This is a genomic window from Nonomuraea sp. NPDC003560, assembly GCF_042878785.1.
Taxonomy (GTDB): Bacteria; Actinomycetota; Actinomycetes; order Streptosporangiales; family Streptosporangiaceae; genus Nonomuraea.
The window spans coordinates 165,004-220,727 of sequence record NZ_JBIAOF010000012.1 but is presented as its reverse complement, the minus strand read 5'-3'; the positions used below and the strand labels follow the sequence as shown (position 1 = coordinate 220,727).

At 70.2% G+C, this 55,724-nt stretch carries 53 protein-coding genes and 1 pseudogene (2 of these 54 only partly in view); 28 read left to right on the top strand and 26 right to left on the bottom strand.

The genetic code is table 11. The features are described from left to right. On the bottom strand, window positions 1-645 hold the 5' portion of the coding sequence (locus ACFYUV_RS38695; protein WP_387677999.1) for a proline dehydrogenase family protein. Its footprint begins 237 nt before the window's first position; 645 of the gene's 882 nt are visible here — the first part of the coding sequence; its start codon is at window positions 643-645; its stop codon lies beyond the left edge, outside the window. An 81-nt stretch (window positions 646-726) separates the two neighbouring features. On the opposite strand from ACFYUV_RS38695, the gene ACFYUV_RS38690 reads away from it, so the two are divergent. The 7 genes and pseudogenes from ACFYUV_RS38690 to ACFYUV_RS38660 all read left to right on the top strand — a co-directional run bounded on the left by ACFYUV_RS38690 (window position 727) and on the right by ACFYUV_RS38660 (window position 8,877). Next, complete coding sequence (locus ACFYUV_RS38690; RefSeq protein ID WP_387677996.1) at window positions 727-1,170, top strand: hypothetical protein; 444 nt, start codon at window positions 727-729, stop codon at window positions 1,168-1,170. A gap of 233 nt (window positions 1,171-1,403) precedes the next feature. After that, a complete protein-coding gene (gene dnaK / locus ACFYUV_RS38685; RefSeq protein ID WP_364327391.1) occupies window positions 1,404-3,275 on the top strand; it encodes a molecular chaperone DnaK in 1,872 nt (623 codons plus the stop codon). Next, window positions 3,275-3,874, top strand: coding sequence for a nucleotide exchange factor GrpE (gene grpE / locus ACFYUV_RS38680; protein ID WP_387677992.1), 600 nt, complete (start codon window positions 3,275-3,277; stop codon window positions 3,872-3,874). The genes dnaK and grpE overlap by 1 nt, the downstream gene beginning before the upstream one ends. 21 nt (window positions 3,875-3,895) lie before the next feature. Then, complete coding sequence (gene dnaJ / locus ACFYUV_RS38675) at window positions 3,896-5,077, top strand: molecular chaperone DnaJ (protein ID WP_387677989.1); 1,182 nt, start codon at window positions 3,896-3,898, stop codon at window positions 5,075-5,077. A 3-nt stretch (window positions 5,078-5,080) separates the two neighbouring features. After that, window positions 5,081-5,404, top strand: a pseudogene (locus tag ACFYUV_RS38670) (heat shock protein transcriptional repressor HspR); the annotation flags it as partial. 30 nt (window positions 5,405-5,434) lie between these two features. Continuing rightward, a complete protein-coding gene (gene clpB / locus ACFYUV_RS38665; RefSeq protein WP_387677986.1) occupies window positions 5,435-8,005 on the top strand; it encodes an ATP-dependent chaperone ClpB in 2,571 nt (856 codons plus the stop codon). A gap of 218 nt (window positions 8,006-8,223) precedes the next feature. Then, entirely contained in the window at window positions 8,224-8,877 is a 654-nt protein-coding gene (locus ACFYUV_RS38660) for a hypothetical protein (protein WP_387677983.1), read from the top strand. Between the two features lie 153 nt (window positions 8,878-9,030). Here the strand turns inward: ACFYUV_RS38660 and ACFYUV_RS38655 are convergent, their stop codons facing one another. Then, a complete protein-coding gene (locus ACFYUV_RS38655) occupies window positions 9,031-9,561 on the bottom strand; it encodes a tetratricopeptide repeat protein (RefSeq protein WP_352357346.1) in 531 nt (176 codons plus the stop codon). Between the two features lie 173 nt (window positions 9,562-9,734). Here ACFYUV_RS38655 and ACFYUV_RS38650 point away from each other — a divergent pair, with 173 nt between their 5' ends. Continuing rightward, a complete protein-coding gene (locus ACFYUV_RS38650) occupies window positions 9,735-10,028 on the top strand; it encodes a hypothetical protein (RefSeq protein WP_358290353.1) in 294 nt (97 codons plus the stop codon). Between the two features lie 190 nt (window positions 10,029-10,218). Here ACFYUV_RS38650 and ACFYUV_RS38645 read toward each other — a convergent pair whose 3' ends face one another. The 3 genes from ACFYUV_RS38645 to ACFYUV_RS38635 all read right to left on the bottom strand — a co-directional run bounded on the left by ACFYUV_RS38645 (window position 10,219) and on the right by ACFYUV_RS38635 (window position 13,425). Continuing rightward, window positions 10,219-10,809: a TetR/AcrR family transcriptional regulator gene (locus ACFYUV_RS38645; RefSeq protein WP_387678343.1), complete on the bottom strand. Its 591-nt coding sequence runs from the start codon at window positions 10,807-10,809 to the stop codon at window positions 10,219-10,221. A gap of 655 nt (window positions 10,810-11,464) precedes the next feature. After that, entirely contained in the window at window positions 11,465-12,538 is a 1,074-nt protein-coding gene (locus tag ACFYUV_RS38640) for a CapA family protein (protein WP_387677978.1), read from the bottom strand. A gap of 59 nt (window positions 12,539-12,597) precedes the next feature. Further along, window positions 12,598-13,425: a helix-turn-helix transcriptional regulator gene (locus ACFYUV_RS38635; protein ID WP_387677976.1), complete on the bottom strand. Its 828-nt coding sequence runs from the start codon at window positions 13,423-13,425 to the stop codon at window positions 12,598-12,600. A gap of 109 nt (window positions 13,426-13,534) precedes the next feature. Here ACFYUV_RS38635 and ACFYUV_RS38630 point away from each other — a divergent pair, with 109 nt between their 5' ends. After that, on the top strand, window positions 13,535-14,944 hold the full coding sequence (locus tag ACFYUV_RS38630; RefSeq protein ID WP_387677973.1) for an MFS transporter: 1,410 nt from the start codon (window positions 13,535-13,537) through the stop codon (window positions 14,942-14,944). A gap of 254 nt (window positions 14,945-15,198) precedes the next feature. Here ACFYUV_RS38630 and ACFYUV_RS38625 read toward each other — a convergent pair whose 3' ends face one another. After that, window positions 15,199-15,423: a DUF397 domain-containing protein gene (locus ACFYUV_RS38625; protein ID WP_352319089.1), complete on the bottom strand. Its 225-nt coding sequence runs from the start codon at window positions 15,421-15,423 to the stop codon at window positions 15,199-15,201. A 57-nt stretch (window positions 15,424-15,480) separates the two neighbouring features. Continuing rightward, window positions 15,481-16,344, bottom strand: a complete 864-nt coding sequence (locus ACFYUV_RS38620) for a helix-turn-helix transcriptional regulator (RefSeq protein ID WP_352319091.1) — start codon at window positions 16,342-16,344, stop codon at window positions 15,481-15,483. 667 nt (window positions 16,345-17,011) lie between these two features. Between ACFYUV_RS38620 and ACFYUV_RS38615 the strand changes: the two genes are divergently transcribed. The 6 genes from ACFYUV_RS38615 (at window position 17,012) to ACFYUV_RS38590 (ending at window position 22,639) form a co-directional block, all read left to right on the top strand. Continuing rightward, the gene (locus tag ACFYUV_RS38615; protein WP_387677970.1) at window positions 17,012-17,227 is read left to right on the top strand and encodes a hypothetical protein; all 216 of its coding nucleotides are present in this window, start codon (window positions 17,012-17,014) and stop codon (window positions 17,225-17,227) included. Between the two features lies 1 nt (window position 17,228). After that, complete coding sequence (locus ACFYUV_RS38610; protein WP_387677968.1) at window positions 17,229-17,879, top strand: hypothetical protein; 651 nt, start codon at window positions 17,229-17,231, stop codon at window positions 17,877-17,879. A 119-nt stretch (window positions 17,880-17,998) separates the two neighbouring features. Then, the gene (locus tag ACFYUV_RS38605) at window positions 17,999-20,215 is read left to right on the top strand and encodes a molybdopterin-dependent oxidoreductase (protein WP_387677965.1); all 2,217 of its coding nucleotides are present in this window, start codon (window positions 17,999-18,001) and stop codon (window positions 20,213-20,215) included. 1 nt (window position 20,216) lies between these two features. Next, window positions 20,217-20,828: an HD domain-containing protein gene (locus ACFYUV_RS38600; RefSeq protein ID WP_352319099.1), complete on the top strand. Its 612-nt coding sequence runs from the start codon at window positions 20,217-20,219 to the stop codon at window positions 20,826-20,828. A 120-nt stretch (window positions 20,829-20,948) separates the two neighbouring features. Beyond that, window positions 20,949-21,770, top strand: a complete 822-nt coding sequence (locus ACFYUV_RS38595) for a Rieske 2Fe-2S domain-containing protein (protein WP_352357371.1) — start codon at window positions 20,949-20,951, stop codon at window positions 21,768-21,770. 29 nt (window positions 21,771-21,799) lie between these two features. Then, window positions 21,800-22,639 (top strand): NAD(P)H-binding protein, encoded by an 840-nt coding sequence (locus ACFYUV_RS38590; RefSeq protein WP_387677963.1) that lies wholly within the window; start codon window positions 21,800-21,802, stop codon window positions 22,637-22,639. On the opposite strand, the gene ACFYUV_RS38585 is transcribed toward ACFYUV_RS38590, so the two are convergent. The 3 genes from ACFYUV_RS38585 to ACFYUV_RS38575 form a co-directional block, all read right to left on the bottom strand. Then, the gene (locus ACFYUV_RS38585) at window positions 22,636-22,866 is read right to left on the bottom strand and encodes a hypothetical protein (RefSeq protein ID WP_387677960.1); all 231 of its coding nucleotides are present in this window, start codon (window positions 22,864-22,866) and stop codon (window positions 22,636-22,638) included. The genes ACFYUV_RS38590 and ACFYUV_RS38585 overlap by 4 nt on opposite strands. A gap of 51 nt (window positions 22,867-22,917) precedes the next feature. Next, a complete protein-coding gene (locus ACFYUV_RS38580; RefSeq protein WP_387677957.1) occupies window positions 22,918-23,844 on the bottom strand; it encodes an SPFH domain-containing protein in 927 nt (308 codons plus the stop codon). Window positions 23,845-23,939: 95 nt separating this feature from the next. Continuing rightward, a complete protein-coding gene (locus ACFYUV_RS38575; protein WP_387677954.1) occupies window positions 23,940-24,728 on the bottom strand; it encodes an ABC transporter ATP-binding protein in 789 nt (262 codons plus the stop codon). Between the two features lie 89 nt (window positions 24,729-24,817). On the opposite strand from ACFYUV_RS38575, the gene ACFYUV_RS38570 reads away from it, so the two are divergent. After that, window positions 24,818-25,534, top strand: coding sequence for a hypothetical protein (locus ACFYUV_RS38570; protein ID WP_364327429.1), 717 nt, complete (start codon window positions 24,818-24,820; stop codon window positions 25,532-25,534). A 5-nt stretch (window positions 25,535-25,539) separates the two neighbouring features. Here ACFYUV_RS38570 and ACFYUV_RS38565 read toward each other — a convergent pair whose 3' ends face one another. Continuing rightward, entirely contained in the window at window positions 25,540-28,182 is a 2,643-nt protein-coding gene (locus ACFYUV_RS38565; protein WP_387677951.1) for a serine/threonine-protein kinase, read from the bottom strand. Between the two features lie 169 nt (window positions 28,183-28,351). Here ACFYUV_RS38565 and ACFYUV_RS38560 point away from each other — a divergent pair, with 169 nt between their 5' ends. Next, window positions 28,352-29,008, top strand: a complete 657-nt coding sequence (locus ACFYUV_RS38560; RefSeq protein WP_387677948.1) for a hypothetical protein — start codon at window positions 28,352-28,354, stop codon at window positions 29,006-29,008. 8 nt (window positions 29,009-29,016) lie between these two features. Here the strand turns inward: ACFYUV_RS38560 and ACFYUV_RS38555 are convergent, their stop codons facing one another. Beyond that, a complete protein-coding gene (locus ACFYUV_RS38555; RefSeq protein WP_387677945.1) occupies window positions 29,017-29,640 on the bottom strand; it encodes a response regulator in 624 nt (207 codons plus the stop codon). Further along, a complete protein-coding gene (locus ACFYUV_RS38550) occupies window positions 29,637-30,755 on the bottom strand; it encodes a GAF domain-containing protein (protein WP_387677942.1) in 1,119 nt (372 codons plus the stop codon). The genes ACFYUV_RS38555 and ACFYUV_RS38550 overlap by 4 nt, the downstream gene beginning before the upstream one ends. Before the next feature lie 122 nt (window positions 30,756-30,877). On the opposite strand from ACFYUV_RS38550, the gene ACFYUV_RS38545 reads away from it, so the two are divergent. From ACFYUV_RS38545 to serB, 4 genes are all read left to right on the top strand, one after another. Continuing rightward, window positions 30,878-31,534, top strand: coding sequence for an SDR family NAD(P)-dependent oxidoreductase (locus tag ACFYUV_RS38545; RefSeq protein ID WP_387677940.1), 657 nt, complete (start codon window positions 30,878-30,880; stop codon window positions 31,532-31,534). Next, entirely contained in the window at window positions 31,531-32,541 is a 1,011-nt protein-coding gene (locus ACFYUV_RS38540; RefSeq protein ID WP_358290408.1) for an S-adenosylmethionine:tRNA ribosyltransferase-isomerase, read from the top strand. The genes ACFYUV_RS38545 and ACFYUV_RS38540 overlap by 4 nt, the downstream gene beginning before the upstream one ends. 96 nt (window positions 32,542-32,637) lie before the next feature. After that, on the top strand, window positions 32,638-33,222 hold the full coding sequence (locus tag ACFYUV_RS38535) for a hypothetical protein (RefSeq protein WP_387677937.1): 585 nt from the start codon (window positions 32,638-32,640) through the stop codon (window positions 33,220-33,222). Between the two features lie 79 nt (window positions 33,223-33,301). After that, complete coding sequence (serB, locus tag ACFYUV_RS38530) at window positions 33,302-34,519, top strand: phosphoserine phosphatase SerB (RefSeq protein WP_352357394.1); 1,218 nt, start codon at window positions 33,302-33,304, stop codon at window positions 34,517-34,519. On the opposite strand, the gene ACFYUV_RS38525 is transcribed toward serB, so the two are convergent. The 5 genes from ACFYUV_RS38525 to ACFYUV_RS38505 form a co-directional block, all read right to left on the bottom strand. Next, window positions 34,509-36,662: an FUSC family protein gene (locus tag ACFYUV_RS38525; RefSeq protein WP_387677935.1), complete on the bottom strand. Its 2,154-nt coding sequence runs from the start codon at window positions 36,660-36,662 to the stop codon at window positions 34,509-34,511. The genes serB and ACFYUV_RS38525 overlap by 11 nt on opposite strands. Window positions 36,663-36,677: 15 nt before the next feature. After that, complete coding sequence (locus ACFYUV_RS38520) at window positions 36,678-37,145, bottom strand: SixA phosphatase family protein (RefSeq protein WP_387677932.1); 468 nt, start codon at window positions 37,143-37,145, stop codon at window positions 36,678-36,680. A gap of 339 nt (window positions 37,146-37,484) precedes the next feature. Next, window positions 37,485-39,797 carry a sodium-translocating pyrophosphatase gene (locus ACFYUV_RS38515; RefSeq protein WP_387677930.1) on the bottom strand — a complete coding sequence of 771 codons (2,313 nt, stop codon included), beginning with the start codon at window positions 39,795-39,797 and terminating at the stop codon, window positions 37,485-37,487. Window positions 39,798-41,803: 2,006 nt separating this feature from the next. Next, complete coding sequence (locus ACFYUV_RS38510; RefSeq protein ID WP_358290423.1) at window positions 41,804-42,229, bottom strand: ATP-binding protein; 426 nt, start codon at window positions 42,227-42,229, stop codon at window positions 41,804-41,806. A gap of 1 nt (window position 42,230) precedes the next feature. Further along, complete coding sequence (locus tag ACFYUV_RS38505) at window positions 42,231-42,581, bottom strand: STAS domain-containing protein (protein WP_043629845.1); 351 nt, start codon at window positions 42,579-42,581, stop codon at window positions 42,231-42,233. A 409-nt stretch (window positions 42,582-42,990) separates the two neighbouring features. On the opposite strand from ACFYUV_RS38505, the gene ACFYUV_RS38500 reads away from it, so the two are divergent. Then, on the top strand, window positions 42,991-45,312 hold the full coding sequence (locus ACFYUV_RS38500) for a DEAD/DEAH box helicase (protein WP_387677927.1): 2,322 nt from the start codon (window positions 42,991-42,993) through the stop codon (window positions 45,310-45,312). Window positions 45,313-45,735: 423 nt separating this feature from the next. Here the strand turns inward: ACFYUV_RS38500 and ACFYUV_RS38495 are convergent, their stop codons facing one another. Beyond that, window positions 45,736-46,194, bottom strand: a complete 459-nt coding sequence (locus ACFYUV_RS38495) for a MarR family winged helix-turn-helix transcriptional regulator (protein WP_387677924.1) — start codon at window positions 46,192-46,194, stop codon at window positions 45,736-45,738. Between the two features lie 63 nt (window positions 46,195-46,257). Here ACFYUV_RS38495 and ACFYUV_RS38490 point away from each other — a divergent pair, with 63 nt between their 5' ends. Both ACFYUV_RS38490 and ACFYUV_RS38485 read left to right on the top strand, forming a co-directional pair. Beyond that, window positions 46,258-46,626 carry a VOC family protein gene (locus tag ACFYUV_RS38490; RefSeq protein ID WP_387677922.1) on the top strand — a complete coding sequence of 123 codons (369 nt, stop codon included), beginning with the start codon at window positions 46,258-46,260 and terminating at the stop codon, window positions 46,624-46,626. Next, window positions 46,613-47,476 carry an NAD(P)H-binding protein gene (locus ACFYUV_RS38485; RefSeq protein WP_387677919.1) on the top strand — a complete coding sequence of 288 codons (864 nt, stop codon included), beginning with the start codon at window positions 46,613-46,615 and terminating at the stop codon, window positions 47,474-47,476. The genes ACFYUV_RS38490 and ACFYUV_RS38485 overlap by 14 nt, the downstream gene beginning before the upstream one ends. Before the next feature lie 277 nt (window positions 47,477-47,753). Here the strand turns inward: ACFYUV_RS38485 and ACFYUV_RS38480 are convergent, their stop codons facing one another. From ACFYUV_RS38480 to ACFYUV_RS38470, 3 genes are all read right to left on the bottom strand, one after another. Then, window positions 47,754-48,116 (bottom strand): Rv3654c family TadE-like protein, encoded by a 363-nt coding sequence (locus ACFYUV_RS38480; protein WP_387677916.1) that lies wholly within the window; start codon window positions 48,114-48,116, stop codon window positions 47,754-47,756. A gap of 227 nt (window positions 48,117-48,343) precedes the next feature. Beyond that, complete coding sequence (locus ACFYUV_RS38475) at window positions 48,344-48,724, bottom strand: TadE family type IV pilus minor pilin (protein ID WP_387677914.1); 381 nt, start codon at window positions 48,722-48,724, stop codon at window positions 48,344-48,346. Then, on the bottom strand, window positions 48,721-48,858 hold the full coding sequence (locus ACFYUV_RS38470) for a DUF4244 domain-containing protein (protein WP_387651699.1): 138 nt from the start codon (window positions 48,856-48,858) through the stop codon (window positions 48,721-48,723). The genes ACFYUV_RS38475 and ACFYUV_RS38470 overlap by 4 nt, the downstream gene beginning before the upstream one ends. Window positions 48,859-48,949: 91 nt before the next feature. Here ACFYUV_RS38470 and ACFYUV_RS38465 point away from each other — a divergent pair, with 91 nt between their 5' ends. Then, on the top strand, window positions 48,950-49,072 hold the full coding sequence (locus tag ACFYUV_RS38465) for a hypothetical protein (RefSeq protein WP_387677911.1): 123 nt from the start codon (window positions 48,950-48,952) through the stop codon (window positions 49,070-49,072). A gap of 195 nt (window positions 49,073-49,267) precedes the next feature. Here ACFYUV_RS38465 and ACFYUV_RS38460 read toward each other — a convergent pair whose 3' ends face one another. The 3 genes from ACFYUV_RS38460 to ACFYUV_RS38450 form a co-directional block, all read right to left on the bottom strand. After that, window positions 49,268-50,056 carry a type II secretion system F family protein gene (locus ACFYUV_RS38460; RefSeq protein ID WP_387677908.1) on the bottom strand — a complete coding sequence of 263 codons (789 nt, stop codon included), beginning with the start codon at window positions 50,054-50,056 and terminating at the stop codon, window positions 49,268-49,270. Between the two features lie 320 nt (window positions 50,057-50,376). Beyond that, complete coding sequence (locus tag ACFYUV_RS38455) at window positions 50,377-51,090, bottom strand: type II secretion system F family protein (protein WP_387677905.1); 714 nt, start codon at window positions 51,088-51,090, stop codon at window positions 50,377-50,379. A 13-nt stretch (window positions 51,091-51,103) separates the two neighbouring features. Then, complete coding sequence (locus ACFYUV_RS38450) at window positions 51,104-51,364, bottom strand: hypothetical protein (protein WP_387677903.1); 261 nt, start codon at window positions 51,362-51,364, stop codon at window positions 51,104-51,106. 157 nt (window positions 51,365-51,521) lie between these two features. Between ACFYUV_RS38450 and ACFYUV_RS38445 the strand changes: the two genes are divergently transcribed. The 3 genes from ACFYUV_RS38445 to ACFYUV_RS38435 are packed head-to-tail and all read left to right on the top strand — an operon-like array spanning window position 51,522 to window position 53,404. After that, window positions 51,522-51,812 carry a hypothetical protein gene (locus ACFYUV_RS38445; RefSeq protein WP_387677900.1) on the top strand — a complete coding sequence of 97 codons (291 nt, stop codon included), beginning with the start codon at window positions 51,522-51,524 and terminating at the stop codon, window positions 51,810-51,812. A gap of 3 nt (window positions 51,813-51,815) precedes the next feature. Next, window positions 51,816-52,412 carry an RNA polymerase sigma factor gene (locus tag ACFYUV_RS38440; RefSeq protein WP_387677897.1) on the top strand — a complete coding sequence of 199 codons (597 nt, stop codon included), beginning with the start codon at window positions 51,816-51,818 and terminating at the stop codon, window positions 52,410-52,412. Next, entirely contained in the window at window positions 52,412-53,404 is a 993-nt protein-coding gene (locus tag ACFYUV_RS38435; protein ID WP_387677894.1) for a hypothetical protein, read from the top strand. The genes ACFYUV_RS38440 and ACFYUV_RS38435 overlap by 1 nt, the downstream gene beginning before the upstream one ends. Window positions 53,405-53,603: 199 nt before the next feature. On the opposite strand, the gene ACFYUV_RS38430 is transcribed toward ACFYUV_RS38435, so the two are convergent. Further along, a protein-coding gene (locus tag ACFYUV_RS38430; RefSeq protein WP_387677892.1) for a tyrosine-type recombinase/integrase crosses the window boundary here: on the bottom strand, window positions 53,604-55,724 show its 3' portion. It continues 360 nt past the right edge of the window; only the last 2,121 of its 2,481 coding nucleotides appear in the window; its start codon lies off the right edge, out of view; its stop codon occupies window positions 53,604-53,606.

Genomic DNA, 55,724 nt, shown 5'->3' with positions numbered 1-55,724 from the left:
CCTGGGGTCGTGCGTGGCGATCATGGGGTAGCCGGTGCCCGCCATGAGGATCTTGAGGCAGCGGACGAACGAGCGGTCGACGTCGGCCGGCCTGCTGTAGGCGCCAGGGGCGGTATAGGCGCCCTTGCAGAGCCGTACGCGGGCGCCGGCCAGCTTCTCGCAGCGTTCGAGCGCGTCGGGCAGGTACGCCTGGACCACGATCCCGACGTCGGGGTGCTCCTTGCGCAGGGTGGCGTGCACGAAGTGCAGGCCGCCGATCGTGTCGTGCTCCTCGGCATCGAGCGTGACCGTGATGCCACGGGCGGCCGCCGCCTCGCAGATGGTGGCGGCGTTGTCGAGCGCGACCTGCTCCGACAGCCGCAGCCCGAGCGCGGTCAGCTTGACCGAGGCGTCGCCGCCCGGCGGCAGCCGGTCGAGCAGCGACAGGTACTCGCGCACCGCCGCCTCGGCCTGTCTCCTGTCGGTCACCTCTTCGCCCAGGTGGTCGACGGTCACCAGCAGGCCCTCGTGGGACAACCCGCGGATGACCGCGCCGACGTCGTCGGCGACGTATCGCTTGACCACGTCCCTGGTCAGCGGCGATGTGGTGATGACGCGTTCGGCGCGTTCGCTCTTGGAGACGGCGAGCATTGCCTGACGGAGCACGTGACCCACACTAACCGCCCACTTCCCGGGTATATCGCTGAACCGCGGACCTGCCCTTTTCGTCTTATGGATATGCGCACAATGACGACAGCGACTCTTCTCGCCGGTTCTCTGGTGCTCGCGACGGGTTGTGCCACATCGCCGCCGGCCGCCCGTCCGCTGCCGCAGACGCCCGCCGAGCACGTCGTGACACCGGTCACCACCGCCCCCAGCAAGGCCCCCGAGCCGGTCAAGCCCACCGGCGACGCCATCAACGTGCACAAGGTCCGCTGGACCAAGGCCACGGCCCTCTCACGCGGCAAGCAGGTCAGGCTCACCTGGTGGTCGGGCGTGGAGCCGTGCACCGTGCTGGACAAGGTCAAGGTCAAGGAGACCGCCAAGAAGGTCACCATCACCCTGTACGAGGGCACGTCCCCCAAGGCCAAGGACGTGTCCTGCATCATGCTGGCTGTGGAGAAGACCACGACCGTCAAGCTCAGGCACGTCCTCGGCAAGCGCAAGCTCGTGGACGGCGCGAAGCCCTAAGACGTCCCCCTCGGCCGCCCTCCTCATGACCGCGAGGTGGGCGGCTTCCTCATGCCGGTGGAACCGCCGGACGTCCGCCCCCGTTACGCCTGATGTGTGGAATCACCCCAGTTCGTGGGAATGCCGAGGCGCTCATCGGGGTTGAGTCGGGTAGGCTCAAGTCGTTTGACAAAGACGACACGAATCCGTAGCTTGAGTCCAACCGACTCAACTTTGACTACAAGGACGTACTCATGGCACGTGCGGTAGGTATCGACCTTGGGACGACCAACTCCGTCGTCTCGATCCTCGAGGGCGGTGAGCCCACCGTCATCGCCAACGCGCAGGGCTCGCGGACCACGCCGTCCGTGGTCGCCTTCGCGAAGAACGGCGAGGTCCTGGTGGGCGAGGTCGCCAAGCGGCAGGCCGTCACCAACGTTGACCGGACGATCCGCTCGGTCAAGCGCGAGATGGGCACCAACTGGTCCCAGGAGATCGACGGCAAGAAGTTCTCCCCGCAGCAGATCAGCGCCTTCGTGCTGCAGAAGCTGAAGCAGGACGCCGAGGCGTACCTGGGCGAGAAGATCACCGACGCGGTGGTCACCGTCCCGGCGTACTTCAACGACGCCCAGCGCCAGGCCACCAAGGAGGCCGGCACGGTCGCGGGCCTCAACGTTCTGCGCATCATCAACGAGCCGACCGCCGCGGCCCTCGCCTACGGGCTCGACAAGGAGCAGGACCAGACGATCCTGGTCTTCGACCTCGGCGGCGGCACCTTCGACGTCTCGCTGCTCGACGTCGGCCAGGAGGACGGCCACGGCTTCGTCGAGGTCAAGGCCACCTCCGGCGACAACCACCTCGGTGGCGACGACTGGGACCAGCGCGTCGTCGACGAGCTGGTCAAGCGTTTCCAGAACGCCCACGGCGTCGACCTCGCCAAGGACAAGATGGCCCTCCAGCGCCTGCGTGAGGCCGCGGAGAAGGCCAAGATCGAGCTGTCCAGCCAGGCCGAGACCAACATCAACCTGCCCTACATCACCGCCTCCTCCGAGGGCCCGCTGCACCTCGACGAGAAGCTGACCAGGGCCGAGTTCCAGCGCCTGACGGCCGACCTGCTCGAGCGCACCAAGGGCCCGTTCCACCAGGTCATCAAGGACGCCGGCATCAAGGTCTCCGACATCGCGCACGTGGTGCTCGTCGGCGGCTCGACCCGCATGCCCGCCGTCACCGAGCTCGTCCGCGAGCTGACCGGCGGCAAGGAGCCCAACAAGGGCGTCAACCCCGACGAGGTCGTCGCCATCGGCGCCGCTCTCCAGGCCGGCGTGCTCAAGGGTGAGGTCAAGGACGTCCTCCTGCTCGACGTGACCCCGCTGTCGCTGGGCATCGAGACCAAGGGCGGCATCTTCACCAAGATCATCGAGCGCAACACGACGATCCCGACCAAGCGCTCGGAGGTCTTCACCACGGCCGAGGACAACCAGCCGTCGGTGCAGATCCAGGTCTACCAGGGCGAGCGCGAGATCGCCTCGTACAACAAGAAGCTGGCCACCTTCGAGCTGACCGGCATCGCCCCGGCGCCGCGCGGCATCCCGCAGATCGAGGTCACCTTCGACATCGACGCCAACGGCATCGTCAACGTCTCCGCCAAGGACCTGGGCACGGGCAAGGAGCAGACGATGACCATCACCGGCGGCTCCGCGCTGCCGAAGGACGACATCGAGCGCATGATGCGCGAGGCCGAGTCGTACGCCGAGGAGGACAAGAAGCGCCGCGAGGAGGCCGAGGTCCGCAACAACGCGGACGGTCTGGCCTACCAGACGGAGAAGTTCCTCCGCGAGAACGACGACAAGGTCCCCGGCGACATCAAGACCGAGGTCAACGACGCCCTGGCGGAGCTGAAGAAGGCTCTTGAGGGCACCGACACCGACGTCATCCGCACCTCCGCGGAGAAGCTCGCCACGGTCAGCCAGAAGATGGGCTCGGCCATCTACGCCGCCAGCCAGGGCCAGCAGGCCGGTCCCGAGGGCGCTCCGCAGGACGCCTCGGCCGGTCAGGGCGCCAAGGCCGACGACGACGTGGTCGAGGCCGAGATCGTCGACGAAGACCAGCCGAAGAAGGACCAGTGATGCCGGCGCGCGACAACGGGCACGAGGAGCCGGTGATCCGCGACAAGCGCAAGATCGACCCGGAGACGGGCGAGGTTCGGGAGACCTCGGGCGAGCAGCCCGAGGCGCCCGCCGAGCAGGCGCCGGCGGCGGCCCACGACGGTGAGCTGGCGGCCCAGCTCGCCGAGCGGACCGCCGACCTCCAGCGCCTCCAGGCGGAGTACACGAACTACCGCAGAAGGGTCGAGCGCGACAGGGTCGCGGTCCGCGAGCAGGCCGTCGCCGGCGCGCTGACCGAGCTGCTCCCCGTGCTCGACGACATCGGACGGGCCCGTGACCACGGCGAGCTGACCGGCGGCTTCGCGAAGGTGGCGGAGTCGCTGGAGTCGGTGCTCACCAAGCTGGGCCTCAGCGCCTTCGGCCAGAAGGGCGACCCGTTCGACCCGACGGTCCACGAGGCGCTGATGCACAGCTACTCGCCCGACGTGACCGAGCCCACCGCGATCGAGGTGCTGCAGCCCGGCTACCGGATGGGTGAGCGGGTGCTGCGCCCGGCGCGGGTGGCGGTGGCCGAGCCCGAGGACGCTCCTCCCGCGTCCAATGACGACGAAGCAAACTGACAAAAGGACGAAGGGCCGTAGATGAGCACCAAGGACTACCTGGAAAAGGACTACTACGCCGTCCTTGGTGTGCCCAAGACCGCCACCGCCGACGAGATCAAGAAGGCGTACCGGAAGCTGGCCAGGCAGTACCACCCGGACACCAACCAGGGCGACGCCGCCAAGGAGACCAAGTTCAAGGAGGTCTCGGAGGCGTACGACATCCTGTCCGACAGCAAGCGCCGCAAGGAGTACGACGAGGCGCGCACGCTGTTCGGGTCCGGGGTGGGCGGACAGCGCCCCGGCGGTGGCGGTTTCCCGTTCGACTTCGGCGACCTGTTCGGCGGCACCGCCGGCCAGCAGGGCGGGGGCGCCGGTGAGCGGCTCGGCGACCTGTTCGGCGGGCTGTTCAACCGCGGTGGGGCGGGGGGCTCCACCCGCACGACGAGCGCGACCAGACCGCGCCGCGGCCAGGACGTCGAGTCCGAGGTCACGCTCTCGTTCACCGAGGCCGTCGAGGGCACCACGGTCTCGCTCAGGCTGACCAGCTCGGCCGCCTGCACCGCGTGCAGCGGCACCGGCGCCAAGGCGGGCACGACCCCCCGGGTCTGTCCCACCTGCGAGGGCACCGGCGCGGCCAGCCGCAACCTGGGCAACTTCGCCTTCTCCGAGCCCTGCCGCGACTGCAAGGGCCGCGGGCTGCTCGTGGACGACCCCTGCCCCGTGTGCGAGGGCAACGGCCGGGCCAAGAGCACCCGCACGATCCAGGCCAGGATCCCCGCCGGCGTGGCCGACGGGCAGCGGGTCAAGCTCAAGGGCAAGGGCGCGCCGGGCGAGAACGGCGGCCCGGCCGGCGACCTCTACATCCTGACGCACGTCAAGCCGCACCACGTGTTCGGCCGGACGGGCGACAACCTCACGATCACGGTTCCCGTGACGTTCTCGGAGGCCGCGCTGGGCGCCGAGATCAAGGTGCCGACCCTCAAGGGCATGCCGGTGACCCTGCGCGTCCCGGCGGGCACGCCCAACGGCCGCACGTTCCGCGTGCGGGGCAGGGGCGTCACCCGCAAGGACGGCACCAAGGGTGACCTGCTCGCCAGCGTCGAGGTGCTCGTGCCGAAGACGCTCGACGACAAGTCGCGCGAGCTCCTCAACGAGTTCAACACCGCGACCGCGGGCGACGACCCGCGCGCCGATCTCATTCAGCGAGCCAGAAGCGAGTAGCCGATGGACGCCAACTATTTCGACCTGTCCGACGACACGCCTGTTTATGTGATTTCGGTGGCCGCGCAGCTCTCCGGGCTCCATCCGCAGACGCTGCGCCAGTACGACCGGCTCGGCCTGGTCAGCCCGGGCCGCACCGCCGGGCGCGGCCGCCTCTACTCCACAAGAGACATCATCCAGCTCCGCGAGGTCCAGCGGCTCTCCCAGGAGGAGGGCATCAACCTCGCGGGCATCAAGCGGATTCTCGAGCTCGAGAACGAAGCTCTGCGGCTGCGTGAGGAGGTTCACCGCCTGCGCGCCGAGATGCGGATGGTCAGGGCGCTGATCCGCTACGAGCTGCCACCGGGGGCCTAGGTTATGGACTACAAGCTCACCCAGAAGAGCCAGGAAGCTCTCTCGGGTGCCATGCGGCGCGCCGCCGCCGAGGGCAACCCGGAGATCTCTCCGGCCCATCTGCTCTCCACGCTGCTCTCCCAGACGGGCGGCACGGCCGTGCCGCTGCTCGAAGCGGTCGGCGCCGACTGGCGCACGCTGCGGGCGCGCGTCGAGGAGCAGCTCGCGGCGCTGCCGAAGGCTCAGGGCGCGACAGTGGGCGCGCCGTCGAGCTCGCGGCAGCTCCTCACCGTCATGAACACCGCCGCCCAGCACGCCAACCGCCTCGAAGACCTCTATGTCTCCACCGAGCACCTGCTCGTCGGCCTGGCGGCCGACGGCGGCGCGATGGCCGAGCTGCTCAAGTCGCAGGGCGCGACCCCGCAGGCGCTGCTCGACGCCTTCGAGAAGGTACGCGGCCACGCCCGCGTCACCAGCGAGACGCCCGAGGACACCTACCAGGCGCTGGAGAAGTACGGCGTCGACCTGACCGAGCGGGCCCGCGGCGGCGGCCTCGACCCGGTGATCGGCCGCGACTCGGAGATCCGCCGCGTGGTCCAGGTGCTCAGCCGCCGCACCAAGAACAACCCGGTGCTGATCGGCGAGCCCGGCGTCGGCAAGACCGCCGTCGTCGAGGGCCTGGCCCAGCGCATCGTGGCCGGCGACGTGCCCGAGTCGCTGCGCAACAAGCGGCTGATCTCGCTCGACCTGGGCGCGATGGTGGCCGGCGCGAAGTACCGGGGCGAGTTCGAGGAGCGTCTCAAGGCCGTCCTCTCCGAGATCAAGGAGAGCAACGGGCAGATCGTGACGTTCATCGACGAGCTGCACACCGTCGTCGGCGCGGGGGCCGCCGAGGGCGCCATGGACGCCGGCAACATGCTCAAGCCCATGCTGGCCCGCGGCGAGCTGCGCATGATCGGCGCGACCACGCTCGACGAATACCGCGAGCGCATCGAGAAGGACCCCGCGCTGGAACGCCGCTTCCAGCAGGTCTACGTGGGCGAGCCCACGGTCGAGGACACGATCGCGATCCTGCGCGGGCTCAAGGGCCGCTACGAGGCGCACCACCAGGTGCAGATCGCCGACGGCGCGCTGGTCGCCGCCGCCGCCCTGTCCGACCGCTACATCACCAACCGCTTCCTCCCCGACAAGGCCATCGACCTGGTCGACGAGGCCGCCTCGCGGCTGCGCATGGAGATCGACTCCCGTCCCGTGGAGATCGACCAGCTCCAGCGGAGCGTCGACCGCATGAAGATGGAGGAGCTGGCCCTGACGAAGGAGACCGACGAGGCGTCGGTCCAGCGGCTCGACCGCCTGCGTCAGGAGCTGGCCGACCGCCAGGAGGAGCTCAACGCCCTCGTCGGCCGCTGGGAGCACGAGAAGGCCGGGCTCAACAAGGTCGGCGAGCTGAAGAAGCAGCTCGACGAGGCCAGGGGCGCCGCCGAGCGGGCCCAGCGCGACGGCGACTTCGAGGCCGCCTCCCGGCTCATGTACGCCGAGGTGCCCCGGCTGGAGCAGGCCCTCCAGGCCGCCTCCGACGCCGCGCCGCCGGACAACGCCATGGTCAAGGAGGAGGTCGGCGCCGACGACATCGCCGAGGTCATCTCCTCCTGGACGGGCATCCCCGCCGGCCGCCTGCTGGAGGCCGAGACGGCCAAACTGCTGCGGATGGAGGAGGAGCTGGGCCGGCGGCTCATCGGCCAGCAGCAGGCCGTACAGGCCGTCTCCGACGCCGTGCGCCGCAGCCGGGCCGGCATCGCCGACCCCGACCGTCCCACGGGCTCGTTCCTGTTCCTCGGGCCCACCGGTGTGGGCAAGACCGAGCTGGCCAAGGCGCTGGCGGAGTTCCTGTTCGACGACGAGCGGGCGATGACCCGCATCGACATGAGCGAATACTCCGAGAAGCACAGCGTGGCCAGGCTCGTCGGCGCGCCTCCCGGCTACGTCGGCTACGAGGAGGGCGGCCAGCTCACCGAGGCCGTCCGGCGGCGGCCGTACACGGTGGTGCTGCTGGACGAGGTGGAGAAGGCGCACCCGGAGGTGTTCGACATCCTCCTCCAGGTGCTCGACGACGGACGGCTGACCGACGGCCAGGGCCGCACGGTCGACTTCCGCAACACGATCCTGATCCTGACCTCCAACATCGGCTCGCAGTTCCTGGTCGATCCGAAGCTGGAGAACGACGCCAAGCGCGAGGCCGTCATGGGGGCGGTGCGCGGCTCGTTCAAGCCGGAGTTCCTCAACCGGCTCGACGACGTCATCCTCTTCGACGCGCTCGGCTCCGAGGAGCTGGCCCAGATCGTCGACCTCCAGGTCGACCGCCTGGCCCAGCGGCTGGCCGACCGCCGCCTGACGCTGGAGGTCAGCCCGGCCGCCCGCGAATGGCTCTCGCTGACCGGCTACGACCCCCTGTACGGCGCCCGCCCGCTGCGCCGCCTGGTCCAGTCGGCCATCGGCGACAAGCTGGCCAAGGCCGTGCTGTCCGGCGAGATCGCCGACGGCGACAAGGTCCGGGTGGAGCTCGGCGACGACGAGCTGCTCATCCAGCGCGGCTGAGGCGGTGCCATCGAGCCCGGAGATCCCCGCGGATCTCCGGGCTCCGGCATGTCATGCCAGGGTCATATCCCGTCGCCGCGGGGTAAGGTTCCAGCCACCCTTCGGACAAGCCGCACGCGACCGGCCGGACAGGTGGCTAGCTTCGGCGTTCGTCAGATCACCGATTCCGATCAGAGGGACGTGCGGTGTCATCTCGTAAGATCCGAAGCATCCTCACGGTGGCCGTTCTGACCGTGGGCGTCACCTGGCCGGTCGCCGGTCCTTCGGTGGCCGACACCTGCCGGCCGCCTGCCGAGGCGGTCGCCTCGTACTGCGACGGCCACGCCAGGCTCCAGCTCAACGAGGGCAGGACGAACGGCCACCGGGTCGTCACCGAGGAGGTCGGCAAGCTGGCCATGGCCGCCGGTGACATGGCCAGGCGGCTCGGCCTGACGGGTCTGGCGGCCGCCAGGTCCGCCATGGGCCCGCTGGCCGACCTCGGCGGCGTCGGGGCGACGTGGGGCATGCCCTCGCTGAACAGCGCCTCGCCCGCGCTGTTCCCCGCGGCCTCCGGCAACAGCGGGATGCGTGATCTGGCCACGACGCTGCAGGTGCCCGCGCTGCCCGCCCTCCCCGCGCTGCCGCAGACGCCCGTCGCGGCCCGGGTGCCGGCCGAGATGACGCTCGGCGAGAGGCCGACCACCCCCGCCTCGGCCCGCGCCGCGAAGTCGCCGGGCCGGGCGCGGCAGCCGGTGCGGGAGGTCGGCGGCGATCTGATCTCGAACCTGCTGCCCAGGGCCGTGGAGAGCATCGAGGGCGCGTCGACGCTGCCCGGCGGCTATCCCGCGATCGACGGCTTCAGCCGCCTGCTGCCCGGTCTCGACCTGCACTGAGCCAATGTGTCCGGGCGCGGGTCGTGCCTGCCGCGCCCGGCTTCCTCAACCGGAGGGGCCGTGGCCGCGCACTGTCGCGGCCCCTCCGGCCCGGCTTCGCGGGCACGCGACAAGCCGGGCCCCGCGCTGGGGCCCGCCGGCCGGCCCCCGCGACTAGGAGACGAGCTCGTCGAGCTCGTCTTCCGGAAGGCCGAGGTCGACCCTGATCCGGTATCGCGTCCGCAGCAGCGCCACCTGCTCGGGGTCGCCCTCCTCGCAGCCCAGCACGGCCTGGGTGGCCCATTCGAGGCCGCCCCGCAGGTCGCCGTAGGCGACCAGGGTCTCCGCGATGGTGTGGGCCGTCGCCGTGGAGACGTCGCCCTCCGCGCGGATGGTCTCGATGAGCTCCCGGGCCTCGTCGGGCCGTTCGAGCTCGAAGAGGGTGTCGGCGATGCCCGCGCGCGGGTCGAAGCCCGCGTCGCCGCCGTCCTCCACGGCGCGCTGGAAACACTCCATCGCGCGTGCGGGCTGTCCCGCCGCTCGCCACTCCTCGGCGGCCAGGACGAGGATGGACGCCCTGGAGACGTCGCCGGACGAATAACCGAGCGCGACGTCGTAAAGCCGACTGGCCAAGGAACTGTGGTCGTCGGCCAGCAGGGCCTGCTCCAGCAGACGATCAAGGTGCTCTCGGGTCACATGCGCCACACCCGCGAGACTACCGAGCCGCCAGGCGGTTTGCCCGGTCAATGCGCATCGCCGGTCACATGCAAATTCGGCAACGTCTCGTCCAAGGCTGGTCACGCTGCGCGTGTATGTGCAGGTCAGCGGGCATATACGGCATGCTTTGCGGTACGCGGGCGGAGGGGGCTGTAATGGGCATGTCCAGGCAGATGACCTTCACGCTGGCTTGCGCCGTCGTTCTCTCGGCCCTCGGGCCCGGCGTGGCCGGGTATCTGTCGGCCCGGCTGGAGGCGATCCGCACGGCCGAACGCAACCTGCACGCGTTGCAGGCCAGGCTCGACGTCCGGCAGGCCCGGGACGTCCGGCCGGTGTCGTTCCCCCTGCCCTGCCTGCGTACGCCGGTGACGCCGCGCATCCAGCAGGTGCCCGAGGCGCGGCAGCGAGCCGCGCCCGGCGCCCGGCGGCCGGTCATCGCCGGTACGGCCCGGTGATCCGGCCGGCGACCACGGACCGCACGGCCCGGGCGAGCCCGAGCGCGACGCGGACCGGCCCACGCCTGTGGCGGGGATCGAAGGGGGCACTGCGCTTGAAGGCGGACGGCGGAAGATCGTACATCTTCACCTCCGGAAGACCCGTGACGGACAGTGACGATCGCTCGTCGCTGTCATGCCCAGATCTCGGTCAGCGTCCCCCCTCGCCCTCGGTCAGCACGTGCGGCGACCACGACTTGAGCTGACGCGACAGGAACCCCCGCATCAGGTGCTTGGCGGCGTCGATGATGTCGGGCGCGCCGGCGGGGTCGCGCCGGAAGGCCAGCTTGAGCACCGCGTCGCCGGCCTCGACCGCGACCAGCACGGCCAGGTCGAGCGTCTCGCTGTCGGCCAGGCCGAACTCCTTGAGCAGCAGGCCGCGCAGCCTGCCCGCGATGACCGTGTTGTTCTCGGAGTCGGAGTCGAGCAGGTTGAGGTCGACGACGTCGCCGAAGTGCAGGCTCCGGAAGCCGGGGACCGTGCGGTGCATGTCGACGTACTCGTCGATGATCGCGTCGACGGCCTCCCACCAGCCGCGGTACTCCTCCTCCATGAACCGCAGCCCCACCCGCGCCACGAACTGCTCGACGTTGCGCCGGGTGAGCTCCTGGGTGATGGCCCGCTTGTCGGGGAAGAACTGGTAGACCGAGCCGATCGCGACGCCTGCCCGCTCGGCTATGCGGGTGGTGGACAGGGCCTCGTAGCCGGTCTCGTCGAGGAGTTCGGCGCAGGCGTCGAGCATGCGCTCGACGCGCCGGGCGCTGCGGCGTTGGGCCGGCTGCCGCCGGAGAGCTTTGGGGTGGACGCAGTCATCATCCATTTGCGGCGAAGACACGGATTCATCTTCTCTCGTCTGCACGATCGTTACCTACTCATTTGCGGGATTTCTCGGATGACTGCCTGCCGGGTCGCCCGTGGCGAAATCCACGGGCCGGCACAACCGAATTTCCGTACTGGTCGGCGCCGGATCGGGCCCGGCGCGCGACCCGCGGCCCAGCGCAGACGCCTGGCGGCCCGGCCCAGCTCCTGCGAGACGAGGCCCCGGATAACACCCCGCCGATGATATGTTCGATAAACGTTCCCCGACGGGGACCGTCATATTGTTCGACACAATCCCGGCACACTATATTGCGAGACGATATTTCGCGAATAATCTTCAATTCGAGCGATATCAACGACGCCGGGCCGCGCGGTCGTCGCGCGGCTGGCTGCGCTGCGTCCAGTGGCCGGCCTCGACCGTGCGGCGCCACGGCCGGCCGACCCACCGGGCGGTCACGGCCGGCGGTCGCGCGGCGCGGTGGAGGCGCCCTCCTCGAAGACCGCCGGCCGCACCCCGCCGGACTCGACCTGCCGCATGGCGACCTCCTATTGGACGGACTGTCCAGAGGATAGATCGATCATGGCCGCGCGGCCAGCCCCGAGCACGCGCGCAGCGCCTTCCAGTCGCTCACGGCCTGGGTCCTGGCCGTGCCCGTCATCGGGATCGGGATGCCGCCCTGGATCGTGGCCGGGGTCCACTGGTCCTTGAGCACCTTGCGGCCGTTGATCGTCAACGTCAGCACGCCCGTCCTGCCCGTGGTGCCCGGGGTGGAGTTGTAGAAGACGAAGTTGCCCATGCCGTAGCTGACGTAGGCGTTGTCCAGGTATCCGGCGCCGAGCAGGATGTGCGCGTGCCCGCCGACCACGACGTCGGCGCCCGCCGCGACCAGCTTGGGGGCGAGCGAGCGCTGGGCCTCGTTGGGGCACTTCTGCATCTCGGTGCCCCAGTGCAGGTGCACGATGACGGTGTCGGAGTTCTTGCGCGCCTGGCGCACCGCCTTCAGCAGGCTCGCCTCGTCCTTGGCCGAGGCCAGTCCGCCCTTGTCGGCCGTGGCCGTCCACGACTGGATGAACTCGGCGTCGAGCACCTGCGTCGCGCCGATGATCGCCACCCGGTTGCCGTTCACTGTCTTACGGAAGGGTTTGTAGGCCTGCGCGGCGTTCGCCCCGATGCCCACGATGGGGAACTTGCTGCGCTTGATGGCCGCCAGCGAGTCGGCCAGGCCGCTCTCCATGTAGTCCATGCCGTGGTTGTTGGCCATGGAGGCGACGTCCACCCCGGCCGCCTTGAGCGCGTTGAACGCGGTCGAGGGCGCGCGGAAGGTGAACTGCTTGCCGGGCGCGGGCGTCCCGGCCGTGGTGATGGCGGTCTCCAGGTTGACCATCGTCAGGTCGGCCTTGCGCAGCACGTTCGCGATGGGTCCGAGGGCGGTGCCCGGGTTGGCGAGCCTGCCGCGCAGCACGCCCTCGAAGTGCACGTCGCCGCCGAAGGAGATGGTGAACGGCCGGCGCGCGGGCTTCGGCTTCGAGCTCGGCGACTCGGCCGCCTGCTGCTCGACCTGCTTGCTCTGCGGCTCTTTGTCAGGTGCCGACGAACATGCCGCGAGGGAGGCGGCGACGACCAGCACCGGTAGGACACGGGGGAGTCTCATCTACCGCCATTTCCGCTCGATCCAGACTTTTACGGATCGAGCATTCTATGGGCGGCAGATTAGGACTTGGTACCCATCAACCAGGTCAAAGCGGACCTGGTGGCGTCGTCCTTGGGGCTGTAGACGACGAGCCGCGTCTCCGGGGTGGCGGAGACGTTCAGGCTGGTCGTGCTGAAGCGGAGGTCGCCGGCGACCTCGTGCTTGAAGACCTTCACGCGGGGGCCCGGCTCGGCCACGTCCTGCCTGGCCCACATGCGGGCGAACTCGGCGCTCTCCGCGCTCAGCCGCCGCACGAAGTCCTGCCAGCAGGGGTCGTCGGCGTGCCGGCTGTAGGCGCCCCTGAAGACCGCGACCGCGCGCGGCAGCTCCGACTCGCGGTTGACGAGGGTGGTCGCGGCGTGCGGGTTGACGAACGTCTGCCACAACGAGTTCCGCTCACCGTCGGGGGCCTCGACGACGTGCGGGAACAGGGTGGCGTAGGCGGCGTTCCAGGCCAGCAGGTCAGAACGGCTGTTGGTGACGGACGCGGGCATGTCGCCGAGCTGGTCGAGGATGCCCTGCATCTCGGGCGGCATGCGGCTGGCGTCGGCGACGGCGGGGGGCTCGGCCTGGCCGGTGAGCCGGTAGAGGTGCTGACGCTCGGCGTTGTCCAGCATGAGCGTACGGGCGACGGCGTCGATCACCTGGCCGCTGACGTTGATCGGCCGGCCCTGCTCCAGCCACGTGTACCAGGTGACGCCCACCCCGGCGAGCTGGGCGACCTCCTCGCGGCGCAGCCCCGGCGTACGCCTGCGGGGGCCCGGCGCGAGGTTCACCATCTCGGGGGTGATGCGCTCCCGGCGGGTCCGGAGGAACGCCGCCAGATCCGTACGTCTTGCCTCGGTCACGGTCACACCTCCACTATGGGGGCATCCGCGCACACTTATCCAGGTGCCGCCAATACCAGTATAAAGGGACTCTCGTTACTGGTATCGGATTCGCACAATAATGAAACACATGACCGAATCCGCCACTTTCACCACTCCTGTCCAGGTCACCCCACCGGACAGGGCCAAGGCCAGCGGTCTGCTCCTCGCAGTGATCCTCGTCGGGCAGTTCCTGGCCATCCTCAACGTCAACATCGTCAACGTGGCCACCCCGACCATCGAGGCGGACCTGCACTCCTCCGGCGCGGGGCTGCAGATGATCGTCGCCGGTTACACCATTGTCTATGCCGTCCTCTTGATCACCGGCGCCCGGATCGGCGACCTCTTCGGTTATCGCAACGCCTTCCTCGGCGGTCTGGCCGTGTTCACCGTCACCACGCTCGGCGCCGGCCTCGCGCCCTCGACGGGCTGGCTGATCGGCTTCCGTCTCGCCCAGGGCGCCGGCGCGGCCATGATGATGCCGCAGGTGCTGACCCTGATCCAGCGCAACTACCAGGGCGCGGCCCGCGGACGGGCGATCGGGCTCTGGTCACTGGTGATCAGCGGCGGCATCGTCGTGGGCCAGGCGCTCGGCGGCATCCTGCTCGGCTTCGGCGCCGGCTGGCGGGTGGTGTTCCTGGTGCTCGTGCCGGTAGGGGCTGTGCTGCTCGGCATCGGGTTCCGCGCCCTGCCCGCCGACGAGGGCGGCGGCAGGACCGGGCTCGACCCGTGGGGCCTGGTGACCCTGTCGGCGGCCGTGCTGCTGTTCGTGGTGCCGCTGGTGCTCGGACGTGACCTGGGCTGGCCCGTCTGGGGCTGGGTGTCGATGGGGCTCAGTGTCGTGATGTTCGTGGCGTTCGTCCGGGTCGAGCGCTGGGTGACCGGTCGGGGCGGGCGTCCGCTGGTGGACGCCAAGGTGCTGGCCGCGCCCGGCATGCGTCCCGGCCTGGCGATCCTGCTGTTCGGCCCGGCGACGTGGGGCGCGTTCCTGTTCACCTCGGCTTTGCACCTCCAGGGCGACCTGCACCTGTCCCCGCTCGGCTCGGGCATGATGCTGGTGCCGTGCGCGCTCGCCTTCGGCATCGTCGGCCTGCTGTGGCCGCGGCTGCCGGCGGGGCTGCAGCGCCCGCTCGTCCCGGTCGGCTACGTGGTGGCCGCGCCCGCCTACCTCGGCCTCGGCCTCGCCGCCGACGGCGGCGTCCTGTACGCCGTCATGAGCGCCCTCATCGGCGCCGGGCTCGGCGTGCAGGTGGCGGTGACCAACATGGCGACCGAGCAGGTGGACGGCGCGTACGCGGCGGACGCGAGCGGCGCGCTGCTCACCGTGATGCAGCTCGGCCAGGTCATCGGCGTCTCGACCGTGGGCACCCTGTTCATCTCGCTGAGCCAGGGCCACGGCACCGTCTCGGCTTCTCTCATGGCCGCCGTCGCGATGGCGGGCCTGGCCGTCCTGGCGGGCCTGAGCAGCCTCTTCCTGATCCGCCGCCGGGCCACGCGCTGACCGCCGGACCGGTGCACGGGCGTACGCGATGCTTCGGGGAGGGAGGGGCCCCGGGGCTCGGCGGCGCAAGGGCCAGGGCCGTTCGTCACCTCGGGCGGGCGCAGACCTTGATCACCCGGGTGGTCCTCATGCCATGATGTAGGCGTCTTCACTGCTCACAAGCTGGGCGACCGAAGTACGGTCATGGCCGTCTCGGCCTCGTCCGGAGCGGCCCTGGGCTGGAGGTTGTGCCACCGACTCGCCAGGGCCGCTTTTCACACGCCGGCGGCCAGGGAGTCCAGGTCGAACTCACCGTCGCGCACGCCGGCCGTGAAGGCGGCCCACTCGGACGGCGTGAAGACGAGCACCGGGCCGTCCTGCACCTTGCTGTCCCGCAGGGCGACGTTGCCGTCGCCCAGAGGTGCGACCTCGACGCAAGAAGACGCTCCGTTGCAGAAGCTGCTCTTCCGCCAGGCCCGGATCGTAGTAGTGGTGTGCATTTTCTCCCCAAAAGGATATAAGCGGGCCCCATTGCCCGCCTACTGGGACCGCGCGCTCTAGCGTCGCCACAACATGGCTTTGCGTTGGATGAGTACGCGGGATTCGTCCTCGTCGAGTGCCTCTGCCCACATGTGGTCAAAAGCGTTCTCATAGCCGGCGACTCGTTCGAGGTCCTCTACGAAGTGAGCAGTGTACAAGTGCTCCAAATAGACGACATCGTCGAAACCGGTGAACTTCAGGTGAATGAACGCCCCGGTATTGACCGGATGGAGCGAGTCCAGCGGCAACACCCGGACGTTGACGTGCGGCAACAGGGAGACCTCGATGAGGTGTTCCATCTGCTCCCGCATGACCGAGGGCTCCCCGAAGCGCCGCATCAGCACCGCTTCGTCGAGCACCACGTTGAGGCGGCAGGGATCGGGCCGGTGCAGAACCCGTTGCTGCCGGTCGAGGCGGGCCTCGACGCGACTGCGCACGCCGCTGTGCGTGATCCGGACGATTCCGCGCGCGGAGAGGATGACCTCTCGCGCGTAGTCCTCGGTCTGGAGGAGACCGGACACCAACTGGGGTTCCCAGTTGCGCTGAACCGTCGCCTCCGCCTCCAGCCCGAGAAGCCTGATGTACTCCTCGGGAAGGGAGTCTTCATAATCTTCCCACCACCCACGCTGCTCCGCATCTCGCAGGAGGCCGAAGAGTTCGTCAAGTCTGTCGCCGTCGAGGCTGTAGAGCTCGCCCAACGCCTTGATGTCGGCGGCGCTGGGCATGGTCTTCGCGGCTTCGATGCGGCTGACCTTGCTGGCCGACCAGCCGAGCTCGCGCGCCGCCCGGGCCCCGGTGAACTTCCGTCGTTCGCGAAGGAGGCGCAACTCCTGACCTAGGCGGAGCCTGCGCACTGTCGGACTGCCCTGCTGCGATGGCACCGTCCACTCTCCTTGTCGGGAATGAAGGTGTGGCGGGAACGGATCGTTTGGCAACCCGGTTTGTGGGCCGTTCACTCAATCTTACACTGCAACTTGCACGAACTCTGCCGCATGGGGTTGCCCGAAGGCTTTCACGGAGAGAGCGTGGGAGCAAGACAAGGCTTCACGTAGGTATAGAGGTCAGGGGGAGGATTTACGGCCGTCCCGGAGGTCCCGTGTGCCCCTGACAGAATGCGTGCAAGTTGCACGGCAACTAGAACGGCAATCTGCGAAGAAACTTAATTCTTCCCTTGCTCGATGTATTGCAGCATCACCGAACGCGGAGGACGATCGAGCCAGGAGGGTTCTCGTCCGACGAGGGGAGGCCGGGATGACGAAACGGCCCCGCACGTCGGGCTCTCCGCTCACGATCGGGCGCCCGCGCGAGGGCCGCCTCACCGGCAACGGAGCCGTCCCGGATACGAATGTCCAGCCAAGGGAGGCCGCTTGCCGGAAGGACCGTCCCATCGCCTGAAAAGCGTGTCGCTCATCGGAGCACGAAGAAATTGCCGGGCCGAGACCGGATCCGCGTTCGCCGCATATGGGCTGCCACCCTGCGGCGGGACGGGACCCGACCTGCGACCCGGCGAAGAAGCCACCTCTGGAAATGCCGCGAAAGGGGTCTTCTATGTACTCACAAGGTACCAAGGGGCTCGGCCGAATCAAGTCCCGGATCCGGGATCTGATCGCATGGACGGACCGCGAGATCTGCATGGAGCCGGACGAGTTCGCCATCTACCGGGGCTGGACGGTCACCAGGACGGGCTTCGGCGCCCGCTCCTACCGCGACCCGCGCTTCGACCAGCTCACGGTGGCGTCACGGGTGCCCGAGGAGGTGTCCTGACGTGTCGAGGAACCCGCGCAACCAGATCTACCCGGCCGTCAAGGACCTCCCGGGCGCGGGCGGCGGGGGCCCGCTGACGCGGATCTGGCGCGTCCGCAGCGAGCTCATGGCGCTCGGCGGGCTGGGGCTGTTGGTCCTGGCTCTGCTCGGCGCCGCGCGGGGCGGCCACTGGGTGCCGTTCGTCCTGCTGAGCAGCGCCGTCTCCGTGCCCGCCGCCACCAGGACCGGCCGCGACCGGGCCCTGGCCCACTTCTGGTGCGTGGTCTCCCGCCACCGCCTGCAGCGGGTCTGCCTGGGGACCACCATGCACACCCGGTCGGGACGGATCCCGCTGGTGCTCTGGATAACCCCGTCGGCCAGGGGCGAGAAGGCGCTGGTCATGACGCGGGCGGGCATCTCGGCCGAGGAGTTCGACGCGTACGCCGAGGAGATCGCGGCGGCCTGCTGGGCCAGGAGCGCGACCGTCCACAGGCACCGCGACCGGGCCCACCTGCTGCTGGTGGAGATCGTCCGGCGGGACGAGCTGCCCGGCGGGACCGCTCCCGGCCTGGACCGCCTGTACGGCCGCCGCTCCTGGACGCCGCTGCGGTCCGACCTTGAGGAGCCGCACGATCTGCGCACGCCGCCGGCGTTGCCGCAGGTCGTCCGATGACCTAGGGAAAGCGGGACATCTCCCTAGGAACGGCCCCGGGGACCGCGGGGGCTCCCGGGGCTTCCCCATGCGGACGGGACGGGCCAAGATGAGTTCACCTGGCGAACTCAGGAGTCGTGATGACCTCGACCGTCCACCGCACCTGTCCCCTCTGCGAGGCCGTCTGCGGCCTGACGCTCACCCTCGACGACGGCGGCCACGTCACCGGCGTCCGCGGCGACCGGGACGACCCGTTCAGCAAGGGGTTCATCTGCCCCAAGGGCGCGAGCCTGGGCCGCCTCGACGAGGACCCCGACCGCCTGCGCAAGCCGCTGATCCGCGAGGGCGACCAGTGGCGCGAGGCGAGCTGGGAGGAGGCGTTCGAGGCCGTCGGGCAGGGCCTGGCCCGCGTCACCGAGCGGTACGGACGCCGGTCGGTGGCGGTCTACCTGGGCAACCCCAACGCCCACACGATGGCCGGCGGCCTCTACGCCGGGCCGCTGGTCAAGGCGCTCGGCACCCGGAACGTCTTCACCGCCGCCACCGCCGACCAGATGCCCAAGCACGTCGCCAGCGGCCTGATGTTCGGCCACCCGCTGGCCGTCCCGGTCCCCGACCTGGACCGGACCGACTTCCTGCTGATGCTGGGCGCCAACCCGCTGGAGTCGAACGGCTCGCTGTGCACCGCCCCCGACTTCCCCGGCCGGCTGAAGGCCCTGCGCCGGCGCGGCGGCAGGCTCGTCGTGGTGGACCCGCGCCGGACCAGGACGGCGGCGCTGGCCGACGAGCACGTCTTCGTCCGGCCGGGCTCGGACGCGTACCTGCTGTTCGGGATCGTGCACACGCTGTTCGCCGAGGACCTGGCCAGGCCGTGGCACGAGGTCAACGGGCTGGCCGAGGTGCGCGAGGCGGCCAAGCACTTCCCGCCGGAGGCGGTCTCCCGGCGTACCGGCGTGCCGGCCGCGACGATCGTCCGGCTGGCCAGGGAGCTGGCCGGCGCGCGGACGGCCGCCGTGTACGCCCGGATGGGCACCTGCACGACCGAGTTCGGCACGCTGGCCCAGTGGCTCGTGGACGTGCTCAACGTGCTCACCGGCAACCTCGACCGGCCGGGCGGGGCCATGTTCCCCAAGCCGGCTACCGAGTTCGGGGCGCGGCGGCGGCCGTACGCGGTGGGCCGGTGGCGCAGCCGGGTGCGGGGGCTGCCCGAGTCCAACGGCGAGCTGCCCGTGGCCACGCTGGCCGACGAGATCGAGACGCCGGGCGAGGGCCAGGTCAGGATGCTGGTCACGATCGCGGGCAACCCGGTGTTGTCCGCGCCGCACGGCGACCGGCTGGACGCCGCTTTCGCCGGGCTCGACTTCATGGTGAGCGTCGATCCGTACCTGAACGAGACCACCCGGCACGCGCACGTGATCCTGCCGCCTCCGCGCGTGCTGCAGTCGGGCCACTACGACTTCGCGCTGCTCGGGTTCGCCGTACGCAACTACGCCCGTTACTCGCGCCCCGCGCTGCCGCTGGACGGACGGCCCAGCGAGGCCCGGATCCTGGCCAGGCTGGCCGTGATCGCGTCCGGCCTGGACGGGCCGGAAGGTCCGGACGGGCCGGCAGCGGACCTGGACGAGTTCCTGATCGGCGAGATGCTGCGCAAGGCCGTGCAGACGCCCGGCTCCGGCGTCGAGGGACACGACGTGGCCGCGCTGCGAGCCGCGCTGGAGGGCGAGACGGGCGCCGAGCGCAGGCTGGACCTCATGCTCCGGCTCGGCCCGTACGGCGAGTGGGCCGGCAAGGGCGACCTGTCGCTGCGCAAGCTGCTCGACCACCCGCACGGCCTGGACCTCGGCGCGCTGGAGCCCCGGCTGCCCGAGGTGCTGAAGACCGCCTCCGGCGTGATCGAGCTGGCCCCGCCGCAGCTCGTCGAGGACGTCGAGCGCCTGCGCGGCGGGCTGGCGGCAGAGCCGCCGGACATCGTGCTGATCGGGCGGCGACACCTGCGCTCCAACAACAGCTGGCTGCACAACGTGGGCCCGCTGGTCGGCGGCACCAACACCTGCACGCTCCAGATCAACCCCGCCGACGTGGCCAGGCTGGGCCTGACCGGCCAGGCCGTGGTCACCTCGGCCACCGGAAGTCTCACGGTGACGCTGGAGCCCACCGACACGATCATGCCGGGCGTGGTGAGCCTGCCGCACGGCTGGGGGCACGCGGGCAGCACCCAGCAGGTGGCGGCCCAACACGCCGGTGTCAACACGAACGTGCTGACGGACGAATCCGCCCTGGATATCCCAAGTGGTAACGCAGTGTTCAACGGAGTTCCGGTCACGATTTCACCAACCGGGGTGATCACCGCACATTAGGGTGTCGCGCGTGACTATCGCGCCAGAAGAGGACCGCCTGTACGCCCAGATCGCGTTCGCCGTCGAGATCGACAAGTTGAAGCGGATCATCCGCCGCAACCATCTGATCGACGGGTCGCGGCGGGAGAACTCCGCCGAGCACTCCTGGTACGTGGGCACGCTGGCGATGGTCCTCGGCGAGCACGCCCCGCCCGGAACGGACCTGCAGCGGGTGGTGGCGATGTTACTCGTGCACGACCTGGTCGAGATCGACGCCGGCGACACCTTCGTCTACGACCATGTGGCGGTCGCCGCCCAGGCCGCCGCCGAGACCGCCGCGGCCGACCGCATCTTCGGCCTGCTCCCCGCGGAGCAGGGCGCCCGGCTGCGGGAGCTATGGGACGAGTTCGAGGCCAGGCAGACGCCCGAGGCCAGGTTCGCCAAGGCGCTCGACCGGTTCGCGCCGATCCTGGCCAACCACCACACCGAGGGCGGCACGTGGCCGCTGTTCAAGGTGACGGCCGGCGAGGTCAGGGAGAAGGTGCGGATCATCCAGGAGGGATCGGCCTCTCTCGGCGCGTACGCGCTGGAGCTGGTAGAACTCTCCGTGGCCAGGGGACACCTCTCCGAGTGATCCCGTCAAGGCCGGGGTAGGGGACTTGTCGTGAAAGAGACAGTGCGAGCGAGACGTCGGCAATTGCGGGGTTTCGTCGGTCCGGTTGACCTCGCCGATCGACTTGAGAAGTCGAAGGCGATGGACAAACCGATCCGGGGGCTGGCCAAGGTCGTCCGCGAGCGCCTGCGTCAGGGCACTCTGCGCGACCTGCTGCACGGCGTGCCCACGGGGAAACCGCTGCACCCGCCGCTGGCCACGGTCACGCTCGGCTGCTGGCTGTCGGCCGCCGTGCTCGACCTGGCCCACGCCGACCCCAGGGCGAGCAGGCTGCTCCTGGCCACGGGCATCGCCAACGCGCTGCCCACGGCGGCGGCCGGGCTGACCGACTGGTCCTCGCTCCACCGCGAGCAGCAGCGCGTGGGCTTCGTGCACATGGCCGCCAACATGACCGCCCTGGGCCTGATGTCGGCCTCGCTGGTGGCCCGGCTGCGCGGCGCCGAGCGGGCCGGGCGCGTGTTGTCCTACGTCGGGCTCGGGCTGGGCGGGCTGGGCGGCTACCTCGGCGGCCACATGGCCTACCGGCAGGCCGCGGGGGCCAACCACGCGCCGCAGGTCGCCCATCTCGTACCGCTGGGCTGGCACGACCTGTGCCCGCTCAAGGACCTGCCCGACGGCAGGCCGGTCGCGCGCCGGCTCGGCTACATCCAGCTCTTCGTGCTGCGCCAGGGCGACGGGGTGACCGTGCTGGCCGACCGCTGCCCGCACCTCGCCGGCCCGCTGCACCAGGGCCGGCTGGTCATGGAGGACGGCGAGGCGTGCGTGGTCTGCCCGTGGCACAGCAGCACGTTCCGGCTGGCCGACGGCTCGGTGAAGCACGGTCCCGCGACCGCGCCCGCGCCCATGTTCGAGACCCGCGTCCGCCGCGACGGCACGATCCAGGTACGGCCGGGATTGACCTGAACTTAACTTGAGGTCCTACCGTCGGGGCCATGAGCAAAATTCTGGTGACCGGCGCGACCGGCAATGTGGGCAAACACGTGGTCTCCCAGCTCGCGGAGGCGGGCCTGGACGTGCGGGCCCTGGTCAGGAACCCCGACAAGGCCCGGCTCCCCGAGGGCGTGGAGGCCGTGCGCGGCGACCTGACCGTGCCCGAGACCCTTGAACCGGCGCTGCGGGACGTCGAGAGCGTCTTCCTGCTGTGGCCCGGCTACTCCGAGGCGGCGACCGCGGGCGCGGTGACGGCCCTCGCCAGGCACGCCCGCCGCGTGGTCTACCTGTCCGCCGACGTCGAGGACCTGGCCGACGGCGAGGAGCCGACGCTGTTCCACCAGAGTGTCGAGCGGCTGATCCGGCATTCCGGCCTCGCCTGGACGTTCCTGCGGCCCGGCGGCTTCGCCGCCAACACGCTGGGCTGGGCCGCCCAGATCCGGCAGGGCGTCGTGCGCTGGCCGTTCGGGCAGGCGGTCAGGGCGCTGATCCACGAGAAGGACATCGCCGCGGTGGCCGCGCACGTGCTCACCTCGGCCGGCCACACGGGCGGCAAGTACGTGCTCTCCGGCCCCGAACAGCTCACCCAGGCCGAGCAGGTGCGGATCATCGGCGAGGCGGCCGGGCACGAGGTGCGCTGGGAGGAGCAGCCGCTGGACGAGGCCCGCGAGCACCTGACGGCCGCCTGGGGCGATCCCGGGTTCGTGGAGGCCGCGCTGAAGGGCTGGGGGGCGGCGGTGCACAACCCCGAGCGGGTGACCGACACGGTGGAGCGACTGCTCGGCCGGCCCGCGCTGACCTTCCGCCAGTGGGCCGAGGACCACGTGGCGGACTTCCGCTAGCCGTCGCCTGCGGCTTCGTCGGCCGGATGCTCCACGAGGGCGAGGATCCGGCTGGACATGAAGCGGGCCGTCCGCACCGGCGTGCCGCTCCGGGTGACCTCGCTCACCTCCACCAGCCCGCGCCGGTTGGCCACCTCGACGCGCCGGCCCGCGCGGGTGGCCGTGACCTCGTAGGTTCGCGGGGAGCCGCCCGCGTCGATGACGATCTCCACCCGATCACCCTTCATGTACTGATTTATACCCACTTAGGCCGGTATTTATCCGTACATGTGTTTGAGTTATTCTTCGGGGTTCTTCGGCGCGGGAGGGGCGAACAGCCCGCCCAGCCCTTCCAGCACCTTGCCCAGCTCCGAGGGCACGATCCAGACCTTGTTGGCGTCGCCCTTGGCGATCTCGGGCAGGGTCTGGAGGTACTGGTAGGCCAGCAGTCGCTGGTCGGGCTTCCCGTCGTGGATGGCCTTGAAGACCATGCCGATCGCGTCCGCCTGGCCCTTGGCGCGCATGGCCTGAGCCTCGGCGTCCGCCTGCGCCCGCAGCACGGCCGCCTCCGCCTCGCCCCTGGCGCGCAGCACGGCGGCCTGCTTGTCGCCCTCGGCGGCCAGGATCGCCGCCTGGCGCTGCCCCTCGGCGGCCAGCACGGCGGCGCGCTTGTCCCGGTCGGCGCGCATCTGCTTCTCCATCGAGTCCTGGATGGAGACGGGCGGGTCGATGGCCTTCAGCTCGACCCGGTTGACCCGGATGCCCCACTTGCCGGTGGCCTCGTCGAGGCTGCCGCGCAGCTCGGTGTTGATCTCCTCGCGCGAGGTCAGCGTGCGTTCCAGGTCCATGCCGCCGACCACGTTGCGCAGCGTGGTGACGGTGAGCTGCTCGACGCCGATCAGGAAGTTCGCGATCTCGTACGTGGCCGCCTTGGGGTTGGTGACCTGGAAGTAGATCACCGTGTCGATCGACACCACCAGGTTGTCGGACGTGATCACCGGCTGCGGCGGGAACGAGACCACCTGTTCCCGCAGGTCGATCAGGCCCTTGATGCGGTCGACGAACGGGACCACCATGTTGAGCCCGGGCGTCAGCGTGCGGTGGTAGCGGCCCAGCCGTTCGATGACGGCGGCCGTGGCCTGCGGGATGATGCGGATGCTGCGGGCCACCACGAAGCCCATCGCCGCGACCACGACGAGGGCGACGACGAGCTGCTCGGTCGACATGGCGAAGCTCCGGAGTCGAGGGGACCGACTCGGTGCATGATATTTCGTTTCACCTTTAGGCGACCGATATCCGCATAAATGGTGATCCAGTGAGGTCAGTGTGCCCGGGCGTACCAGCGGCCCTCGGCGCTCCGGTCGAGCGTCAGCGGCACCCCGAACGTACGGGACAGGTTGTCGGCCGTCATCACGTGGTCGAGCGGCCCCTGCGCCACCACGGACCCGTGCCGCAGCAGCAGGCCGTGCGTGAACCCGCTCGGCACCTCCTCGACGTGATGCGTCACCAGCACCAGCGTCGGCGAGCGGTAGTCGCCGGCCAGCGCCGACAGCCGGCGCACCAGGTCTTCCCGGCCGCCCAGGTCGAGGCCGGCGGCCGGCTCGTCGAGCAGGAGGATCTCGGGGTCGGGCATGAGCGCGCGGGCGATCTGCACCCGCTTGCGCTCGCCCTCCGACAGGGTGCCGAACCGCCGCCTGATCAGGTGGGCCGCGCCCATCATGTCGATCAGCTCGACGGCCCTGGTCACGTCGTTGGAGTCGTACTCCTCCGTCCAGCGGCCCATGATGGCGTACGAGGCGGTCAGGACGAGGTCGATGACCTTCTCCTCCGGCGGGATGCGCTCGGCCAGCGCGGCGCTCGCCAGCCCGATGCGCGGCCGCAGGTCGAACACGTCGGTCTGCCCCAGCCGCTCCCCCAGCACCTCGACCACGCCCTCGGTCGGATAGAGCAACGTCGCGGCGACCTGCAACAACGTGGTCTTGCCCGCGCCGTTGGGACCGATGACGACCCAGCGCTCGTCCTCGTTGACCGTCCAGTCGATGCCGCGCAGCAGGGCCGCTCCGTCGCGCCTGACGGCGACGTCCTGGAGCCGCAGCACCTGACCACCCATCCCCGTTCCCTCCCTTGGAGTCACCCTGGGGACCTTTGGAGTCACCCTGGGGACAAACCTATTGCAGGGCGAGCGCTTATCGTGGATCGGTGCACCCTGAATCACCTGTCTGTCCCTCGCTCGTCGCCTGGGGCAACGCGTGGCTCTCCGGTCACGTCGGCCTCGACGAGGCGGCTGACCACGTGGAAGCCGTCGCGGGGCCCGTCGTCGCCGGTGACGTGCCGCTGCGTAAATACCTCGCAAACCTGCGGTCCGACGGCCTGCACGAGTTCCGGCTCGCCCTTCCCGCGCCCGGCGACCCGCTGGGGCTGTCCGGGCCGGCGACGTTCAACTCCTCCGCCGTCGACGCCGGGCAGGCCGCGGTCGCCGTGCTGCGCGACCGGCGGCTCGGCCTGGTGCCCGTCCCCGACCGGCGCGGCTCCTCGTACGTGGGGACCCGCCTGGAGGTGCACGACGCCGGGCCCGTACGCCAGGACCTGCCCTCGCTGGCCGAGGCCGAGCACGAGCTGTCGTCGGCCATGCGCGCCGCCACCGAGGCGCTGACCGGCGTCGAAGGGCCGGCCCAGGCCCGGCCCGACCGGCCCCAGCGCGGCGGCGAGCTGGCCCCCGGCTACCCGGCCCGCGCCCACCGCGTCTCCACGCTGGCCACCCGGCTGGCCGCCGTCCTCGTCCTGGCCGACGACCGCGGGCTCACCTCGACGCAGGTCGCGGCCAGGGCCACGGCCCTGCGGGAGCTCGACCGGGCCGTCCGCCGCGCCCTGGTGGCCGCCCATCACGCCATCTTCGAGCCGGTACGCCACTCGTAGGCGGCTCAGGACCCGGCCTCCTCCTTCGGCCTCCAGACGCGGATGACCTTGTCCTTGCCGGCCGACACGACGACCGGGCCGCCGTCCGAGGGGACGATCCCGACCGCGTACACGCCGCGCTTGTGGGCCTTGACCGGTTTGCCCAGAGGCTTGTGCGTGTCGGGGTCCCAGAGCCGGATGGTCCCGTCGGTCGAGCCGGACAGCAGGACCGTGCGGCCGCCCAGCGTGCCGAAGGACAAGGAGTAGATGATCTTTTTGTGACCCGGCAGGGGCGAGCCGATGGTCTTGCCGGTCTTCGGGTCCCAGATCCGGATCTTCCGGTCCTTGCCGCCGGACGCGACCACCGTCCGGTCTCCGAGCCTGCCGGTGGTCACCGCGTACACGCCCTTCGTATGCCCCTTGTACGCCTTTCCGTACGGCTTGTGGCGGGCCACGTCCCACAGGCGCAGCGTCGCGTCCTCGCCGGCCGAGACGACGATCGCGCGGTCGCCGAGGTGGGTGGCGTTGAGCCAGTTCACGGACGTGCGGTGGGCCTTGACGGCCCTGCCGGTGGCCTTGCGCCTCTTCAGGTCCCAGAAGCGCAGCCAGCCGTTGGCGTCCCCGGTCACGGCGATCCACTTGCCGCCCGCCTTGGTCAGCGCGACCGAGTAGACGGCGTCACCGTGCCAGCCGAGGACCTTGCCCTTGTGCGTCTTGAGGTTCCACAGGCGGACGCTGCCGTCGTAGCCCCCGGACACCGCCATGGGCGTCTTGCCCATCATGACGGCGGCCACGGCGTACACCTCCTCGCTGTGGCCCCTCATGGCGGCCAGCGGCTTGTGCCTGCCCAGGTCCCACAGGCGGACGCGGCCGTCCTGGCCGCCGGACACCAGCCAGGTCCTGCCGTCGCCCAGGGACAGGGCGGAGATCGTCTGGACGCCCTTGGTGTGGCCCTTGAGCGACTTGCCGTCCTGCTTGCCGATGGCGGCGACGGCCTGCGGCGGGACCGTCTGTGTGGGCATGGGGGTGACGGTGGGACTCGGGACCGGCGTGGACGGCGGGGTAGCGGTGGCGGGCAGCGTCGCCGTGGGCTGGACAGTGGGCAGACCGGGGCTCGGGGCCAGCGACGTGGTGGCCTCGGCCGCCGCGCCCGGGCTCGGCGGGTTTTCCGGGCCGAACATCCTCGGCCCCAGGAACAGCACGCCGCCGGCCAGCGCGAGCGCCACGGCGAGCGCGCCGGCCACCATGATCGCGCGCCTGCGCCTGGCCCTGACCTCACCGGGCGGTACGACGGCGGGGGCGTGCCTGAAGAACGCGTCGTTGCCGCTCCCGGCCGGCGCCTGCCGCGGCCCCATGGGGTACGGCGGCGGCAGCCGCGGCGGCTGCCCGTAGGGTCCGGCAGGCGCCTGCCGGACGTATCGCGTGACCCCCTCCTGCCCGCCGCCCGCCCCAGCCCTTCCGAACGGCGCCCCGGGACCAGCCGGCCCTCGCCCGGCCCCACCCGCCGCAGGCCCGCCCTGGACCGCCGGGCGGGCGGCCGACGGCGCCGGGGCGTAGGACGCCCCGGACGGATTGGCCCATCCGGTCGGCGCGGGCGCCTCCTGCGGCCCCCGAGCCCCTACGGGCCCCGGATCCCTCACCCCGCCGGCGGGCGCGGGCCCGGACGGTCCGGCGCCCGAGGGCCGGGAACCCGAAGCGAAAGGACCCGAAGGCGGCGGGCCCGAAGGCGGCGGGCCCGAAGGGCCGGGGCCGTCGGCGGCTAGGTGGGGGTCGTCGGCGGCGAGGTGAGGGCGGGGGTGGTCGGCGGCGAGCTGGGAGCCGGTGTTGAGGGCGACCTCGGCGTCCCGCTGGGCCGCCGCCCCCTGGTTCTCCAGCAGGGCGAACAGCGCGTCCGCCGCCGTGGGCCGGTCCTCGGCGCGCTTGCTCAGGCACGCCTGCACCAACGGCCGCAGCTCGCCGGGCAGCGCCGACAGGTCGGGCTCCTCGTTCATCACCCGGTAGATGACCGCGGGCAGGCTGTCCTGGCCGAACGCGGGCCGCCCGGTGGCGGCGTACAGCATGGTGAGCGCCCAGCTGAACATGTCGCCGGCGGGCCCCACACGCTCGCCCGAGATCTGCTCGGGCGACATGTACGCCGGCGTCCCGACCACCCCGCTGCTGATCGTCATCGCCGAGTCCAGCGCCCTGGCGATGCCGAAGTCGATCACGCGCGGCCCGTCGGGCCCCAGCAGCACGTTGCTCGGCTTGAAGTCCCTGTGGACGATCCCGGCCCGGTGGATGGCGGCCAGCGCGGTGACGGTGCCGACGGCCAGCCGGTACAGCGCCCCGCCCTGGCGCGGCCCCTCCCGCTGCACCACGACCTGGAGCGACACCCCGTCGACCAGCTCGCTCACGATGTACGGCTGCTCGCCGTCCAGGTTGGCCCCCAGCACCTGCGCGGTGCAGAACTGGGCGACCCGGCGCGCGGCGGCGACCTCGCGCAGGAACCGCTCCCCGTCGAGTCCGGGCCGGTCGAGCAGCGTGTTCAGCAGCTTGATCGCGACAAGCCGCCCGTCGGGCCCCGCCGCCTTGAAGACGACCCCCTGGGCCCCCTTGCCGAGGCGCTCCAGCAGCCGGTAGGCGCCCAGAGATCGCGGATCGCCGGGCTGTAATGGGTGCGTCTCCGGCACCTGGTCCTCCCCTTGCGCTGAGACCCCCGATCGAAGCGTGATGAACCATGCGAAAGGCCCGCAAGCCATCCGAAGTCACGAAAGATCATCGCTCTTTGCGAAAAATTTGCCCTACGCAATAATCACGGAGAAGATCGGGGATTTCCAGCACCGTACGGGGAGCCGTCACATGCGCAAGAGCTTCAGCCTGTTCTTAGTCAGCGGCCTGGCCGCCGTGCCGTTGGTGGCCCCGGCCCAGGCAGAGGCCATGACCACCACGACCACCGCGACGACGCGGGCCGTCGCCGCCAGGGCCAAGCCGTTCTCGAACTTCAAGATCTCCGTTAAGTACAACAACCGCACCAGAAGCGGCGGAAAGATAACTTACTACCTCAAAGCGAAGAATCTGGGGCCGTACTACGCCGACTATTACTGGATCGGCGGACAGGTGCCCAAGGGCGTGGTGCCCACGCTGCGCTGGGGGGCGTCGAAGGGCACGAAGTGCACCTGGGAGGGCCGCTGGTTCTGGTGCTGGGGCAAATTCGTCCTGCCGAAGGGCAAGACGGACTGGCTGAACTTCCAGGTCACCCTGAAGAAGGGCACCAGGGGCGTGGCCGTCGCCAAGCTCGGCGTCATCGCGTACGACGTCGACCAGGGCATGGAGAACATCGACAAGGAAGAGCTCAAGCGCCTCGGCATCAAGGGCTACTCCTGGCTCAGGACGGCCAAGACCAAGATCGTGGTGCCGCCGCGCAAACCCACCAAGCGCTGGACGCCGCCGCCGCCCGTCAAGGAGTACAACCCGCCGGCCAGCCACGAGGAGTCCAACCAGAAGAAGGACACCTGACCGGCTGATCAGGCCAGGCCGTGCCGCACGGCGTACAGCGCGGCCTGGGTCCGGTCCTGGACGCCCAGCTTCATCAGCACGTTCGACACGTGGGTCTTGACCGTCTTCTCCGCGACGGCGAGGCTGCGCGCGATCTCCCTGTTGGACCGCCCGGCCGCGATCAGGGCCAGCACCTCGCGCTCGCGCTCGGTCAGCGGCGCCGGCCCCGGCACGGCGGCCACGGGCGCCGGGGCGGACAACATCGCCTCGGCCGCCTCCGGCGCGAGCAGCACCTGACCGTTGTGCACCGCCCGCACGGCCTGGACCAGCGCGGACGGATCGACGTCCTTGTAGAGGAAGCCCGCCGCCCCCGCCCGCATCGCCGGGCCGACGTCGGACCGGTCGCTCACGGACGTCAGCACCACCACCCGCGTGGCCGAGCCGGCCAGCCGCTCCAGCGCGCCGAGCCCGTCGAGCACCGGCATCTTCAGGTCCAGCAGCAGCACGTCGGGCGTCAGCTCGCCGACCAGCTCGACGGCCTGCGCGCCGTCGACCGCCTCGCCGACGACGGTGATGTCGTCCTGGAGGTCGAGGAACGTCCGCAGCCCCTGCCGGACCACCGGATGATCGTCGGCGATCAGCACCCGGATCACACGCCCACCTCCACGCGTACGGTGGTCCCCTGGCCGGGGGCCGAGGAGACCGTCATCGCCCCGCCGACCGACTCCGCCCGGTCGCGCATCGACACCAGGCCGAGGCCGTGCGACTCCCCCTGCTCGAAGCCGTCGCCGTCGTCGTGGACCGTCAGCGCCAGCGTCCCCCCGTCGAGGACCAGACGCACGGACACCCGCGAGGCCCCGGAGTGCCTGAGCGCGTTGTGCAGCGCCTCCTGGGCCACCCGCAGCACGGCCACCTCCACCGCCGAGTCGAGCGGCGGCAACTCGTCGCACTCGAAGGTGACCGGCGAGGGGTGGAGCCGGTCGAGCATGCGCACGTGCTTGCGCAACGTCTCGGCGAGCCCGTGCCGGTCGAGCTCGGCCGGGCGCAGCTCGACGATCACCGCGCGCAGCTCCGACAGCGCCTCCCCGGCCAGCCGCTGGACGCGTTCGAGCTCGGCCTGCGCCTTCTCGGGGGCCTTGTCCAGCATGGTGGCGGCGGCCTGGGCGGTCAGGCGGAGCGAGAACAGCTTCTGCGTGACCGCGTCGTGCAGCTCGCGGGCCACCCGGTTGCGCTCCTCCAGCATGGCCAGCTCGCGCCCGCGCTCGTAGAGCCTGGCGTTGGTGAGCGCGATGGCGGCGTGCGCGGCGAACAGCGTCAGCAGCTCCTGGTCCTCCTGCGTGAACCCGCCGGGGGTGCGCTTGTTGGCCAGGAAGATGATGCCGATCACCTGGTCGGCGTCGCGGATGGGCACGCCGAGGAAGTCCTTCATCACCGGGTGCGCCTTCGGCCACCACTCGAACCGCGGGTCCTCCCGCAGGTCGGGCAGCCGGGCCGGGGTGCCTTCGCGGAGCATCGCGCCGAGCATGCCGTGCTGCCTGGGCAGCGGGCCGATGGCCGCCCACTGCTTGTCGGTGAGGCCCTCGGCGACGAACTCGGCGAACGAGCCGTCGTCGTCGGGCACGCCGAGCGCGGCGTAGCGGGCGTCGAGGAGGCGCTGCGCCGACCGTACGATGACCTGGAGCACCTCGCGGACCGACAGATGGCGGGTGACCGCGAGCACGGCGGAACTCACCGCCTGCAGGATCTCGTCCCGGTCCGATGAGCTCACGGACCCACTCTAGGGTCCCGCTCCGGGGGCGGAGTCCTAGGACGTCCTAGGACGATGTGCCCAGGCGGGAGCGGGCCCTGCGCCCGATGCCGGCGCGGCGCGCCGATCCTAGCGTCGATGTCATGACGAACACCGCTCTCATCACCGGCGCCTCCCGCGGCCTCGGCCTCGCCCTGGCGAGGTCCCTGTCGGAGGCGGGCTGGAACCTCGTGCTCACCGCCCGCGGCGCCGACGAGCTGCGCCGGATCGCCGACGAGCTGGGCGCCACCGCGATCCCCGGCGACGTGACCGACCCCGAGCACATCGCGCGGCTGGGACGGGCCGTGCCCGAGCTGGACCTCCTGGTCAACAACGCCAGTGACCTCGGGGTGACCCCGCTGCCGCCGCTGGCGGGCTACCCGCTGGAGGCGTTCCGGGTCCTGCTGGAGACGAACGTGACCGCGCCGCTCGCGCTCATCCAGGCCACGCTGCCCGCCCTGCGCGCGGCCGGCGGAGCCGTGGTCAATATCACCTCCGACGCCGCCACCGGCGCCTACGCGGGCTGGGGCGGCTACGGCGCGACCAAGGCCGCCCTGGAGCAGCTGTCGAACGTGCTGGCCGCCGAGGAGCCCGGCCTGCGGGTCTGGTGGGCCGATCCCGGCGAGATGAACACCCGCATGCTCGCCGACGCCGTCGGGGCCGAGGAGGCGTCGTCGGCCACCGACCCCGCCAAGGTGGCCGCGGCGCTGCGCGACCTGGTCACGTCCCGTCCGGCCGGCGGGAAGGTGAGCCTGCAATGACGGCGCTGCTGGACTTCGCGCTGCCCGACGACCTGTCGGCCCACGAGCCGCCCGAGGCGCGCGGGCTGGCCAGGGACGCGGTGCGCCTGATGGTCTCGCGCGGCGAGGCCGAGCCCGCCCACCACCGGTTCGGCGACCTGCCCGGACTGCTCGACCCCGGCGACCTGATCGTGGTCAACAACTCGGCGACGCTGCCCGCTGCGGTCCGGCTCGACCGGCTCGCGGTGCACTTCTCGACCGCCCGCGAGGACGGCACCTGGCTGGTCGAGCTGCGCCGCAGGACGGCCAAGGCGTCCGAGCCGTACGGGGGCGGCGAGCCGGGCGAGTGGCTGCCGCTGCCCGGCCGGGCCACGCTGCGGCTGATCGAACGGGAGACGCCGCGGCTGTGGCGGGCGCGGCTGGACCGGGACGTGCTGCCGTACCTGCGCGAGCACGGCCGTCCGATCCGCTACTCGTACGTGCCGGCCGACTGGCCCATCGACGCCTACCAGACGGTGTTCGCCACCGTGCCGGGCAGCGCGGAGATGCCGAGCGCGGCCCGGCCGTTCACCTCCGAGCTGGTCACCGCGCTGGTCTCGCGGGGCGTGACGATCGCGCCCGTCACGCTGCACACCGGCGTTGCCTCGCCGGAGAAGGACGAGCGGCCCTACGCCGAGCGGTACGAGGTGCCCGCCGCCACCGCCCGGCTGGTCAACCTGACCCGGCGGAACGGCGGCCGGGTGATCGCCGCGGGGACGACCGTCGTGCGCGCACTGGAGACCGCCGTGGGCCCGGACGGCCTGGTCGGCGCCGCCTCCGGCTGGACCGGCCACGTCGTCACCCCGGCCACCGGGGTACGGGCGGTCACCGGGCTCATCACCGGCCTGCACGAACCTCGCTCCAGCCACCTGCTCATGCTGACGGCGATCGCCGGCGAGAGGGCGCTGGCCCGCGCGTACGAAGAGGCGCTGCGGAAGGGATATCTGTGGCACGAGTTCGGCGACACGCACCTGATTCTGGATAAATAAGCTTTACACACATTTTGCCCTCGTGATAGGAACAGCCGACATTTACGGGGGCTTGTTCAAGCGCGTCCCCGTGCCACTTCCTCTCCGGAGACGTTAATGCGCAACTCCCTCACTAAGGTCGCCTCGCTGGCTTTGCTGGCCGGTGCGCTGATTGTCCCGGCGGTGCCCGCGTCCGCCACGACGACCACCGCCGCCCACACCGCCACGGCGGCCAAGGCCGCCGACGCCCCCTTCGCGGTCTTCGACATCAAGTTGAAGGCGTCCAAGACGGCCAAGGCCGGCGGCCAGATCAAGTACAGCCTCCAGGCGACCAACACCGGCCCGTACTCGGCCGACGCCTGGTTCGTCGGCGGCCAGTTCCCGAAGGGCGTGGACCTCCGGAAGATCCGCTACAGCGCCCCCAAGGGCACCATCTGCGCCCTCGACGGCCGCGCCCTGTACTGCAGCGTCCCCTACGTCCTGGAGAAGGACGACTGGGTCCGCCTCGAGTTCTACGCCAAACTGAAGAAGAGCGCCATGGGCACGCAGAAGGCGACCCTCGGCGTGGTCACCTACGACGTCCAGCAGGGCATGTGGGACCAGGAGAAGGGCACGTGGTCCCTGGCCCAGGAAGAGCTCGAGCGCCTCGGCATCCCCGAGCACGGCTACGCCAAGACCGCCAAGACGAAGATCGTCCGCTAGTCCCGCGGCCGCTGCGCCCGTGTCCGAATGGCGAGCCTGCTGCGCGGGCACCGGACCGGGCGCAGTACCGTGGCTGGATGTGGACCAGCGCACCCTCCTGATCACCCTGACCGGCCCCGACCGGCCCGGTGTCACCTCCAGGCTCTTCTCCGTGCTGTCCGGGTTCCCGGTGACGGTCGCGGACATCGAACAGGTCGTCATCCGCGGCAGACTCACGCTCGGCGTGCTCGTCGCGTACGCCGGCGGCCCGTCCACCGGCACGGGCACCACCCTCGGCGCGATGTGGACCGCCGTCGAACGGGTGGCCGAAGACCTCGGAATGGAGGTCGAGCTCTCCACCGGCTCCCAGGCCAAGGAACAGCGCCGCCGCGGCCGCCTGTCGGTCAGCGTGCTCGGCGCCACCCTCCAGCCCGCCGCCATCGCGGGCATCGCCGGCCGCATCGCCGCCGCCGGCGCCAACATCGACCGCATCGAACGCCTCGCCCAGTGGCCCGTCACCTGCATCGAGCTGTCGGTCTCCGGCGCCAACCCGACCGCCCTGCGCGTCGAGCTGGCCGCCGAGGCCGCCGCCCAGGAGGTCGACGTCGCCGTCCAGCGCACCGGCCTGTCGCGCCGGGCCAAGCGGCTCATCGTCATGGACGTCGACTCCACCCTCATCCAGGGCGAGGTCATCGAGCTGCTGGCCGCGCACGCCGGCTGCCTCGACGAGGTCGCCCGGGTCACCGAGCAGGCCATGCGCGGCGAGCTCGACTTCGCCGAGTCGCTGCGCCGCCGGGTCGCGCTGCTCGAAGGGCTGCCGGCCGAGGTGTTCGAGCAGGTGCGCCAGGAGGTCGTGCTCACCCCCGGCGCCCGCACCCTCGTCCGTACGCTCAAGCGCCTCGACTACCGCTTCGCCATCGTCAGCGGCGGCTTCACCCAGATCACCGACGCCCTGGTCGAGGAGCTGGGCATCGACTACTCGGCGGCGAACGTCCTGGAGGTCATCGACGGCAAGCTCACCGGGCGGGTCGTCGGCGAGATCGTCGACCGGCCGGGCAAGGCCCGCGCGCTGGAGCGGTTCGCCAGGGAGGCCAGGCTGCCCATCTCCCAGACGGTGGCCATCGGCGACGGCGCCAACGACCTCGACATGATCGCCGCGGCGGGGCTGGGCATCGCCTTCAACGCCAAGCCCGTCGTCCGGCAGGCGGCCGACACTGCGGTCAACACGCCCTACCTCGACTCGATCCTCTACCTCCTGGGCATCTCCAGGGACGAGGTCGAGGCCGCCGACGCCGAGGACGGCGTGCTCACGTCCTGAACCGGGCGGTGACCTCGGCGGCCAGGTCGAGCGCGTCCTTGCAGAGCGACCTGAGCGCCGGGTGGGCGGTCACCGCGTGCCGCAGCCGCCTGCGCACGGCCGTGCCCTCCCCCGCCGCCGCCTCCTCCATCAGCGAGCTGACCTCCCGCGCCACCTCGTCGAGCTGCGACTCGAACGCGTCGGCGGCGGGCGGCGGCTCGCGCTCCCGTACGGCCTGCCCCACGGCGTCCAGGCGGTCGGCCACCGCGTCCAGCACGCCGGCGGTGGCGTCCGAGCCGGGCTCGGCCCCGCGCAGCACGGCGCCGAGCAGGATCGCGTCGTCCCTGAGCTTCCTGGCCAGCGTCAGCGCGGCCCGCAGCTCGGCCGGCGCGCTGCCGCCCGGCTCCTTGTCCAGCTTGTCCAGCGACTCGCGCAGCCGGTCGGCCGCCGTCCCGGCCGACTCCGTACGGTCGGGCAGCCGGTCCAGGTCGCCTTCGGCCAGCGCGCGGACGAGGCAGGCGTGCTCGCGCAGCAGCTCGGCGGCCAGGCCGCGCAGCCGTCCCGCCTGGCCGCGCGGCCACAGCAGGCGGGCCGCCGCCAGCGCCAGCACGCCGCCGCCCGCGGTGAGCGCCAGCCTGATCCCCGCCGCCTCCCAGTCGAGCCGGGTCGAGAAGTCGGTGAGCATCATGGCCAGCGGCGTCGCGAAGATCGACCAGTAGCCGTAGCTGACCTCGCGCAGGGCGAACCCGAGCGTGCCGAACACCAGCACCGTCCCCACGATCGTGTACGGCCCCGGCACCGCCGCCAGGATCAGCGCCGCCGCCGCGGCCCCCGCCACGGTGCCGGCCACCCGCAGCACCACCCGCTCGACGGTGTCCCCGTAGGTGGGCCGCACCGCCAGCAGCACGGTGAACACGAACCATTTGCCGTACTGCTCGTGCACCCCCAGCATCAGCGCCATCGCCACGGCGGCGGTGAGCCCCAGCCGCCCGGCGTGCCCGGGCCCCGATCCGCCCGGCGGCGGCTTCCACGGCAACCGCGCGAACAGCCGGCGCCCTGCCGCAGGCTTCCCAGGCAGCAGCCCGCGGCCCGTCACAGGCTCTTCCGGCAATCCCGCCGGCAGCCCGCGCCCCGCCGCAGGCTTTCCCCGCAACCCGGGCAGCAGCCCGCGGCCGGCCGGGGGCACGTGCCGGGCGGCCAGGAGGCCGACCGTGCGCACCCCCACCGCGATCCGGTCCAGGCAGCGCCGGGCCTGCCCGAGCACCGCGCCGCTGCGCAGCGCCGCCGGGTCGGCGCCCGGCTCGCGCGCGCCCAGGCGCTCGGCGTAGTCGGCGGTGACGGCCAGCGCCTCCACCACCCCGGCCCGCCGCCCGTCCGCGGCCTCCCGCAGGTCCGCGGCCAGCGTCGTGGCCACGTCGTCGATCCCGTCCTGCTCGTCCGGGGCGGCCGCGCGCAGGGCGCGCAGCGCCACCGTCTCGTGGAAGATCCGGACCAGCGCCTCGACGTACGCGTCGGCGGACCGGCCGGCCGCGTCCATGCTCCCGAACGACGCCGACGCCGTGGCCGCCGTCTCCAGGGCCTTGGACGCGCGTTCCCTTCGGTCGTCCCAGTCGCCGCCGGCGAGCCCGTCGAGCAGCCCGGCCACGCCGCGGACGGCCTCGCCCAGCGCCGTCGCCAACGGGTCGAACCGGCGCAAAGGCCACAGGGCCAGGGCGAGCACGGCGTACAGGAGGCCGCCGAGCACCATCAGCTCGGGCGGCCCGAACCCCGCGGGCACCGCCAGGTAGAACCCGGTGACCAGGGCGAACGCGGGCGGCGTCCCGACCGTGCGCCACCGGCCGCCCGCCGCGGCGACCGCTCCGAGCGCCAGCACCGCCCACCAGGGCCGGTCCGCCAGGTACAGGCCCAGCCAGCACCCGCCGGCGATCAGCACGATCTTGATGGCCATGGACCGCGCCCGCGCCGCGTACGGCTGCCCGTACATGTCCCCGAACGCCGTCAGATACGCCCCCAGGGCCAGGAACGCCCCCGACTGCGGCCGGCCCGCCAGCACCCCGGCCAGCAGCGGCCCGGCCACCGCGAGCCCGCACAGCAGCCCGTACCCCCAGGGCGGGCGCGCGGGCAGCGAGAAGCCGTCACGCAGCGCTCTGGCGGCCCCCCGCATAGGCGTCGTCCCCGGTCAGTGCTCCTTGGGATCCCAGTGCGTGACCAGGCGTCCCTCCCCCGGCCACAGGTCTACCCACGCCGCCTCCACCTGGATCACCGCGAACGCCCCCGGCCGGAAGCCGTAGTCGCCGCCGCCCAGTTGCAGGGCCAGCTCGTGCACCGCGGTATTGTGCCCGCACAACACGACCGTGCCCAGCTCCGGGTCGGTCCTGCGGAGCAGTTCGAGCAGTTCTTCGGGATATGCCTGGTAGATGTCGCGTTCGTAGCTGATCTCCATGCCGGGGAAGGCCAGCTCGGCGCTCCGCCTGGTCCGCAGCGCCGGGGAGCAGAGCACCGCGTCGGGGCTCAGCCCGGCCGCCCTGATCTCGTCGCCGGCCCGGCCGGCGTCCCGCTCGCCGCGCTCGGTCAGCGGACGTTCGCGGTCGGCCAGACCGGGCACCTGCGCGGCCTTGGCATGGCGGAGCAGTATCAGGGTCCGCATCACGTCATCACCTCGGCACGTCATCCCCTCGACAGGTCATCACCCGGCACGTCACCATCTGGCACGTCATCGTCTGGCACGTCATCGTCTGGCACGTCATCGTCTGGCACGTCATCGTCTGGCACGTCATCCCTTCGACGCCCAGATCCCGAGCCCGATGATCACGCCCAAGATGACCAGCATCGCCAGTAGGATCAGGCCCAGCGTCTTCCCGCCCGAGGGCCGGTTGTCCTCTTCCACCCGCCCAGTTTCCCACCGCGCCCCCGCCGTCCCCGCGCCACCCACCCGCATGCGAAGACGCCCGCCCCTGGCCGGGACGGGCGTCTCGTCGATCGGTCGTTACGATGCCACGGGCTCGTGCTCGCGGTCGTTGTTGGCCGGCTCGCTCGTCACCGACCTGCGCTTGGAGACGACGATGGCCGCCACGACCACCGCCACCGCCACCACCGTGATGCCGACCCGCAGCGCGGCGTTGCCCGCGTACAGGACGACGGCCGGCGCGACCAGCAGCGCCACCAGGTTCATCACCTTGATCAGCGGGTTGATGGCCGGGCCCGCGGTGTCCTTGAACGGGTCGCCGACCGTGTCGCCGATGACCGTGGCGGCGTGGGCCTCGGAGCCCTTGCCGCCGTGGTGCCCGTCCTCGACCAGCTTCTTGGCGTTGTCCCAGGCGCCACCGGAGTTGGCCAGGAAGACGGCCATCAGGGTGCCGCAGGCGATCGCGCCGGCCAGGAACGCGCCGAGCGGCGCGTAGCCGAGCGCGAACCCGACCGCGATCGGGGTCATCACCGCCAGCAGGCCGGGCGTGGCCAGCTCGCGGAGCGAGTCGCGGGTGCAGATGTCCACGACGCGGCCGTACTCGGGCTTCTCGGTGCCGTCCATGATGCCCGGCTTGTTGCGGAACTGGTCGCGTACCTCGAAGACCACCCGCATGGCCGCGCGGCCGACCGCCGAGATCGCCAGGCCGGAGAACAGGAACACCACCGCGGCGCCGACGATCAGCCCCACCAGCACGTTCGGCTGGTCGATGCTGAGGCTGAAGGTGGAGAAGGCGCCCAGCGCCGCCTTGATGTCCTGGCCGGCCTTGGAGAGCTGGTCCTCCACCGCCGTGCGGAACGCGCCGAACAACGCCGTCGCCGCCAGCACGGCCGTGGCGATGGCGATGCCCTTGGTGATGGCCTTGGTGGTGTTGCCGACGGCGTCGAGGCTGGTGAGCACCCGCGCGCCCTCGCCCTCGACGTCGCCGGACATCTCGGCGATGCCCTGGGCGTTGTCGGAGACCGGGCCGAAGGTGTCCATGGAGACGATGACGCCGACCGTGGTCAGCAGGCCGGTGCCGGCCAGGGCCACCGCGAACAGCGCGATCGTGACGTTCCCGAACCCGAGCAGGAACGCCCCGTAGACCGCGCCGCCGATGATCAGCGCCGAGTAGACGGCCGACTCCAGGCCGACGCTGATGCCGGCGAGGATGACGGTGGCCGGCCCGGTGGCCGAGCTCTCGCCGATCTCGCGCACCGGACGGCGGTTGGTCTCGGTGAAGTAGCCGGTCAGCAGCTGGATCGCGCTGGCCAGGACCAGGCCGATCAGCACCGCGCCCACCGCGATCAGGCGCGGGTCGGCGTCGGAGGTGACGGTCGAGCCCGACAGGGCGCCGAAGCTGCTGGGCAGATACCAGAAGGCCGCCGCGGCGACCAGCACCGCCGAGATCCCGGCCGAGATGAAGAAGCTGCGGTTGATCGCCGCCATGCCGCTGCGGTCGCGGTCGCGCAGCCCCGTGACGAAGATGCCGATGATCGCCGTCAGCACGCCGATCATGGGCACGATCAGCGGGAAGATCAGGCCCTGCTCGCCGAAGGCCACCTTGCCCAGGATGAGGCTGGCGACCAGCATGACCGCGTACGACTCGAACAGGTCGGCCGCCATGCCCGCGCAGTCGCCGACGTTGTCACCGACGTTGTCGGCGATCGTCGCGGCGTTGCGCGGGTCGTCCTCGGGGATGCCCTGCTCGACCTTGCCCACCAGGTCGGCGCCGACGTCGGCGGCCTTGGTGAAGATGCCGCCGCCGACTCGCATGAACATCGCCAGCAGCGCCGCCCCGAACCCGAAGCCTTCGAGAACGTGGGGCGCCTCGCCCTGGTAGATGAAGACGACCACGGCCGCACCGAGCAGCCCGAGGCCGACGGTGAACATGCCGGCGACGCCGCCGGTGCGGAAGGCGACGCGCATGGCGCGCTTCTCGCCCGACTCGTTGGCCGCGGCGGCGACACGCACGTTTCCGCGCACCGCCAACCACATGCCCATGAATCCGGTCAATGCGGAGAACACCGCACCGACCACGAAGAAGATCGAGCGACCGACGCGTACGTCCATTTCGCCCGGCAGCAAGAGCAACAGGAAGGGAATGACGATCACGAAGATCGCCAGTGTGCGGAATTGGCGCGTGAGATAGGCAGCCGCGCCTTCCTGCACGGCTCGCGCGATGTTCTGCATGCGTTCGGTGCCCTGGCCGGCGGACAGCACCTCGCGTACGAGGCCGCCGGCGACGGCTAGCGCGATCAGCGCGACCGCGGCGACCACGATCACGATGGTGAGATTGTTACCGCTCAGGGACAGATTGGGCGCTGGCGCCAATGCCAGCATGTGCCTGCTCATCGTTCTCCTCGGCAAGACCGGTCGTCCTGCCCGAACGGTGCTGCGGATTTCTCGGCGGGCGGGTGCGGCACCATCCGGGTTGTGGGTGCCGCTTCCGGTTGAATCCGCGGTTCCGCCGGATCACCTTGGCCGGTGCCGGGAGTCTACGCAGGCACTGAACGGATATGAAGGCTCTCGGGGCGGCTATTTGCGCGGGCGTTCAGTAATCCCCTGACAGCGGGCCGGTTTGAGATCTGACAGGCGAAATTTCCTCAGGTTTACGGGCATGACAACCCCACAAATCGGACCGCCCGAAACCCAGATTTAATCCCCACGACACGCCGACCAACCCCACCACCCACCCGCCCCCACTCCCCACCGGCCACCCAAGCCCCCCGCACCACCGCTTGGCAGCACCGCTTGGCAGCACCGCTTGGCGCGACCGCCGGCCGCGACCGCCGGATGCCACCTCCGCGCTCCCTCCGCGCGCCACCTCCGCGAGATGCGGCGGGACGCCACGACCGACGGACGCGCCCCAGCAACACGGCCCGCCGAACGTCCCATGGCCGACGCGGCCCAATGACACAGCCCGCCAGGACACGTCCCGGCCAACGCGGCCCGATGACACGGATCGTAGGGACACCCGGTCGACGCAGCCGATGACATGACCCGCCGGAGCTGCCCGGCCCCCGCGCCTCCCACGACACGGCCCACCGGACGCGACCAACCGACGCGAGCCCGGCGACCCGGCCCCCCACCGCCTCCTGGCGCCGTACACCGTCCCTGACCTCCGGCCGGGCACCACTCGGGCCCCTGGCCAACACCGCCCCGCCCCTCCAGGCCACTTCCACGACAGCCCAGCCGCCGCAGGGGCTTTTGGGGCCCGAGAAGCTACGCCAGCCCAATAACCAAATCCGATGCCTCAATCTCGGCCTGGAGCTCCCACGCGGCCCTCCGGATGTCGGTTCTGACAGCCCCATGTGCGGCCGCCACGCCTTCCTTCCAGTCGCCGCCAGTCACCCACCTCAACCCCATGCCCCTGCCGCCCCGCGGCGAGGCCTTCTGACGACCGGCTGACTATCCCCCACCCATCCACAGCCTGTGGATAACTCTCATCGCCTTCCCCAGACCCCACTGGGGGGAGCAAGATCCTATGGGGCAGTCGCACCGCTCCACCAGAACACGCCAAGCAGGCCCAGGCCGCGCTTCGCCGCCCTGGCCTTCGCTCCTCGGTCGCGACCGAGCCATGCGGAGCCTTCGCAAAGACTGAGCCCTTCAGCGCCCAGCCCAGGCCTTCGCCGCACTGACCTCCAGCCTTCAGCCTCCGGCCTTCGCCGCCGTAGACCTTCGCCCTTCAACACCAGCCATTGCCCCACGCCCTGCCAAGCCGACTGCACAGCCGGCCCGCAGTCCGCCCCTGAGCAACCGCCCGATCGGAACCTGGGCGTCTCGCCGCACGACACAGCGGCTGAACGGGCGAAGCCGGGCTATGGCCTGCTCCGAGGCCAAAGCTCCAGAAGCGTGCGGCGTAGAAGCATGCGGCGTAGAAGCATCAGGCGTAGAGGCGTGCGCCCCTCACGCTGCTTCGACGCCATGCCAGGCCCCGCATCGAACCGCCCTGAGCCGCTTCGGCCGGTACACGCCGAAGTCACTGCGGCACCCAGCCCCTGCACCGGACCTCGCTGAACCGCTCCAGCCGAACCCCTGCACTTCAGACTTCGCCGAGCTTCGCACCGGGCGTGGCCGAATCCGGCGGCCGGGCCGTCCGACGTCCGTGCGCACACGCGCTGCCGCTCGTCGCAGAGCCGCTTGTCGCAGCAGAGCGGCGCAGGCCGTCCGGGCATGCCGACAGAACGAGGCATTCAGCGACCTCGTCAGGACATGCGGAAATGTGGTGCGACTCGACGGGGAGGAAGGCATGCCACAACCGGACATCCCCTCATCCCCGTCTATCGCCCCTAAAACCACACCCGACCAGCTCGAACACGCCCCTAGGGAGACAAGGGACCGATCCAAGCGATGTCAGGTCAGGAACCCACCCCATTGGAGGCGGGCCAGCTCATCCGGATGTTCGTCCCCTTGGGGCTGGGGAAGACCTCGACGTCATCGGCCAGACCCGAGATGACGGCGATGCCGAAGCCTGACATGAACGAGTCAGAGAGCATGCCCAGATCGAGCGGCTGCTCCTGCTTGATCTCGTCACTGGGGGCCAGATCGCTGACCGTGACCTCGAAACGCCCGGAGTCGTCACGTAGCTCGATGCGGATGGGCTCGCCCGGGCAGTGAAGTCGATGCGCCTCGACCGCCCGGGAGCATGCCTCACCCACGGCGAGCCTGACTTCGTCCAGCAGCGATTCCTCCACGCCGGTACGACGGGCGATCGCCGTGGCCACCAGCCGGGCGGTCCGCACGTGCGCGGGGAGAGCGCTGAACGTCAGCTCGACGGTAGCCATGCTACTTGTCTTTGCCGTGAGCTTCCTTGGCCTCGTCGACGGAAGCGTAAATCCCGAAGACCTTGGTCAGACCGGTGATGCGGAAGATCTTGAGGATGCGCTCCTGGGTGCACACCAGCTCAAGCGAGCCGTCGTGCGCCCGGACCCTCTTGAGCCCTCCGACGAGCACTCCCAACCCCGTGGAGTCGAGGAAGTCGACCTTCTCCATGTTCACCAGAAGGTGGAAGTTGCCCTTGTTCACCAGGTCGATGAGGAGCTCACGCAATCTCGGCGCCGTGTAGACATCGATCTCACCCTCGACCTCCACGATGGTGAGTCGGTCTTCGGTGCGGTGATCCAACTTCAGATCCACAGATCCTCCAGCGCCTCGCCTGCGAAAGTACTCTTGCGGGCCTGGCAATCTGGAGCGTGGCCCCAGACTGTCCGACCCTGACGCGCGGCATTCAACCACGCGTCTGGCTTGTGTCTATACGAAATCACGATTCCCGGCGACTTTGCCCATCGATGCAAGACTGGAAACAGTGACTTCCTCGGCATCCTCCCCACAACAGGCAGGTCCACTCCTCGCCCACCTGCTCGGAGTTCCCGCACGTCATGAGCGTGTCACCCATGTGGAGCATGTTCCAGCACGTCAGGCGGGTCAAGCCCGTTGGCCGGACTGGGCTCCGGAAGTCCTGGTTACGCGCTTGGCGAACCGTGGAGTTACAGGACTCTGGCCCCACCAGTACGAAGCCGCCGACCTGGCTTTCCGTGGCCGAAACGTGATCATCAGTACGGGAACGGCCTCCGGCAAGTCCCTGGCGTACCTCACGCCGGCGGTCGCCTCCTGCCTCGACGGCGGCACCGTCCTGTACCTGACGCCGACCAAGGCCCTGGCCGCCGACCAGCTCCGCGGCCTGCGCGAACTGCGCATCACGCAGGTGCGCGCCGCCTGCTTCGACGGCGACACCCCCTTCGAGGAACGTACGTGGGTCCGCCAGCACGCCAACTACGTCCTGACCAATCCGGACATGCTCCACCGCGGCGTCCTGCCCCGGCACGCGCAGTGGTCCTCGTTCTTCCGCCGCCTCCGCATGGTCGTCGTGGACGAGTGCCATGGATACCGCGGCGTCTTCGGCTCGCACGTGGCCCAGATCCTGCGCCGCCTGCGCCGGGTCTGCGCCCGGTACGGCTCGCGCCCCACGTTCGTGCTCGCCTCGGCCACGGCGAGCGAGCCCGGCGTGTTCGCCATGAGGCTGACGGGGCTTGAGATGGACGAGGTGACCACCGATGCCTCGCCGAAGGGTTCCACGACCATCGCGCTCTGGGAACCGCCCCTGACGGATCTGCGGGGCGAGGGAGGGGCTCCTGTGCGCCGCACGGCCACCGCGGAGACCGCTGACCTCCTCGCGGACCTGGTCCTGGCGAACGTACGGACGCTCGCATTCGTGCGTTCGCGACGCGGTGCGGAGACGGTCGCCCTGTCCGCCCGCGCCAAACTCGCCGACGTCGCCTTCTCCGTCACCGCGCCCTGGCCTCCCCAAGCCACCCCCGAAACCGCTCCCTGGCCCCCGCACGCCACGCCAGAAGCCGCGCCCGCGGACTGCTCCCCCAGCGCCGAGCCCCCGCCTCTCGCCTCCTCCTCGACCTCTCAGGACTCCGCTTCCCGCACCGCAAGCCCCACCTCCGACGCCCAGGACCCGCGCCACCCCACCCCCGCGAGCCCGCTCACCTGGGCCATCCCCGACGACGTCCAAGACCTGGCCGCCCTCCCCGACAAGGTCGCCGCCTACCGCGCCGGCTACCTCGCCGAGGACCGCCGCCTCCTGGAGAAGGCCCTGCGCGCCGGCACCCTCATGGGCCTGGCCACCACGAACGCCCTCGAACTCGGCGTGGACGTCTCGGGCCTGGACGCCGTACTGATCGCCGGCTGGCCCGGCACCCGCGCCTCCCTCTGGCAGCAGGCCGGCCGGGCGGGACGCGACGGCCAGGACGCCCTCGCCGTGCTCATCGCCAGGGACGATCCCCTGGACACCTACCTCGTCCACCACCCGCAGGCCCTGTTCGGACGGCCGGTGGAGGCGATCGTCCTGGACCCGGACAACCCGTACGTCCTGGGCCCCCACCTGTGCGCCGCCGCCGCCGAGATCCCGCTGACGGACGACGACCTGCCCGTCTTCGGCGCCACCACCCCCGACGTCCTGGAAGACCTGGTCGCCCGGAACCTCCTGAGACGCCGTCCCGCGGGCTGGTTCTGGACCCGTCGCGAACGCGCCACCGACCTCGCCGACATCAGAGGCGGCGGAGGCGCCCCGATCCAGGTGGTCGAGTCCTCGACCGGCCGCCTGCTCGGCAGCGTGGACGAGCCGTCCGCCCACACCACGGTCCACACCGGCGCGGTCTACATCCACCAGGGCGAGACCTTCCTCGTGGAGACCCTCGACCTGGACTCCGGAGTCGCCCTGGTCGAGGCCGCCAATCCCGACTACTCCACGTTCGCCCGCGACATCACCGACATCTCCATCCTTGCCACCCAGCGCTCCCGCTCCCTCGGCCCGGGAACGCTGCACTTCGGCGAGGTGGAGGTGACCAGGCAGGTGGTCTCGTACCTGAAAAGACGCCTGCAGTCAGGCGAGATGCTCGGCGACGAACCCCTCGACCTGCCGCCCCGCACCCTCCGCACCCGCGCGGTCTGGTGGACCCTGCCCGCCACGGCGGTCGCGCCGCTCGTGGGGGCGGACATCGACCTCGGCGGCGCCGCACACGCCGCCGAGCACGCCTCGATCGGCCTGCTCCCCCTGTTCGCCACCTGCGACCGATGGGACATCGGCGGCGTCTCCACCGAACTGCACGCCGACACCGGCCTGCTCACCGTCTTCGTGTACGACGGCCACGAAGGCGGTGCGGGCTTCGCCGAACGCGGCTACGCGCGGGCCACCGACTGGCTGACGGCCACGCGTGAGGCGATCGCGTCCTGCGAGTGCGAGCGCGGGTGCCCGTCCTGCATCCAGTCCCCGAAGTGCGGCAACGGCAACGAGCCCCTGCACAAACGCGGCGCGCTCCAGCTCCTGGACATCCTCCTCACCCCCGGCCCTCTGTCCTGACTGTCGCCCTTCTCCGGCCGACGCCCCGCACACGCCCGCTCTGCTTCGTCGTCGCAGGCGTCATCGTCATCATCGGCGGCCCAGAAGTCGCCGGCGCCCGGCAGCGGACGCTCCCAGAAGCCGCTGTCCTCCATGCACCTGGGCGACGGGGGCAGGTAGTCGTCCCATCGCTGCTCCAGGGGTGGCGGGTGGGACAGCGGGCCGGGCTCGGGAACGTCCGTGACAGCCGGGCTGGGCAATGCGATGCGCGGGCTCCGCCTCGCCCCTACAGCTTGCGCCACACGGCCTTCACTAATTCGCTCGCCCGACGATCCATCGGCTCAATCGCAGAACAAGGTGCCGGTTTTTCGAGATCACTCGCGCAGATTTCCAAGCCCGGCCGCACCCTTGCCCCGACGCGGCGAATCGTGCACGAGAAACAAGCTATGCACCGCCGTCACCATCGCGCAGCGAATGAATCATGCTCCGCAAAATCCGGAACGCGTCCGACTGCTCGGCGTCGGTCATGCCGGCCAGCATTCTGACCTCGACGGACCGGACCGCCGCGCTCGCCTTCTCCAGACTCCGTCGTCCGCGAGGAGTGAGCCGCGCCGGAAGAGCCTTTCCGACGGGCGCCTCCGCTGGCCTGGTCACGTAGCCGTCTCGTTCCAGGGTCTGGAGCAGCACGTTCATCGACTGCCTGGTCACGAACGCGCCACGCGCCAGCTCGGAGTTCGACAAGCCCGGCCGTTGAGCCAGCAACTCCAGGCAGGAGTAGTGCGTCACGGTCATCCCGAGTGGCCGCAGCACCTCCTCCATGGCCGCGCGCAGGGCGCTCGAAGCCTCTTTCAGCAGGTAGCCCAGCGATTTGTCCAAGTCGATGCCGGCACCGTTTTGACTCATGTCAGTATTCTGACATACATTGCGACGTGTCAGCTAACTGACATGACGACAAGGAGCATCACCATGCCCGTCACCGGCCCCGACTTCATCTCGCTGCAAGCGCGCGACCTCGACGCTTCGCGAGCGTTCTACGAGCAGTACCTTGGCCTCGTCCGCTCGCAGGCCGGGCCTCCGCACGCCGTCGTCTTCGAGACGAAGCCGATCGCGTTCGCACTCCGCGAGGTCGTTCCCGGCACCGATCTCGCCTCCGTTCCCCAGCCCGGCATCGGTGCCGCGATCTGGCTCCACGCCACCGACGTCCAGGCCATCCACGACGCCCTCGTCGCCGACGGTCACACCATCGTCTCCGCACCGATCGACGGCCCCTTCGGCCGCACCTTCACCTTCGCCGACCCCGACGGCTACCAGATCACCCTCCATGACCGCGCCTGAGGCGAGCACCCTGGTCTTCGGGGCCACCGGGGCACTCGGTGGCCACGTCCTGGACGCGCTGGTCGCTCGGGGAACAAGCCCAGGAACGATCACGGCAGCCGGTCGGAACCAGGCACGCCTCGGGGAACTTGCTTCCGCCGGGTTCAGCACCGCCGCCGTCGACCTGTCGGATTCGGCCGGCGTCGCAGCGCTGGTTGCCAGGCACTCCGACATCGTGTTGATCTCGGGCAGAGACCCGGACCGCCTTGCTCAGCACGAGTCGATCGTCAAGGCGGCGAAGAACGCCAAGGTCCGACACGTCTACTACACCAGCGGAGTCCGGGCCGACGACGACCGGTTCGAGATCAACGCGGACCACAGAGCGACAGAGGACGCTCTCACCACTTCCGGCGTGACGTACACGATCCTGCGGAACACCTGGTACATCGAGAACTACCTCCAGGCGCTGGCAGGCCCCCGTTTCTCCGGCGTGCTGGCCGCCGCGGCCGGCAACGCCGTCGTTGCCCCAGCCAGCCGGAAGGACCTGGCTGAGGCATTGGCCACCGTCGTCACCACAGACGGGCACGACAATGTGACTTACAGCCTCTCCGGCGACACGAACTTCACCTACGACGACATAGCCGAAGCAATGTCGGTCGTCCTGAAGCGCGAGGTCACCTACCGGCCCGTCACTCCCGAAGAATTGCAGGCAGCGCTCATCAACTCGGGGATGGACAGCGAGCTGGCCGGCTTCTTGGCACGTCTCGATGAAACCATCGCCGCCGGGGTCTTCGCTCGGGTCGGTGACGATCTTCCTCGACTCCTCGGCAGGCCTACTACCGGCCTGGTCGAGGGACTGACAGCAGAGTGAACACCGGGGCTGGCGCAGGCGAGCCGACATCTCGGCTCGCGCCGCCCCTTCTCCCGATCAGCGTGTCTGGCGCAACACCGTCAGTTTGGATCACGTCGAAGCGGGCGGCCACGGAGGCGGCACGCATGTGGGCCACGGCGCCGGCACGCGTTTCTCAGCCTGAGGAGCCGGTCGCCGGACTCGCGCGACACGCCCCCAGGCTTGCACGTGTCGCGGTCGGTCACGCGCCCCCAAGGCCCAGGACGGTGGCCTGACGGCCGACTGCTGCAAACAGTTGCTACCCAGGTGACATCGTGACCGGCCCCGCGCGAGACCTGCCCGTAAGAGTGTGTGCTCCGGCGATCGGCAAGGTGATCGACAGAGAGGTCCGGACATCCGCGATCTCTCCCGTGATCTCACAAGCCGCCAGCCGGACGCCGTTCCTTCTGGCCAACGCGGCCGCCCTGCCGCAAGCGCCCTCCGGATCGATGATCGCCGCTCTGGCCGCGGCCAGAGCGCTCAGATCGGCCGCGCTGTCGACCCGATGGCGAGCCACCCGAACCGCCCCCACGGAGGCCAACCCTCCGGCAACCGCCATCAGGAGCCCCATGAGGGCCACTCCCCATAAGGTCGCCGACCCTCGTTCCTTGTGCTTGATCATCCTTGTCCTCGGAGTGATTGATCGGGGAAGCTCGTCACTTCGCCCAGCTTTGAGACGCTTCTGCGCCTCCCGCGCCGACGATCTCCGTGCCGCGTCGCGGAGTTGTTGTCTCTTCTGGTGGGTAGAAGACGCCGTAGGGGTTGGAGATTTCGCCCCCCGACTGCCAGGAGGACACGAGGGCTCATGTCCTCCTGGCAGATCTCATTTCGGCGAGTACGTGCGTGACGTCATGGTTCTGTGGCGGCTGTCGCCGAGGCCGACACGGGGACGGCCGGTAGCGAAACGCCCCAAGCTGGTCGTACATCTACTGCGATCTCTACGTGGGTGAATTCTGCGTCGCGGGTGATCTCTACGTGTGCGTCTGGGCGAGTGGCCGAGCGGGCGAGCTCGCGGACCTGGTCCAGCGGCTCACCTCGGGCTGCGGCGCGCACTGCCGCTCGGGCTGCGTCTACACATTCCAGTTGGACGTTCACCGCTTGTATGGCCCAGAGCGCGGCTGCCAGGACGATCGTGAGCGCGGGCAGCATGGCGGCGGTCTCGGCCGTCACCGAGCCGCGTGATGCCGACCGTTGCCTGGTGGCGGCGTTCCGCGTCTGGTGGAGGGTCATCCGGTCATCTTGAGCGCTCGGTCTATGAGGGACTTCAGCATCTCCTGAACCTCTGGGCTGCTGACCACCTTGAACAGGAGCGCGGCGAAGGCGCAGGCCGCGATGGTGCCGACTGCGTATTCGGCTGTGGACATGCCGCGCTCTCTGTTCGCGACAGCGCAGGTGATCCACTTGCCCGGGTACCAACGTGAGCCCTGCCCGGTGGGTCCGCCCGAAGGTGCGGAGGTGGTCGAGGAAGCGCGGCTGGCTTCCGGCTCGGCGTTGGAGGAGTCGTCGGCTTCGAGGGGCGGCGCGGTGGTGGCCGGCTCGGTGCAGGCGGTGGGCAGGGGTGAAGTGGCGTACGCGTGAGCTGGAGTGGGGCTGAGGGTGCCTGGCATGGTGGCGGGACCTTGCATCGTGCCTCCAGGTGGTCGGAGCCGGGTCTTGTCCGGCGGGAGTCCAAGATTCGCCGAGAGGGCACAGCCGCCGTCAGGCCGAATGGCGTTCTGGGGATTGTCCAGTGGGGTCGGCTCTCAGGCTGTGGACAACGCCGCCGTCGGAACGTCACGGCAGGACGATCGTGGAGGCGAGGCCGGCGATCACCGGGATGATGCCCAGCAGGACGAAGGCCGGCAGGAAGCACAGGCCCAGCGGGGCGACCGCTTTCACGCCCACGGTCCGGGCGGCGGCGAGTGAGGCGGCTCTGGCGGTGTCTCTCGCGTCGTCGGCCAGGCGGGTCAGGACGTCCGCCAGCGGAGCGCCGGTCTGCGCGGCCCGGCTCATGGCTCTCGACAGCTGGCTCAGCGCCGGGTCCTTCGCCAGGGTTGCCCAGGTCGGCTCGGGGTCGGCGCCCAGGCGGAGTTGGCTGCCCACCCATGCCAGACGCTGACCGAGGGGGCCGCCGATCGTGGTCGCGGCCAGGTCGGTGGCGGCGGTCACCGGCTGTCCGGCGAGAAGGCAGGCGGTCATCAGGTCGGCGGCGAAGGGGAGATCGGCGGTGATCTGCTCGCGTTCCTGGCGGGACCGCTGGGGTTCCTTCCTGTGCAGCATCAGGGCGGTCACCGGGGTCAGCAGCAGGGCCACCGCGATTCCTGGGAGGCCGCCGACCAGGAGGGCGGTGATCACGCCGGTGATGGCGGCGGTGGTGACGGTTCTGCGGGTCGGGCGGCGGTGGTGGGAGTCCTTCTTGTCGAGCCAGTCGGGCTGGGCGGGGGTGTCCGTCGGAGAGATGGCGGGGCTCGACGGCGGGTCGGGTGAGGGCAGGAGGCGGGTGAGGCGGTCTACGGGGGTGCGTGGGGCCGACCACAAGAAGGCGGCGAGGGCTGCGCAGAAGGCGGACAGCAAGGGGAGCATCGGGCGGATCCAGTGGTTCGGGCGGACGTGATGAAGACGACTCCGCGGCGGGGATGAGGACGACTTCGACGGGCGAGGATGAGCACGACTCGGACGGGCGAGGATGAGCACGACTCGGACGGGCGAGGATGAGCACGACTCGGACGGGCGAGGATGAGCACGACTCAGGGAGGACGACTCGCCGGAACAAGGGCCCACAGGCTTCCCTGGAGTGCTGGCCTACGGGTCTCGCATGAGTGCGGAGCCACAGGACTCGCACGAATGCAGAGCCTCAGAACTCGCCGGAGCCCTGGCCTACAGGTGTTCGGGGGCGTGGCGGGTCAAGGTTGGGCCTTGGTGGCCATGCGGTGGGTCCACCACAGGCCGCAGACGTCGAGGGCGATGCCGGACAGGAGGCAGAGCAGGCCCGGCAAGGTGCCGAACAGGAAGCTCAGCGGGTGCATGTCGAGCGCTCCCGCCATGACCAGGCCGAGAACCGGCAGGGCCGCGAGCATCCGGGCAGTCGTACGGGGGCCGGCCAGTTGGGCGGCGACGTCCTGGCGGTGGGCCTGGGCGGCTCGGAGCGTGCCGCCGACTCGTTCGACCAGTGCGGACATGCCGGCGCCCACGGTGAGGCTGACGTCCCAGCAGGCCGCGAGCCGGCGGAGGCCCTCGCCGCCCTGAGCCGGCGCCGCCGCCGTGAGGGCTGCGGAGACGTCGCCGCCGTCTCGTGCGGCGGCCAGGGCTGGGCGCAGGGCTTCGGGGTCGGGGAAGTCGACTGCCGCGATGGCTCGGGTCAGGGCTTCACCGGGGGTGCGGCCCGCGGCGAGCTCGGCCGAGAGCGACTGGCACAGCTCTATGGAGGCCCGGCGCCAGGAGTCGGCGCGGCGGGCAGGGCCGGGGCGGGTGAGGGTGGCCCGCAGGAGGTGCTGCCAAGGGAGACGGCGATGGCGAGCGGCCAGGAGCGCGTGCAGGCGGAGGGCGGGCGTGGCGGGGCCGGTCCACAGCCAGATGGCACAGGCTGTGGACAGCGCTGAGACGATCGCGGCGGTCATCGTCCGGGGGCCTTCATGATGTCCTGCGCAACAGGGATTCGTAGCCGGGGCCGGTGTGGGCGGAGCCGTTCGGGGCGAAGGTGAGGGCGGGGAGCGACTCGACGAGGCCGGCCGGGGTTCTGGAGAGCAGGCAGATCTCGGCGACGCGCCTTCGGCCGTCGCTGCGGGTGCGGGTCAGGTGGACGACCACGTCGAGGGCAGCGGCCAGCTGGCTGTGCACGGCCTCCCTGGTCAGGCCCGCCGCGCAGCCGAGGGCTTCCAGGCGGGGTGGCACGTCGGCGGCGGCGTTGGCGTGCAGCGTGCCTTCTCTGAACTAGTGATGGATCACATGATCGACGATGCGAGCCCTTTAGGGGCCCGCAGAGGACCTCGTTCCCCAAGGGGGAGCTCTCGACCTAAACGCTTCTCCCCGCTCGAACGAGTTAGGAGGCATGAAGGACAAATACATTCCCGCCGACATGCTCGAATGGTCGGCCGCGGTGCTGCCGCATCTGATTTCGTGGGAGTCGGCTGGCGTGATGCTGATCGCGCTTGTGGTCGGCGGCATCTTCCGTCTGCTTGCCGAGTGGCAGCGGCGTCTCACCCTGGTGGCTCTCGTGGAGCGGGCACCCGGTGGGACCGTGGTTGTGCAGGAGCGAGGCCTGGGAGGCCCGGCGATGTGGGTTCAGGTAGGTCACGGGCCAAGAGCGATCAGCCCGCCGCAGCTTCCGCCGGGCAGGTGAGCGATGGCACGGATTTCCGCAGAAGATCAAGCTGGGGTGGCCCAGCTGTTCTTCGAGGAAGCGGAAGACCTGATGATCGTCGCGCGTCGCGCATGCCATGGCGATGAGCGCGCGGCCGAGGACGTTCTGCAGGAGACGTTCCATGATGCGGCGCTGAACTGGCCGAAGATGAAGACCTGGTCGCAAGATCGAATGCGTGCCTGGCTCCGTCGCGTTGTGAAGAACAAGGCGATCGATCGCTATCGCGCTGAGCGCCGGGTCAAACTTTTCGGAGATGAACTCGATGATCAGCAGGTCGCGGATCAGGGGCGAAGCCCGGAGGACGTTGCCCTGTCCAAGATTGCTCTTGATCGGTGCCTTGAGGTGATCGGAACGTTCACCCTCGCGCAGCGGCAGGTGGCCTATCTGGTCTGGGTTGAAGGATGGGAGACCAAACGAGTTGCCGAGTACCTCGGGATCGATCCGGGAACGGTGCGCGTCCACCTGAGGAACGTCCGCGTCAGACTGGAGGAGGAAGTGGGCGAGGAGTTCCGAAGCACCGGCATTTTGGACAAACTAGACAAAGGTGACGAGGGTGGCAAGCCTGGGAAGGAGGCGTGATGAACTCGGAGTTCGATGACGTGAGGGACGAGGATGCCCCCATCCCCCGGGCGGTCTATCGGCAGCTGGATGACCACCTCGGCGAGCACGAAGAGCCTTATGACGTCCAAGCAGGTCTTGGACGTCTGATGCAGTGGATGCAGGAGGAGTCGGAGCAGGAATCGGTCGTCGACCTCTCCAAGGAGACAGTGACGACCACGGACGATCGTGGGGCGGCGGCGGTCGAGGCGGCCAAGGACGCCAGCGCGGCGCAGATCCAAGCGGAGCGGATCGAAGCGGATGCGCGGCTCAGAGCGGCGCGGATCGAAAGAGATGCGCTGCTAAGAGCGGAGCGGATCGAAAGAGATACGCAGGTCGAATCGCATCGGCTCAATTTCCTCAGCCGTCAGATCAAATCCAGGACAACGGGCCGTCTGATCGTCGCTCTGACGCTGATGATCAGTGCACTGGGGTTCGTTCTTGGACTGGTCTGGTATCAAGATGTTCTGACGATGAACGTCATGATCGCGGCGGTGGCCATCAACGCGATGATGACTTTGGGGATCGTCCACGTCAGCCGCTCGGCTGATCGAGCCGCAACGGCTGAATTCGGCCTGGCCATATCCAAGAATGACAAGGAGGGATTGCGGCAGCCTGCTGGGCCACCACGGATCGCAAAACGAGTAGGTGTGATATCAGAAACGGGAAGCTTCCGTTGGGCACTGCGTCTGCCTGCGCCAGCCGTGGCGCTCGCGTTCGTGGCCTTCGGGGCAGTGGCCATCATCAACCAGGCGTATGTCCCTGGGTTGATTATCTGGGGACTGCTGCTGACGGGCGCCGGCATGGTGCTGGTGCCAGCGGTCTGGTCATCAGATTCATCCCGACGGCAGAGCGCGCTCGATGTCCTGCAAGTGCTCTTGGGCAGGGTTGTCATCACGAGCGAGACCACGTCTCCCGAGCTTGAGAGCAAGCAGGGGCCAACCGCGACCCGAGTGGATCGGCCGTGGGGGTGATCGTGGTCGGCGTTCGGCAACTTCTCTGAACTAGGGGGAGCGATACGGTGACCTTGGTCATGTTGCTCATGACCGGCGTGAATCTGGTCTAGCGCCTGCTCTCCGGCGGACCCGCTCCCTCTGCGAGGCGTCCTGTGGCGCCCACATCGCCGCCAAAGCTGCCAAGATCCTGAGGATCGCGACGACCGCCTCTTCTCGATCAAGGAGGGTGGGGCAACGCGGCGGTCCGGCCGACGATCTGGCGAAAACTCGGCATTCCGAGCTGGACGGTGGCGGCTTGGCGGGCGCGGTCGTCGAGGTGGGCGAGCTTGGCTTGGGCAGCGGCCAGGCTGACGCGCAGGCCTTCGGCCTCGCCCAGCCAGCCCTCGCGCTCGGCTTCGGTGATGCGCGCCAGGAGATTGCTGCGGATCTCCTCAAGCCGTGGTCGTTGGGCGGGGTCAACGCGGAGAAGAGGGCATCTGATGCAGCTGTGCTCGTGCTGGCAGCTGGTGCCGTAGGCGCGGCCGCAGTCGCCCAGGGCGACCTTGCGTCGTTCGAAGTGGCCGAGGAACTCATCCCATTCGGCGTCGGTGGGGACGCGGTATTCCTCGCTGGGGCGCAGGTTCCGGCGTCGGGCGATGAAGGCGCGGTGGCCGTTGATCGCCTCCTGGGGGTAGACCGCTTTGTAGCCCATCGTGGTGTTGATGTCCCTATGGCCCAGGATCATCTGGGCGATGTGGGGTGGCATGCCGTTGAGGATGGCTTCGGTGGTGAAGAGCCTGCGGAAGTCGTGGGGTTGGAACCGCAGTGGTTGGCCTTCGATGTCGGTCAGCCTAGCTTCGGCCAGGACCTCGTCGATTGCCTTGCGGATGGTGCCCCCGGAGATGGGGCGGTTCTGGCCGCCATGGCGCCACTGGAACAGCAGCGGCATCGGCGGGTTCCAGATCTTCTCGTTGTAGTCATAGGAGGGGACCAAAGGGATTGAGTCGTTGACGCCACGGACGCGGCAGACGATGGCGCTGAGAGCATCAGCGAGTTCGGGACTGACGACCAGGAGGCGTTCCTCGTCGGTTTTGGAGGGGGCGATCTGGAGAAGCGGGATGAGCTCGCCGGAGTCGGGCAGGATGTATTGGGTGATGCTGTGGTGGCTGGTCTCCAGCATCTCCTCCAGCCGTGCTCCGGTGTGTCGGAAGAACTCGATGGCGGCCCAGGCCCAGAAGGCGCGATGCTCGGCCAGGCCCAGGTCACCGCGTCGTCCGTCGGTGGTGAAGACGTGGTGGGATCTGTCGACGGTTTCCTTGCTTTGGTGGGCGTTGATGAAGGTCTCGCCCAGGACAGTGAATGGCTGGCCGAACTGCGCTGCGCGGGCGGCTTCGAGCCTGAGGCGAGCGTTGTTGAGATGGGTCTCGGCCGCGCGGACGAGGTCTGGAAGGGCAGGGAGCCGTTCTCGCGTCCGCTGGTCCATGCGTGCCTTGCGCCGGCTCCGGAACTTCTTGTGGTCGGCTTCGTTGGCTTTGATCGGGCAGGGCACCGCCCAGGGCGCCCATCGGGCGTCCTCCAGCGCCCATTGGGCGATGTCGAGGTAGAACGCGCGGATGCCCTTCATGATGTCGGGGTAGTTGCGGCGCGGACTCTTGGATTCGACCATGGTGCCGTCGAGCTGCTTGGTGCGGGTGGTCTTGGTCTTGATGCGTTCCTTCCACGCGGCGGTGACCTTCGCGTCCAAGCGCAGTGAACTGATCCCTGGATGGTGGATCTCCAGGTCCTTCCAAAAGCGTCCCGCCAGTATGAGAGAAATGGACCGCAGGCTGGTGTAGTCGAGTGCGGGTTGCCGTTCGGTCAGGTAGTCGACGAGCAGGTCGCGGACTGGGCGGCACTGGATGTCGTAGCGGTCGACGAGCTGGGCGGGAGTGAGTTGACCGCCGTACTTGGTCAGAAACCGCAGGGTGACAGGGGCGTCGTCGGGGAAGATTCCGGCATCTCTCAGCCAGGTGTAGAAGAGAGTCCGAGCGTGCCCGCCGTTCCTCAGCATCTCCGCTTCATGCACTCTGATCTGGAGGCAATCACCAACGGTGATGTCGGTGACGTTGCCGCCCTTGGCGACCAGCAGCATCGCGATCTGCTGTCGGGTCAGCCGACCCAGCCGTGACGACCAGACCGCCGGATCAGTGTTCGCTTGCAGCAGCGCGAACCCGGCGGGATCCCGATGGGCGGAAACCGCTTCGCGCCAGTGACCGGAGCGGAAACGGCCAACCAGCCAGCCCAGATCGGGGCGGATGATATCGGCGCAGAACAGAGCGATCAGGCCGCTGCTCAGCGCCTGCCGCGCAGGTGTCTCCCC

Excerpts from the sequence above, each read along its gene's own strand:
- ACFYUV_RS38495 (WP_387677924.1), bottom strand. The coding sequence starts at position 46,194 with ATGAGTCAAAACGGTGCCGGCATCGACTTGGACAAATCGCTGGGCTAC.
- ACFYUV_RS38540 (WP_358290408.1), top strand. The coding sequence starts at position 31,531 with ATGACGGCGCTGCTGGACTTCGCGCTGCCCGACGACCTGTCGGCCCAC.
- ACFYUV_RS38560 (WP_387677948.1), top strand. The coding sequence starts at position 28,352 with ATGCGCAAGAGCTTCAGCCTGTTCTTAGTCAGCGGCCTGGCCGCCGTG.
- ACFYUV_RS38535 (WP_387677937.1), top strand. The coding sequence starts at position 32,638 with ATGCGCAACTCCCTCACTAAGGTCGCCTCGCTGGCTTTGCTGGCCGGT.
- ACFYUV_RS38615 (WP_387677970.1), top strand. The coding sequence starts at position 17,012 with ATGTACTCACAAGGTACCAAGGGGCTCGGCCGAATCAAGTCCCGGATC.
- ACFYUV_RS38435 (WP_387677894.1), top strand. The coding sequence starts at position 52,412 with ATGAACTCGGAGTTCGATGACGTGAGGGACGAGGATGCCCCCATCCCC.
- ACFYUV_RS38485 (WP_387677919.1), top strand. The coding sequence starts at position 46,613 with ATGACCGCGCCTGAGGCGAGCACCCTGGTCTTCGGGGCCACCGGGGCA.
- grpE (WP_387677992.1), top strand. The coding sequence starts at position 3,275 with ATGCCGGCGCGCGACAACGGGCACGAGGAGCCGGTGATCCGCGACAAG.
- ACFYUV_RS38480 (WP_387677916.1), bottom strand. The coding sequence starts at position 48,116 with ATGATCAAGCACAAGGAACGAGGGTCGGCGACCTTATGGGGAGTGGCC.
- ACFYUV_RS38460 (WP_387677908.1), bottom strand. The coding sequence starts at position 50,056 with ATGCTCCCCTTGCTGTCCGCCTTCTGCGCAGCCCTCGCCGCCTTCTTG.
- ACFYUV_RS38595 (WP_352357371.1), top strand. The coding sequence starts at position 20,949 with ATGGACAAACCGATCCGGGGGCTGGCCAAGGTCGTCCGCGAGCGCCTG.
- ACFYUV_RS38525 (WP_387677935.1), bottom strand. The coding sequence starts at position 36,662 with ATGCGGGGGGCCGCCAGAGCGCTGCGTGACGGCTTCTCGCTGCCCGCG.
- ACFYUV_RS38650 (WP_358290353.1), top strand. The coding sequence starts at position 9,735 with ATGTCCAGGCAGATGACCTTCACGCTGGCTTGCGCCGTCGTTCTCTCG.
- ACFYUV_RS38640 (WP_387677978.1), bottom strand. The coding sequence starts at position 12,538 with ATGAGACTCCCCCGTGTCCTACCGGTGCTGGTCGTCGCCGCCTCCCTC.
- ACFYUV_RS38510 (WP_358290423.1), bottom strand. The coding sequence starts at position 42,229 with ATGGCTACCGTCGAGCTGACGTTCAGCGCTCTCCCCGCGCACGTGCGG.
- ACFYUV_RS38440 (WP_387677897.1), top strand. The coding sequence starts at position 51,816 with ATGGCACGGATTTCCGCAGAAGATCAAGCTGGGGTGGCCCAGCTGTTC.
- ACFYUV_RS38630 (WP_387677973.1), top strand. The coding sequence starts at position 13,535 with ATGACCGAATCCGCCACTTTCACCACTCCTGTCCAGGTCACCCCACCG.
- ACFYUV_RS38520 (WP_387677932.1), bottom strand. The coding sequence starts at position 37,145 with ATGCGGACCCTGATACTGCTCCGCCATGCCAAGGCCGCGCAGGTGCCC.
- ACFYUV_RS38475 (WP_387677914.1), bottom strand. The coding sequence starts at position 48,724 with ATGACCCTCCACCAGACGCGGAACGCCGCCACCAGGCAACGGTCGGCA.
- ACFYUV_RS38490 (WP_387677922.1), top strand. The coding sequence starts at position 46,258 with ATGCCCGTCACCGGCCCCGACTTCATCTCGCTGCAAGCGCGCGACCTC.
- ACFYUV_RS38690 (WP_387677996.1), top strand. The coding sequence starts at position 727 with ATGACGACAGCGACTCTTCTCGCCGGTTCTCTGGTGCTCGCGACGGGT.
- ACFYUV_RS38455 (WP_387677905.1), bottom strand. The coding sequence starts at position 51,090 with ATGACCGCCGCGATCGTCTCAGCGCTGTCCACAGCCTGTGCCATCTGG.
- dnaJ (WP_387677989.1), top strand. The coding sequence starts at position 3,896 with ATGAGCACCAAGGACTACCTGGAAAAGGACTACTACGCCGTCCTTGGT.
- ACFYUV_RS38470 (WP_387651699.1), bottom strand. The coding sequence starts at position 48,858 with ATGTCCACAGCCGAATACGCAGTCGGCACCATCGCGGCCTGCGCCTTC.
- ACFYUV_RS38545 (WP_387677940.1), top strand. The coding sequence starts at position 30,878 with ATGACGAACACCGCTCTCATCACCGGCGCCTCCCGCGGCCTCGGCCTC.
- ACFYUV_RS38580 (WP_387677957.1), bottom strand. The coding sequence starts at position 23,844 with ATGTCGACCGAGCAGCTCGTCGTCGCCCTCGTCGTGGTCGCGGCGATG.
- dnaK (WP_364327391.1), top strand. The coding sequence starts at position 1,404 with ATGGCACGTGCGGTAGGTATCGACCTTGGGACGACCAACTCCGTCGTC.
- ACFYUV_RS38445 (WP_387677900.1), top strand. The coding sequence starts at position 51,522 with ATGAAGGACAAATACATTCCCGCCGACATGCTCGAATGGTCGGCCGCG.
- ACFYUV_RS38590 (WP_387677963.1), top strand. The coding sequence starts at position 21,800 with ATGAGCAAAATTCTGGTGACCGGCGCGACCGGCAATGTGGGCAAACAC.
- ACFYUV_RS38575 (WP_387677954.1), bottom strand. The coding sequence starts at position 24,728 with ATGGGTGGTCAGGTGCTGCGGCTCCAGGACGTCGCCGTCAGGCGCGAC.
- ACFYUV_RS38645 (WP_387678343.1), bottom strand. The coding sequence starts at position 10,809 with ATGCTCGACGCCTGCGCCGAACTCCTCGACGAGACCGGCTACGAGGCC.
- ACFYUV_RS38625 (WP_352319089.1), bottom strand. The coding sequence starts at position 15,423 with ATGCACACCACTACTACGATCCGGGCCTGGCGGAAGAGCAGCTTCTGC.
- ACFYUV_RS38585 (WP_387677960.1), bottom strand. The coding sequence starts at position 22,866 with ATGAAGGGTGATCGGGTGGAGATCGTCATCGACGCGGGCGGCTCCCCG.
- ACFYUV_RS38515 (WP_387677930.1), bottom strand. The coding sequence starts at position 39,797 with ATGAGCAGGCACATGCTGGCATTGGCGCCAGCGCCCAATCTGTCCCTG.
- ACFYUV_RS38605 (WP_387677965.1), top strand. The coding sequence starts at position 17,999 with ATGACCTCGACCGTCCACCGCACCTGTCCCCTCTGCGAGGCCGTCTGC.
- clpB (WP_387677986.1), top strand. The coding sequence starts at position 5,435 with ATGGACTACAAGCTCACCCAGAAGAGCCAGGAAGCTCTCTCGGGTGCC.